Consider the following 40,491-nt stretch of genomic DNA (forward strand, 5'->3'; position numbering starts at 1 on the left):
GCTGAGGTTTTGCCATAGAAATATAAAATCCTTATAAATTATGACCTGAGATAGCCTAACAAATGCCTATTATACAAACTGTTGCAGTTATAGTTTAATACTCTCAATATTAATATATTTATTATTTGAACAAACTCTTTAAATTTTTACTATAGGTACGACTGACTTTAAGTGTTTTACCACTTTGTAATACAGCCGTGTATTCAGAGTTTCTAAGTGGGTTAAGTTGCTTTATATGGCTTAAATTTACAATCGTTGATTTATGTATTCGCAGGAAATCTTCAGGCAAGGTGTTTTTTTCAAGCTCTTTTAAACGCGCCCGCATTACGTGTGTTTCAGCAGGTGTGTGTACACACATATAATCCCCCGCCGCATCAATCCATAAAATATCTTTAAACGGAATAATTTGAATTGGGTTTTTAGCATCTTGAATAACTAAATTCTCAGCTTCAAACTTATAGTCAGAATTACCCGCCACTTCAAGTGGTTGCGATTCATTGATCACCAGCGATTGGTGCACTTCAATAAGTTCGGTTTTTCTGTTTAGCTTTTGGGTTTTAATAACTCTTTCAATGGCTTCTGCAAGGCGAGCTAACTTAACGGGCTTAAGTAAATAATCCAGCGCCCTCACCTCAAAAGCTTTAACAGCATGTTGATGAAATGCCGTAACAAAGATAACCGCAGGGCAGCTCTCTGGTTGAAAATGTTTAATTAATTCAAAACCTGACTTTGTTGGCATTTCTATATCTAGAAACACTAAATCTACATCATATTCGTTAAGTACTTTAATTGCTTCATCAACACTTTGTGCACTGCCAATCACTTCAATTTCAGCAAAGGCTTCTAAGCGAATACGCAAACCTTCAATAGCACTGTATTCGTCATCAACGAGTAACGTTTTTAATTGAATCATGATTGCAAACCATTAATTGGAAGAGAGATACAAAACCACGCACCACCGGTAGTCGCATTGCCTTTTTCAATTCGGTGACTATTACCATATATTAATTTTAAGCGTTGCTCACAATTAGCCAAGCCGATGCCTCTTTTGGTTTTTTTATTATCATCAAAGCCTTTACCAGTATCAGCAACTTTAATAAGCAATGCGGATTTTGTTTTTTCAACATTAATTGTGATCACCATTTTTTGATCTGCTCGCATACCATGTTTTAACGCGTTTTCTACCAATGGTTGAATTAATAAAGAAGGTATTAATAAATCGTTGCATGGTTCATCAACGCTAATATTAACCTCTAGCTTGTCAGCAAATCGGCATTGTTCAATATCTAGGTAGGTTCTTAACATTGCGATTTCTTCTTTGATAGCTACTTTTTCAAGTGGGTCGGTATATAAACTATGGCGCAATAAGTCACATAGTTTTTCAAGCATGTTTACTGCCTGCAAGCTTTCTTTTTTCAATATTAACGTGCAAATGGCGTTAATACTATTGAACATAAAATGCGGGTTAAGCTGATATCGAAGCATTTTTAGCTGTGACTCTTTCGCTAAATGGGTAGCTTCTGCGGCCTTTTGAGTTTGCTCAAGATTATCTAAATAAATTTTAATCCCGTAATAAAAGGCAGTCCATGTTGAAAGCATGGTTAACGAGGCTGACGTCCATGTACCAAAGTCAAACCATGACATTGAAAGCCACCAGTTACCATATAACCACTGCAAGGAAATCCATTTAATTTGCGTCCAGAGTAATGTTGCAATTAGAAGCAGCATAATACGTAACGCGACTTTAACTTTGAGCTCTTGCTGACTAAAACAGTTGTAAAATCGTCTTAACGTTAAAGTGATCAAAAAGCCACACGCTACATCAATAATTAAATGCGGTATATGTATTGTCCATGGCTCTTCGCTTGGTATTTTTATCATTAATTCGGTCAGCATTGCATAGACAATCCAACCACAACTTTGGAATAACCAGAACAACTGACTTCTAGGGTTATTACTATTCACATTATTAAATCCAATGTTATAGGCTGTTGATTAATAAACGTTAATCAACAGCCATAGGGTATTACTTTGCACACGTTAATGATAATGAGTAATTACTCGGTTTTATAGTCAACACCACATCAGCAATTGCTAAACTTAAATTTTGACTGGTAATGCGCAGCGCGTCTGTTATTTTTTGCTCAGCAAGTCCGCTATCACCACAGTGCAAAGAGATTGCTAGAGTATGCCAACTTTTGTCTGTCATTAATTGTGAAAATGATGAAAAATCAATATTCCTTAAGCAATGATTTTCGCTACACATGACATGCAAGTTTGCTCCTTGTTCAGGAGCTTTATCTATGCGCATTTTTAATTCAAGGTAACCTGCACTAAATTTACTATCTAGCTGTTTAGGCTCTAGGTAACTCAAGCTAACAGCAGCTTGTGCGCGCCAATTAAAGCCACGGCCATCTTCTTGATAAGATAAATTGACTGATTGCATAAGTAAACTCTGTTTATCGCCACTGGTTGCTGATGCACCGCTGGCTAACACCTTTTCTGTGCTTGTATCTGCCAGTTGCCAAGTCATATTTTTGGCTAAGTTTCTTACAAACAGCGGATGTGAGTCACTATTAACAATTTTTTTAGGACTGGTTTTCTCACTCAAAACAGGCACATTTATGTTGTCCTGATAAGTTAAGCCATAGCCATAAGCAAATAATGGGTCATAGTCAGCATCGTTTAAGTTTAACGTAAATTGGTCATCATATTTAGGCCATGAAAAACTCAACTTACCGCTGAAATCAAACTGGGCTTTACCTTGGCTATTAGTTAATAGTACATCTGCAACGCCCTCACCTTCAGAGCCTGGTAGCCAAGCAGCAACAAAGGCATCCGATGCGTTGAACTCTTTATTAACCCACAACGGGCGGCCGCTTAAGAATACCGTTACTACAGGAATATTATCAGCTTTAAGCTGCTTTAATAACGCAAGCGCATGTTTAGTTTCATGCTGAAACTCAAGCATCTCGATGTCACCAAACCATTCTGCATAAGGTTCTTCACCGATCACCACGATGGCTACATCTGGCTTGCTAGTATACTCACCAGACTCGCTCAAAGTGATCTCACCACCCGCTTTTGTTACTTGCGACTGTAAACCCGCATAAATAGAGGTCGCATTTGGAAAGTCACTATTGGTATTGTCTGTGCCCTGCCAAGAAACGCTCCAGCCACCCGCTTGCATATTAATTGCATTCGCGCCTTTGCCGGCAACTAAGATGCGGCTACTCGCTTTGATTGGCAGCACGTTTTCGTTGTTTTTTAACAGAACGAGTGACTTACGAACCGCTTCTCTTGCCAAAATGCGATGCTCATTAGCACCTAACCACTGCGGGTGTTGTGATTCAGGTCGCGCTGATGGTTTGCTCTTCGAAAACACACCCCAGCGGATTTTAGCCCTTAAAAAGCGCCTAACGGCATCGTTAATTCTTGATTCTGCGATTACACCGTCTTTCACTTGCTTAACAGTATTATGATAAAACGCTTCAAAATGCTCTGGCACCATGATCACATCAACGCCCGCGTTAATTGCTTGCGCACATTGCTCTAAATCGCAGCCTTCTACAAACTTGTGAGCATTCCAATCACTGACTACAAACCCATCAAAACCAAGTTGGTTTTTAAGTACATCCGTTAATAAATGTTTATCACCATGTACACGTTTGCCATTCCAACTATTAAATGATGCCATCACTGATTGCACACCTTCATTAATAGCCGAAAAATAACCTGCGCTGTGAATATCTCTTAATCCTTTTTCATCGATAAGCGTATTTCCGCGATCAACGCCTCGCTCAGTGCCACCATCACCCACAAAGTGCTTAGCGGTGGCAATACGGTTACTGCCTTTTAAAAAGTCAGCGCCTATGTCACCTTGAATACCGGTAACCATACTACCTGCATACAACCTAACTAATTCAGGGTCTTCTGAGTAACTTTCATAAGTTCTGCCCCAGCGATCATCTCTAACTACAGCGACAGTAGGAGCAAAACTCCATTCAATCCCAGTGGCTGAGACTTCTTTCGCTGTTGCTTGGCCTATGCGCTTAATTAAGTCGACATCATGCGCAGCTCCTAAGCCAATATTGTGCGGAAATAACGTAGCGCCATACACATTGCTATGTCCATGCATGGCATCAGTACCCCAAATAGTCGGTATTGCAATACCGTCTTTCGTTGAGTCTATTGATGCTAGGTACATTTCATCGGCATATTTTAACCATGTGGCCTGATCAGCGCGTTTGTCGCCATAGGGGGCTGTATTGCCGCCATTTAGGTATGAACCAAACCCATATTTACGCATTTGTTCAACACTTAAATAACCAATTTCGGGCTGAATCATTTGCGCCACTTTTTGCTCTATGGTCATCTTTGCCAGTAGTTGTTCAATTTGCGCTTCTACAGCGGGATCGCGTTTAAGTTTAGTGTTTACATAAGGCCAGTTGACTTGCTCACGCTCTGCACTGAATGAATATTGACAAGTAAGCGCCCCAACTACGGGCAGTAAGCAAAATAATAATTTAGAATATTTGATTTGAGACATTAAAAACCTTCGAGATTAAATTCTATTTATAGATACAAACTTCTTAATTTTATTGGGGAATGTACTCAATAAAATCATAGTACGCCCACGAAGGGCTACCATAGTATTGACCAGGGAAGTAATAGCCTTCGGTTGAGTTATCACCATTCCATTGGTTAATCATTATTTTTGTATTATCCATCGGCCATGCATACGCGGGAATTTCATTTTCAGCTAAATGACCATCGCCATTGTCTTTGTAGAGCACTCTTAATGTTTGCTCATTTCCTTGAGCGTCGTATAGGTACCAACGAATCGAGTTGCTAGACCAATCAAAGCCAATAGTTAATAAGTTTTCTCTGTAATCAAGCCCAAACTGACTTAAGTCGATGTCCTTTTCCCAGCTTTGATAAGTGCCGCCTTGCGGCTGGTAAATCACATTGGTATGAACAACGTTTCCAAGAGAGGGTAAAAGCTCAATATCTATCTCTTGCCATGCTCTGCCGGGTGAATCCCACCACGATGTGTAAGTAAAAATGGAAGACACAGTGCCTTGTGTATTTCCTGACTTAACACTGCCTTGCACTTTGCCAAAGCCATAAAAATTATTACTTTGCAGCTCGGCACATGCGCCTTGCGATAATGAAAGCGTGATCCCCTGTTGGCTTGGGTTAATCATTGCAGGGGAAAATTCACAGCCAAAAGGCGAGCCATTGTCGCCACTTCGCGCATTCCAAATGGTATTATCGTAACCCCATGAAAAATTATCTTTAAAATAATTGGCATATGTAAAAGGTGAGATAAACACACAACCTGCAACTAACGAGCTAATAAGCTTAGTTTTCATTATTGATCCTTATTTCAATTGTACACCTCCCACAGTGGTATATTGACTGTGGGAAGTTTAATTGTGGTTAGGTTATCTAGAATGAAAAACCAGCTCTTACACCGTAATACCTTGGCATGCCAAAGCTGCCTTTTGGAATTCCTTTGCTAGTATTATTCCAATATTGAATAGTTTCATCAGAGGCATTATTAACGAATACTTCTGCGTACCAGCTTTGTCCTTGCGGCTCATATTTAATTGACGCGTTATAGACTGCAAATGCATCTCGGCTATCATCAATGTATTTTGTCGCCTCGTCCGACACGCTAAAGTCCATATCATCTAAGTGTTTATCAACATTCCATACTGTTGAGTACGATTCATCTTTCCAGCTCGCATTAAGCCAACTATGGATAAAACCATATTCACCTAAATCAAATGTATGTGTGTAGCTGATGTTCGCCGTGAACTTAGGCGTCATCGCTAGGTTATTGCCTTTAAGGTTGGTTGATAGCAGTGTATTTTCAGGATTTTTTGATTCCTCATAAGAAATATCAAAAAGATACTCAGCATCGTAATCCCATTTAGTATTCCAATCGTCCGTCACTTTAGCATCAGTCCAGGTTACATAACCGGTGATACGCCCGCTTGGGTAAGGCTTCCAATCAAACTCAAGCTCAATACCTTTGATTGTTGAACTAGGAACATTTTGTGTGTAATAAGCAATCATAGGCTTGTTTTGAAAATCAAGTACCGGCTCGCCATTGCTATCTAAAACGGGAGAGCCATCTTCATCTTCTACCACAGATAAACGTTCTACATTACCGATTGAGCCCACTGATGCGTATTGCATGTCGGTGTAATCTGTGTAGAAAAACGCGGCTTTTAAGTTTAATGAATTATCAAAAAAGCTCGATTTAGCGCCAAGCTCCCATGTAAGTACTTCTTCTGGATCGAACTTAGTTTCAAAGCGTGTTACGTCGCCCGTTCTATCATTTACGACTTCATATACATCACCAATTCCACCAGCTTTAAAACCACTGGCAAGGTAGGTATAAACCATCGTTTCAGGTGAAATGTCGTAGTCTAAACCAACACGAAAGTCATGATGCTGCCAACTTCCTTTATTATCGTTTGCAAAGTATGACGCATAAATTGAAGGATCTTCGTAGTAATCAACTGGTAAATTATTTAGATCCGTTCTATTTAACCAACCTACGGCGCAGCCATCAGCATTAGAACAGCGATAGGTTTTTCCGCCTTTATCTTCTTTTGTTTCATCACTAAATCGATAGCCAAGTGTTAGGTGTAACTTTTCAGTTAAGTTGTATGTACCTTGACCAAATAATGCGAGGGCGTCGGTAGAACGATCGGGTTGATCCCAAAACGCTTTGTCATCCATAGGATTATCGTAATAACCTAAGGTTTTTGTTCTTTCATGAAAGTAATTAATACCTGCAATCCAGATAAAGTCGCCATATTCATCAGATTGTATTTGCAGCTCAGTTGAAAAAGACTCTGCGCCAGTGCCGTCTAAAAAGTAAGTTGCGCCATCCCAAGGGTCTAAACCTACTTCACTATCTTGTGCTGAAGAGCGTTCCATATCTTCATAGCCCAATAACCAGACAAGTGAATATTCATCGTTTATGTTGTAATTAAGGGTGTTTCTTAAGTACGTGATATCTAAATTAAGCTTACCGGGCACATTTACAACCGCCTGATAAGTATTATCGCTGGGTAAAAAGTTAGTGCAGTCTCCCCCTAGTTCAGCACTTCTGCCGCGAATTTTATCGCAGTTAACTAAATCTAGGTTGTTATTGCTGTCATTTACATACTTTTGAAAAACAGTGTGGTTTGAAAAATTGCCGTCCAAAGGCTCCCACAAGGTGCTAATTCTAAATGAATATTCATCAGCATTATTGTAAAAATTGCTTTTATCAGCCGGTGTTAGCGCGCGAACTTTTTGCGCTTCTGGATCTGTGCCAGCGCCATCTATCCACCAGTTTTCTCGTTGGGTAATTGTTTGACCCACGCCTTGATAAGAATCTTCAGAGGTTACTGGCGCATTAAGAATATCGTCGCTTAAGCGTCTTGAGTCATATTGGTTAGGATCGTAATAACCTTCTAAATAAGAATCCCGTTTCAAGCCTTTTCCTGAAAACCTAACGGCAAATTCATCATTAATAGGAATATTTAAGACTGCATCAATATTTTTACTATTAAAGTTTCCCGCTTCAATACTGACGTTGCCATATAAACCGGTAAAATCTGGTTTTGCTGAAATAACATTAATACTACCCACCGTTGAGTTACGACCAAATAGAGTGCCTTGTGGACCCCTTAGAGCTTCAACCCTGTCTATGTCGTACATCAATGCAAGGGCACCTTGCATACGTGGTGAGTAAATACCATCAAGGTGAACACCCACAGCCGGATCGCCAAGCTCAGTAATATTAGTAGAGCGTACACCTCGCATTGAAATAACCGGCGCAGCTTGATCTGTTGCAGTTGAAATATCTAAGCCAGGGACTAAGTTAGCAATATCCTTAACGCTATTAACACCGTTTCTTTTCAGCTCAGCTTCAGTTAATGCTGTAATGGCAACAGGTGTTTCCATTAACTTTGTTTTACGTTTGGTTGCTGTTACAGAGATAATCTCTAAGGAAGTACTTTGTTCTTGCGCAGTGTTGTTTTCATTCGTATTTGTTGGATTATTCGTAGCAGCTTGTTGGGCATGTAACGGGAATGCGCAAGCCAATGCTACGGCAATTGATAATGCTTTTTTATTTATTGTGTGCATATTCGACCTTTTGATGTGTGTGTAAAACGTTAAGCTTTGTTACTTTTATTTAACAGTCTCACAGTATCCATAGGGTCTTTTTTGATTACTAGTCAAATACGTTAAGGCGAGTTAGATATAATACAAGCCGAAATTAAATCTTGGACAATAAATAAACTGACTCCTTGATTTAGTATCAACAGTCAAAAAACTTAAAAATTTATTACATGAAAGTAAAACTGACCACCGATGCCATAAACACAAAGAAAGCGGATATAACCAGTGAGCGATGAAAAATACCATGGCATAACTTTATATACCCAAAAACGCAGGTCAGTACATTAGGTAAGTTATCAAGACTCACTCATTGTCACCTGCTAAGGCGTTATTAAAGCCATGCTTAACATGCTAAGCTCGATATAAAATACGTGGCTTTAAACACTGCCCCTATATACCCAAACCACCTCAAGATGCGAGTTTCAGTTGGAATTAAAAGCGATTTAGGCAAGGCATTGATTGCAAATAATAGTGGTTCTATTGTTAAAATCAATAACGCAGTATAAATCGCTTTTAAAACAACCCTTCGGGCGTTTCACAGGCACTTACTCTCAGCGTTGTTACTTCTTAAAAGGGACGGCCATTCTTGCAAAGTAACGCCTTGATATTAAGCACCTGTGAAACGCTGAATTCTGCATCTTGAGGTGGTTTGGGTATATTATTAACCAATCGTTTTATACACATCAATATTACTGTGAATAAGTAGATCACCAGCCTGCTCACCAAACATTTTAAAATGCGGCGCTAACTTATGCTCTTCAAAGTGCTCATTTGTAGCCCATTGTTCAGTTACAATGTAATCTGTTTGCGTGTCATTATTTTTCACAGCCAGCTCGTAGCGCAAACACCCTACTTCTTTGCGTGATAACTTTTGTAAGTTATCAAGTGCACTAAGTAACGTAGCTGCATCAGCGTTTTTACATGACAGCATTGCTATAACGGTTAACATAGTTATTCCTTTGCATTAAAAAGTGCAGACTCACTGCACTTTATATTGAACACGCTTAAAACGTGTCTTGATCCCACTGCGGTGCAAAACTTGGGGTTGCTTGACGGTCGCCGCAATCGAGAGCATCAATACGCGCAATGTCTTCTTCATCAAGTTTTACGGCTTTATCATTAAAGTTATCTTCAAGATTTTTACGCTTAGTTGATGACGGAATGGTCGTCATACCCTTGGCGTTTACCCATGCAATAACTACTTGTGCAGGGCTTGCATCATGCTTCTTAGCAATATCAATAATGGTATGATCGTTTAACACTTTACCTACCACAAATGGCATATAGGCGGTGATATGAATGTCATGCTGCTGACAAAAAGCACGTAACTTGGTATTGGTTAAATAAGGGTGTACTTCTATTTGGTTGGTGAATATTTCACGTGAGTCCAGTGTTTGCATGGCTTCTTTTAAATTCGCAATAGTGAAGTTCGATACACCAATATGCTTAGTTAATCCTAGCTGCTTTGCCGTTAATAACTCAGTTAAATACTCGCTCATTGGCTCATCGTTTGATGGCGCAGGCCAATGGATCAACAATAAATCGACTGAATCGAGTTGCAGTTTGTTAAGAGACTCTTTTACACTGGCGATAAAATCGCTTTTATTCAGTTTGTTATTCCACACTTTGGTGGTAATAAATAGCTCGTCTCTAGGGATATTGCTGTCTTTTATCGCTTGGCCAACTTGCTCTTCATTGCCATAAATCTGTGCGGTATCAATATGGCGAAAGCCAACTTCTAATGCCATTTTTACAGATTCATAAGCTGTTTTTCCTTCTAAGCGGAATGTCCCCATGCCTAAGTCTGGCATTTCAATTACACGTTGTGTCATAACTTTATCCTTATAAAAATAATCGGTTTAAATATAAACTTATTAGATTTCTAACCTAAGTTTTTCGAAATACACCTGTTACTTTGTTCATTTAAAATTTTTGACCTCGTAAAAGGTATGAGGCCATTAACTTTAGTTTCAAGGGCTAGAGCCTGTTTATCTTTCACAGTTACTTTTACATCCGTATGTTTGGTTTTTAGATAAGGCAGTATTAATGTAGGTAGAGAGCCAGAATAAAGTGCGGAAGTTTTACTTAATTTTTTACTTAACCCATCAGATTACAAACCTAGCATGGTGATTAAATAGCTTGTAAATTAAACAATCTTCAACCAGAGAGGTAACCGGCCCTAGCACCTAATAATTATATTTATAAATGACCGCTTTATAAAAAATTGAAAGTGCATCTCTCAAGGCCGCTATTTTCAACACTGTTAGCGCTGAAAGTAGTGGCTCAGAGTCGATTTATTCTACTGCGCTTTAGGGCGTGTTGACCTTTGTGGATTATTTTCGTTTTCGATCTGTTGCATTAGCGAAAACATTTGCCGCATTTTTGGTTCCATATGCGATGTTTCTTTATCATGCATCATCTTGCCCATCATCATATGGTGTTCGCCTTCGCGTTCATCTTCTTGGGCAACTGCTGTAACAGCAAAAACAGCGGTTATAACCCCCACGATTAGATATCCTTTCATAACGAACTCCTTTTCACAGTCAGTTCATCATGAATAGCATGCGTACCTTCAGCACCTTTGGCAATTAACATTGCTGAGTCAATTTGGCTTTGGCTATCAACAATACCAATTAAACGCACATCGCCTTTATTCGTAATGACTTCGATATTAAATGCTCTGAGAATAGGATCATTCATTAAAGCCATTTTAACGTTTGTAGTTACATCGATATCTAAAACATTGTTAGCCACCGTACTTTTTGGCGGCTTTTCTGCAGCAATTTCTGAGGATTTATAGCAACCAGTTAATTGTGAAACCATCAGTATTGCAACAACACATAGTATTTTTGAAAAGTATTTATCCATTAGGATATCCTCAGTATTAAGTGGAGCGATCACCATCGGCGGTAAAGTGTATTCTTCACTACCTACCATCACTTTATTATGTAAGAGGCTAAGGTTCTGTTCGTTATCGAACTCAAAACAACTGTGTGTCAATAATAAAAAGCAGCGATTCATAGGTCATTACTGCATTCATGTAATTAACTCGCTAATTTGGCTGTGTACTGCAGCGCACAGACAACCGCGGCAAATAAGCTAAAACTAAAGCGGTTCATTCAAATCATCGCCTAGTTGGCAACCTCAATATCAGCTCTAAAACACGCCAACACTTTATACTGTCGACCCCATTAAAAAGGATAACTACTATGTTACGTAGCATGAAAGATCTAGAAAATTGCGCTATCGCTGCTACCGATGGTGTGATCGGTAAAGAAAAAGATTTTCTATTCGATGATTTAGCATGGGTGATCCGCTATTTTGTTGTTGAAACAGGTTCTTGGCTATCCAGCCGTCAGGTTTAGATCTCACCAATTGCGGTTCAAAAACCAAACTGGATAGAAAAAATTCTGCCAGTGTTGATCAGTAAAGAACAAGTTAAAAACAGCCCAACTATCGATAACAATAAACCCGTGTCACGGCAAAATGAGGCCAGCTTACTCGATTATTATGGTTACCCTTATTATTGGGTAGGCGAAGGATTTTGGGGAGGCGGTATTTACCCTTATTTATTGTACCGTGACCACCAACACCTCCCACATACAGAAGCAGGTGCACGCAGCGCACAACTAACTCACCATAATGTTAAAAGTGAAGATAATAAAAAAGCCGATCCAAATTTACGAAGTTGCAAAGAGGTTATTGGCTATCATATTAATGCAAATGATGGTGATATTGGTCATGTATCTGGATTATTAGTAGAAGAAACAACGTGGGCGGTGCGTTATCTGATCATCGATACCAGTAATTGGTGGGGTGGACATAAAGTGCTCGTGCCACCAGAGTGGATCAGCGAAGTATGCTGGCTCGACAAAACCATCAGTGTTGATCTCAACCGCAAAGTAATAAAAGATGCGCCAGAGTATGATTATAACCTGCAAATAACTCCCGAGTTTGAAACAGCTATATATCAACATTACGAACTAGCGGGTTACTGGGACAAACTAGCAAAAGCGAAAAAGGATTGCTGAAATGATCGGCTTTCAAGTAATGCCTAGCGAAAAAAATTTGGCAAAAAGTCATATTCGATAAATAAAAAAACACCACTCACTAAACTAATGAGTGGCTTTTTATTCTTCGTTATCTGCTGATAACTGAATCTAAAATCGCATAGGCGGCTTTGACCCGTTCTACGTTGGGGTAATATTTGTTTGCTAACATAACAATTCCAGCATTTTTTGCCGGAATAAATACAATATATGCGCCAAACCCATTTGTTGAACCTGTTTTATTGATCCAGCCATTATGCAAAGCTACTTGAGGAGAATTATTAATATCGATTGGTTGAGGTTGTGTAATGGTTTCAACTGAATTTCCAGCTAACAGAGCAGCCAAGTTAGTTGGTAAAGGATACATTTCCCACGCTAGTCCTTGCGTGAAAGTGCTCGCTTGATAATAGCCCTTCCTAGTACTTTTCAAGGCCGTATTGATTTTATCATCGAGAGAGACTAACCCTAAATTCGCTTTAATAAATTGCACCATATCTGCACTAGTAGACTTAATGCCATATGCTTGTGCATCCAGCATACCGGGATTTACTCTCACAGCATCGCCTGAAGCATTATATCCAAATGCATAATCATCCATTTTATTTGCTGGGACATTAACAAACGTATTTGACATGCCTAACGACGGAAATATTTTAATTTCCAGAAACTGTGCATAATCAACTTTCATACTTAATGCAGAAACATAGCCAAATAAACCTATACTTGGATTTGAATAGAGTCGTTGTGAATTTTCAGCAAAGGTTGGCTGCCAAGATTTATAATATTGCACCATATCATCGTCAGTCTTAACATTATCAGGGAACTGTAAAGGCAGACCACCTGCTGTATAGGTAGCTAACTGTGTAAGTTTTGTGCTGCCAATAACGCTATTTTTCAACTCAGGTAGATATTTATCAACAGTGTCATCAAATGATAAAGTACCATTGCCTTGAGCATAACTCGCAAAGGTTGCAGCAAAGGTTTTACTGACCGATCCTAATTCAAACAGTGTATTCTGTGTTACTGCTTGGTTCTTTTCTTTATTCGCAACACCATAATTATAAAACTGTGACTTACCATCAACAATTATACCCACCGCTAAACCAGGAATTTGGTACTGCTGCATTAAGCGCTCGGCTTGCATATCGACTGCTTTTCTCAACATTTGATTATTATTTTCAGCCCGAGCATCATTAGACATCACTATAGTTGCAGCTAAAGTAGTAATAACAAGCTTGTTTAAAATTATTTTCATTGTATCTCTCGTTAATGAATAAAATAGCCACGCCAGTGCAACCATATTGCAATAAAAACTCAACTCTCGGATTGAATTCTGGCGCCTGAGTTCATTCAAATATTGTAAATGGAGTATATTGATATTTAGCTTAACCTCGTTTTGAAAATGGTAGAGATGAGCATATTCAAGATCTACTCGTTCTAAATGCAAAAGTCAGCAAAGCCGCCGCTATTTTGTGAGTACGACTATTAATTTTTACTGAATTAAAATACGGTGTTGGTATTAAATTCTATGTTCATAGAAAATGAAATGCACAAATCGTCTTGATTTGAGCTTACTACTCCCAAAGCTCAAATAATTAAAGACGAAGAATATGGGTATGTTTTGCTGAATGATTTATATAAATGTGAAATTAATACAGCCAATGTTGTATGCAGCATAAATTAACAAACTAATACTTAGGTTATAGCAGAGGATTGCCTATTCTCTATGAATTATCGTGCGGAAATACACATGATATAGTTCACACAGAGTCACTCGTAGCAAATTGTTCAACAAATAAAGTCGTTGTTGCTAACAAAGGCTACGATTGTAAAAAACTGAGAAAGTTGGTTCGTGATAACAACACGACACCCGTTATTCTACGCAAGGATAACAGTTTAATAGGTAATGAAGATATTGACTGATGCATGTACAAATATCGGCACTTGGTTGAGAATACATTTGGCCATATTAAGCAATATAGAAAGATAGCCACACGGTATGAAAAGCTTGCACGAAATTATCATTCAATGCTCGCTTTAGCATTTACGATGATGTGGCTACCAATGCGGGCTGATCAATATATGTACCACAAAGATCAACAGCCCCTAATGACGTAGCGCTCTCAGTAGCCTTAAACAACAAGAATATGATCCCTCACCAACGAGTGAAGAACCACAAATAGTAGAGAACATCTATTATCTAGCTCCTTGCATATTTATCGAATATACCTGTCGATAATGCCACTCAACCCTTAATTAAGCTCAAATAATGCTTTGCGAAAACTGGTTAGATAATTAACGACTCTATTATTTTTGCTGGGGTTTTCTGTATGATTTTTTCGTGTCAGGTTCTAAAGCTGCGCGCTTGCTTGCCGCTTCTTTTTTTAGTGTTTCAGCAGACTTTTTGTCATCTACTTTTTTATCATGAGTTGGATTTTGCATAGTTGCCTCAGAGTTCTCGCCCCTCACGTTAATGTAAAAGGCCGAGATTTAAAGCCTAGTTTATAAAGCTCCCCAGCTCTGTGCGCTACAACACTTAAATACTATATTTGATTTGATTATGGTTACGGTTCAATTTTAAATTTAAAGCACCAGCTTTAGCTAAAAACCAGCACTACTTAAAAAGCATATTATTTGAGTCAGACATAAGTGTTCTAACCAAGTAAAGCCTGGTGAATGATCGGTTTCGCAATACCGCTTTATTTAAACTATTAATTCTTTCAATGCATCTAAAGGCAGCGCTTTATAAAAATACCAACCTTGAACCTGGTAGCATTTATTATACTTTTCAATGAATTCACACTGTTCTTTCGTTTCAACGCCTTCAAAAATAACAATACGATTAAGGTTCGTGAATAGTGCCATTATTGCCAGTAGCATATCTTTTTTCAAAGGATCAGTAATCGATTGAGTAAAAATACGGTCTATTTTTATGATATCGAAGTTAATTTCAGTTAACCAAACTAAATTTGAAACACCTGTGCCAAAATCGTCCAAGGCAACAGTAAACCCATAACGTTTAGCCTGCAAAGCAAAGTGTGACAACTCATTTAGTGGCAGTCCAATACGCTCAGTGATCTCAATTTTTATTTGTTTTTGGCTTATTTTATATAATTCGCATTGCTCATTTAAAAACGGTAAATACTCCGAACTTTGAATTTCAAAGGAGTTAACATTAATCGCAATACTAAAGTCATCTTTTTCTATAACAAAAGGCGACAACTCTTTAAATGCTCGCTGTACAGATGAAAATGCCATCGACGGATATAAATTTAACTGCTCAGCAATACTTAAAAATAACTCAGGTGAGACTTGCCCATGTACCGCATCTTTCCATCTTATTAAACATTCTACACCAATAATCTGCTTACTCTGGACCTCTAAAATTGGCTGATATTCTAAATAAATACTTTCATCTGCGATTGCATTACGTAATCGAAATTCAATCGAATTTGTTCTTTCTATGTATGAGATAAAAGAATAAATAATTAAAAAACTAATAACGCAAAGCAGTAAAAGTACTGCAGTCAGAGTCAAAGTGGAAAAAAATAGTAACCCAGGGCGATTATTAAGCACGCTAGCGCAATAGCCAAACTTTGTGCTACAGCTTTTAACTTCTTGTGATAGTAAGTTAAATTCATTATCAAACTGAAATTCGGAGTCAAATTGATGGAAAACGTACAAACCATCAATAGAGGTTATGTTAAACGAAAAATCCTTATTTGCTTGATCAAAATATTTAAAAGGATCTTGAATTGTAAATGCAACGATACCGTTACGTTTTGCAATATCATATTTGGCATCAATAGGAAAAATCCCCTCAACTTTTTGCGCAAAATAAAAACCTGTATTGCCCTTAAAAAAATCAACATTAAGTTCAACGGGCTCTTTTAAAATGCCCCAATTTGCCGAACATATAATTCTATTTTGTTTAACTAAACCAACATCATGCGTGTAGTGGTAGTTAGTTAAAAGGATACGTAATTTATTTACAGTTTCTTCATCACAGCGTCGAGGGTTAATGGCTTCTGTCTGATAAATGGATTGGCTTATATCACTGGAGATTTCTTCGGCTTTACTAATAAGAGATTGCGTAAACTTTTTCTGATAAAGCATTTGTACATAGTTTGCGCCAAAATGGGATATACAAATTAAAAGCAGTAGCAAAAGCGGTAAAAAGAAAATTATTGCACTTGGTTTTTCTTTAAAAGCTCTCAATGACATAGATTTTCCCTTGCAGTTAGCACATTAATTATCATTTAATACCATTAAATTGTAACGTACGCTAGCAGCAAGCCCCTACTATTAAATGTTATTTAACAGCTGGCAGCTTGTTTGCGTATGAAAAGCTGAAATTATTGAGGTATCCAAAACATAGGACTTAGCCATATTAAAAAGGCTGCCACCTACTTCGCGAAGAATCAAAAATAAAGCGGTTCAAATTCGGTGAGCTGGTAAGTCAGCGAGTTTCTTCCACTCATTGAAATTCGAAGCGATCCATGGCGAGCCAATTAGAGATAGTAATATATCAAACTCGATTCACTGTGACTGCTCACTCTATAATCTGATGAGCTAATGTTTTAAGCTATTATATCAACGCTTGGTATTACCTTTTCGGCTTACTAGGTTTAGCCAATGTAATTACATCATGAGTATAATTCGCCTCAATAACTTAAAAGTAAGCCTCTGAATAAGTTTATCTTTAGATAACAACGACAACTCAAACCTTAACAAAAACATATAAATAAAGTGCAATCTGCTGTTATACTGTTTTTATTCACAGAGGGTCTTATTCTAGTATGGTTACAATTAAGCAAGTCGCTGTCCACGCAGGTGTTTCATTTAAAACTGTATCGCGAGTGGTCAATAATGATCCAACAGTCAAAGATATTAACCGCGAGAAAGTTCTTAAAGCGATAAAAGAATTAGGTTATCGTCCTAATCGTGCGGCAAGTTTAACGCGACGTAAAAACTCAAACATTTACGCAATTATTGCTGATGAACTGCTTAGTGTTCCTTATACTTTTGATATTATTCGTGGTGCCCAAGAAATTGCGTGGCAGAAAAATAAAGAACTGTTGATCCTCAATGTTAACGAAACCCAAGCGAGTATAGACAGAGCTATAGAAAGCCTTTTAGAGTATCGCGTAGAGGGCGTTATATATTCAGCAATGTATCATCGCCAAGTTGTGGTAGCTGATGAACTAAAAAAAATACCAACAATTTTAGCTAACTGTTTTCCTGCTTCAAATAACTTTCCTTGTGTAGTACCTGATGAACAGCAAGCCGGTGAAGATATTACTGACGCGTTAATCCGTAAAGGCTATCGCCGAATTGCTTTCTTAAACTTAAATGAGCATATAGTTGCTGCCAAAGGCCGTAAACAAGGCGTTATAAATTCATTTAAAAAGCACGGCTTACCACTCGATGATTTACTCATTGAATCGGTGATTATTGGTCAAGCCGATGGTAGTGAGATTTCTACTTCGAGAGAGTCTGCAGCGCGAGTGATAGACGAGTTTAAACCTGATGCTATTATTTGTGGTCAAGACCCCATGGCGCTGGAAATTTACTTTGTTGTGCATGATAAAGGAATGATCGTTGGTAAAGATATTGGTATAGCAAGTTTTGATGATTGGGGCAGTATTCCACAATTATTACAACCGAATTTAACTACCATGGCATTACCCCATCATGCAATGGGACGTTGGGCAATGGAATACCTCATAGACCAGCGCACTGATATTGTTCACCACCACTTACCATTTAAACTAATTGCTCGTGATTCGTTTTAATTGCATCTGCCTTTAATGCAAAAAGCGATAATACAATAAACACACACACAACCAAACCCAAATATTGGTAGGCTAACGCAAAGCCTAAATGATCATATACAACGCCTACCGCGACGGCTAACATTGACGCCATCAATTGTGTAGTAAATTGAAAGCCAATGATATAGATCATGGCTGAATAACGAGCTTCAAAGTGCATGTTTATATATTTAAACAATGCAATTAACATCAGCGGTAACTCAATTGCATGTAACAATTTTAATACACTAATGCTGATAGAGTCATTAACAATCCCCGAGCAATATATTCGTATCGCCATCAATACACCACTTAACAGCAACGAGTTTTTAACGCCCAAATAATTCACCCATTTTACAGCTAAATACAAAGCAGCAGCCTCAAGGATAACTTGCGCTGAAGTTAAATAACCAAAAAACTCTCGACCTTGCTCTGGGGTGTCAAAAAAAGAGGTGTAATAAATAGCAAATTGCTGATCAAATACCGCATAAATACAACTTACACCGATCACAAATACACTTAAACGCCACAATCCTGCGATTTTAAAAAATGCTTTGAGCTGTTGCACGGGAGAAAAAGTTCGAGAAGGCGCTATTTCGGGCTGATTTTTTGCGACCTTAACAAAGGCTAATAACCCCATTAAGCAAACCGCCGCAATGCTTGATAACCAATAATTTAAACTAGGGGATAAATTAAACGATAAACCGGCAAAGTAGCTTGCCATGGCCCAACCTAGTGACCCCCACATTCGAGCTTTACCAAATTCAAAATTCGTCGAGCGACTTTGTTTATCAATATAACTTTCAAGTGTCCCGACTCCAGCCAAAAATGCACATGAAAAAACAGCACCGCCTAAAATAGCAGCCAGATAAAACTGTGTTTGTAGTAAGGGTGCGTATACATAACTGACAAATGGACCAATCAATATGATAAAAAATGCAATGAAGTAAAGCAGTGTTTTTTGTAAACCGAGTTTATCTTGCAAAATGCCATAGCAAGGCATCACGAGTAAAGCCATGATGGAATTGATACTAAAGATGACCCCTACTTTAGCACTGTTGAGGCCTACTTCTTGACTAAGCCAAATAGGAAAAAATGAAAATGAAAAAGACCATGCCATAAAATAAATAAATAAAATGGCGCTCAATAGCCGATAATTACTACTCATATATCGCATAGCCTTATAAAAAGTAAGCGACTCTATATTACTATAGAGTCGCTTCAAATGTTATTTTTCTATTGCTATATTGTTTAACTTTACGTCACTAAGCGACAAAGGCTGCTCAGCACTCACTTGTATTTTATTATAAGGAGAGGTTGGAAAAACAATCGAGGTCATAGAGCTAACCCCCTTATTTACAAACACTTCTACCGACGCTTTATCTACCCATATATCAACATCGTAATATTCAAGTCCTTTTTGTAATGGCGCAGTTTGTAAAGATGCAAAACCATCTTCAAAGTCTTTTAAACCCGACTGCCTGCGGTCAAGTATTAGTTGCCCTTGAGCTGGGTTTAGCTGCAGCTTAGTGTATTCGCCCGTATCAGAGCTAAGCACGATATCAGTAACTTGTTCAGAGTTCGCTATACTAAAGCTCACCTTAAATTGCCCAGGCTCAATTGTAAAAAGCTCATCTAACTGATAGCTATTTGCGCCAGTTAACGTTGCCTTTTGTTGTGAGTTACTCAATAAACTATCTAACTCTTTAACCGGTTGAGATGCCAAACGCACGCCTGTTGGCGTTTGCAATAACTTTAATTCTCGGGGAATCGTCATTGCGCTGCGCCATACCTCAGTCGGTACTTGGTTTGCGTATTGCCAGTTACTCATCCACCCCATAAATAAGTGTCTACCGTCTTGAACATCAGAGAAAGTTACACCAGCATAATTATCAGTGCCGTAGTCTAACCATATTGAAGGTTCGTACTTTTCATTTGCTGCTTTATCAGAAAACACGATGTCAGCAATTTTTATATGCCCCCAATCACCACGTTCATTGTCTACCACTTTAATATAAGCTTGCTGGCCTTTTAATTGACTCACATTCCAAGAGCGCTCGGTCATCGTACCTGTATTGTTACCACTTGCAGTTTTAACTATTTCGCCGTTTACTAACAACTGTATTGCGGTACTATTGTGATGCTTTCCGCCTGCAATTTTAAAGTTAATAAAATCATGGTCGATCGCAAATGATTTTGAGGTTAAGGTGCCTGTTGCCTTATCCGAATCTTTAAAAGAACTAGCAATGGTATTGGCTGGTTGATCATTAACTATATGAAATGCATCACCAGATACTTGCCAATTTTTTAAACCATTTTTGAAGTTAGAAAAGTCTAACCCTTCGGGAAACGCAGCTGGTGTACCTGTAAGCATTTTTTGATAATCACTATCTAATACAAATTTTTCACCATCGAAATCACCAATAAAGTATTGTGTACCAGAGCCACCATTTGGCGCACCAGGGTTAATACTCACTAATAACACATATTTATATTCGTCTGTGCCTTCAATACGCACGCGAATAAGATCTGGACACTCCCATACTCCTGCGTGACTGCCCCAATCAGCGCCAAAGTTACTTTCAAATTGCCATGTTTTTAAATCTTTTGAGCTGTAAAAACCAATATGATCATCTTGAGCCAATACCATAACCCATTGCTGAGTATCTTCATGCCAGCTTACTTTAGGGTCACGGAAGTCGCGGATCCCAGGATTTTTTAATACCGGGTTGTTAGCATATTTTTTCCATGTACGGCCTTTATCAGTGCTATATGCTATACCTTGCGTTTGAAAATCAATCGCTCCCTGTGCAGCCTTTTTATCATCATGATAGGTAAATATAGCCACTAATGGTGGGTTTTCTTTACTGCCAAAGCCGCTGCTATTTTGCCAATCAACTACCGCACTGCCAGAGAAAATAGTGCCGTGCTCATCAGGAAACAACTTAATTTCTTGATGCTGCCAATTAACCATATCTTTACTAATTGCGTGCCCCCAATGCATTGGCCCCCATACAGATGAATCAGGGTTATGCTGGTAAAATAAATGATACTCACCTTGGTAATAAACCATACCATTGGGATCATTCATCCAATGCTTTTCTGGGGTAAAATGAAAAGCAGGTCGAAACGCCTCTTTACTCGGTTTATCTTCACCCATAGGGGCTGTTTTTTCAGTTTGGTTTGTCATACTACATGCTGCCAAAAATGATGAAATTAAAACTAAATTAACGGTTCGCATCGAATGCTCCATGTTTATTATTGGTATCTAATGAAATTGCTTCTAAAGAACGTCCTTTTGTTTCTGGCATAAACCACGCAACAAAAATCAATTGCCCTAACATCATTAAAGTAAAGAAAGTGAATACTTCAGTGGCACTAAAACGTTCTAAGAAAAATGGCATAAGTAAAGTGATTGCTGCGGCAAAAAACCAATGCGTACCGGAGCCCAAAGACTGCCCTTTTGAACGAACTTTGTTAGGGAATATTTCTGCAATGAAGACCCAAATAACGGTACCTTGGCCAATGGCATGAGCGGCAATAAACACAAATACAAACGCTACAACCGTTAAACCTCCAGAGTCAGTACTAAATGCCCACGCCACGACAGAGAGCGAAATAACGTAGCCAATTGAGCCAATGTACATCAGCGAACGGCGGCCAAACTTATCAATCAACGATAAACCCAGCATGGTAAAACATAGGTTAACCACGCCAATCCCAGCGCCAGAAAGTAATGATTGATTTACATCCAACCCTGCAAGTTCAAATACGCGCGGTGCATAATAAATGATAAAGTTAATGCCAGATAATTGATTAAATGCGGCAAATAAAAATGCAAATAAAGCCGCCTTATTGTAACTACCACCAAATAGCTTTGATTGACTGTTTTGTAACTTGTCGCGTTCAATGTCATTTAATACTTGGTCTGGGTTTTGTTCACCTAAAGTCACTAAGATTGAACGCGCTTTAGTTTTCTCATTTTTCTTTTGCACTAACCAACGTGGGCTTTCAGGTGCCTTAATGATCATTAATAAATAAGCCAGTGCAGGTATTGCCTCCACACCTAACATTAAACGCCAGTCAATTGCAGATGTTCCTGCAATTAAAAAATTAGAAACAAACGCAACTAAGATACCAAATACAATTTGAAACTGATAAAGCGCAACCAAACGCCCACGGTACTTAGCAGGTGCAATCTCAGAAATATAAGCAGGTACAACAATTGAAGAAATGCCCACTCCCACGCCACCAATGAACCGTAATAAGGCGAAGCTATATGCGTCAGGTGCCATGGCGGAGCCAAGCGCCGAAATTAAAAACAACACTCCAACTAAAACTAATGTGGGTTTTCTACCCCACTTATCGCATGGGTAATTACCGGTTAAGGCACCCAGTAGTGTTCCCCATAAAGCTGAAGACATAATAAATAAGCCATGAAATAACGAGCTCGTATTCCATAACGCTTGAATAGGTTTATCCGCACCGGATATAACGGCTGTATCAAAGCCGAATAAAAAACCAGCAACGGCAACGGTGACTGACCAATAAATAATTTTTTTCATAATCACTCTTAAAACTTAACGATTAAAAGGTGGGCCGAAACCCACCACTATTAATAACCTGGGTTTTGTGTGTACGATCCACCACTTAAAATCATCTGCTGGTTCGGAATAGGTAAATACTCATCACGACCTTTAGTGAAAATAGCATCGACCAAATAAGGTTTACGTACAGCTTCAATAGCTAAGTAACTATCAATAGTTTCTTTCGCTATTCCCCATCGAACTAAGTCAAAAAAGCGATGTCCTTCAAGCCCTAATTCTAAACGTCGCTCAAAGCGTAGTGCCGCTCTTGCCTGTTCTTTAGAATCAAAACTTGTATATAAGCCCATGTTATAAATACTCGCGTTGTGTAATTTACCGGTACTATTTTTAGCACGCTCACGAATACGGTTAATAATTGGCAATGCTTCGTCATACCTATCTAACTCAATTAATGCTTCAGCTTTCCAAAGCAATACATCAGCGTAACGAATGAGCGGTGTATTTAATGAAAAGATAGGAAAAGGGCCATTCTCACCACGACAACTACAGTCAGGGTGTTCAAGATCTTTCATTGCCGTAAAGTTGCCATAAATACCAGGGGCACGTGCCCAGCTATCACCGCCATGAATTAAGTTTTCGTCATACTTAAATGGTTTACCTTCCATTGCCACAGTGTGATCTAGGCGAGGGTCAACTGAGTCTGTAGTCATGTCGTAGTTAAAGTCGTTAAAAGAGTCGAATAACGGCAAACCTTGTTGGTCTGTTTTAAACGCATTAACAAAATTTTCTGTTGGCACATGAAAACCACAACAGCCAAAACCACCAGCCATTGGCGCATTTAATGCACTAGGCCAGCTACCACGTCCATCTGGAGAGCCGTCATTTAGAGAGCGCTGAATAGCAAAAACTGATTCTTTACCATTTTCACTTTCAAACAAAAAGTTATTCGCGTAATCATCAAATAAGCCATAGACGCTCGCCTCTTCAATTTCATCAACCAGAGCCACCACTTTTACAAGTTTATCTTTATTAATATTAATAACTTGATGTAGCTCATTCTGCTCATACGCTTGGTAGAGTAATGTTTTAGCTAGATATGCCTTAGCTGATAACGCTGAAGCGCGCCCAACATCTTTTTGGGTTTGTGGTAAATTGTTTGCAGCAAACTCAAAATCTGCAGCAATTTTATCCCATAACTCTTGATCGCTTAGCTCACGATTAGTAGCGCTAAGAATTTGATCTTGAGTCATTGTTTCATCAATCCACGGGATATGCTTATGATGTATTTTTAAATCAAAGTAGAAAATACTGCGAATGAACCGCAGTTCGGATTGTTTTGCAGCACTGTTTTCAATGGCATCTGGCGCATTTGCGATTACCGCTAATGCTGAGTTTGCTCTTGAAATACCGGTGTAATTACGTACCCATTTTTTGTTGTTCAAATCAATTAAATCTGGCGGGAAAGACTCCATATCAGGCACTATTGGTTGATATAAAGACAAAGCATGATAAGCAAAGATATCACCGGGTCCATTACCGCCTTTATGGGCGTCTCCAGCGCGTAAGTTTCCTGTCGGCCATAAAAAGTTAGGTGCGGTATAATGATCGTTTCCTAGATAGGAATAGGCAGCAATAATCAACGCATCTACATTTTCACTGTTAGAAACTTGTTCTTCGGTTAATACCCCAGAAGGTGCAACATCAAGATCAGAACCACCACACGATGCTAAAGAAAGCGCGAGTGTAGCTGCTGTAAATAGTGTTTTAATTTTATTCATAATATGTGCTCGTATCGTTGTCGTTTTAATAAATCAAAAAGAAAGGTTCACGCCTAACGTGATACGTTTTGGAATTGGGAAGTTGCCGTTTGGAGTTTCTGGATCTTGGCTTAGCGTCCCCGATGGCGTAATGGTCAATAAGTTACTGCCCTGCAAATAAATTCGTGCAGAACTAATACCGTATTGATTTAACCACTGTTCATCAGGTGTATAACCGATAGATAAGTTGCGAAGCTTGAGGTAGCTGCCATCTTCCCAAAACAAACTTGATTGACGGCCTTCACCATTGTTATCGATTAAAGTTAATGCCGGTACATTACTGTCAGTATTATTAACTGACCATGCATCAAGAACGCGATCACCGTAGTTAGAACCTATATTTAATGATGTGAAGTCAGTAAATCCACGCCAGCTATTACGTATCTCACCTCCTTGAACACCTTGCCAGAACATATTGAAATCCCAATTTTTGTATTTGAAATTCATGTTCAATCCATACATAAAGTCAGGATCAGTATCGGTGAAAAAGCTTTGATCGTTTTCATCAATCACGCCATTGCCGTCTAAATCTTTCCAGCGAACTCGGCCTAAACCAGCCCCAGATTGCGCTGCATGAGCATCTATCTCACCTTGATTTTGGAATAACCCATCGGCGACATAACCATAAATAGAATTGACTGAATGACCAACAATCGTTTTATCATCACCATTACCACCAAATGAATTCACAACATCCTCTGGTAGTGAGACAACCTTATTTTTAGCAGAAGAAATGTTAAAGCTAATATCGACATCGATATCACCATCTAAGCTATCAAAAGTAAGGTAATCGGCGTAGCCAATGAGAAACTCAAAACCAGAGTTTTCAATCGTGCCACCATTGACCCATTGCTGAGCGCCTTCACCTAATGTTGCAAGTGGATTGGTTAACGTTAAAATATCCTCAGTGGTTTTTTCAAACCAATCGATACTGCCGTATATGGTTTCGTAACGCATGCCAAAATCAAGACCAATGTTTGTTTGCGTTGATGTTTCCCACTTTAGGTCATCATTCCCTGTTTGTGCTTTTACAAACCCAGAAGGAAGCGTGCCGCCATTTGCACCGCCTATATCATAAGCGGTCCCTTCATCTTGCTGATCAGTGAATAAAGACCGAGTTGCATAACGGCTTAAATACGTTGTATATGTTGCATCGGTAGGGATTTCTTGATTACCCGTTTTGCCCCAACTAGCTCGAAGCTTTAAGGTAGATAAAAATTCAATATCATAGAATGATTCGTTGCTGATCACCCAACCTGCAGAAATAGCGGGGAAATTACCGTAGCTATTATTACTACCAAAACGAGATGAGCCATCGCGACGTATTGTTAAACCTGCTAAATAGCGGTCATCAAAGTTATAGTCCATACGCGCGAAATAAGAATTAAGAGACCATTTATCGCCATCCCCTTCCACACGAACATCACCTGTTGCTTGTGATAAATGAGCATAATCACGATCATCAGCCGCAAAACCTGAACCAAAACCAACAGATCCTTCATACTCATAATCTATTTGTTCTGTACCGACCAAAAACGTAAAATGATTTGCATCTAAATCAAGCTTATATTCTGCGGTATTAGTCCAACTAAAACTGCTATTCCAGTTTTCTGTCACTGACAGCTGATCACCATAGTTTAGCGAGCCAGCTTGAAAAGCACGGGTATAGTTTCTGAAGTAGTATTGCCCGTAATCTAAACCGATAGAGCTTTTTAGTGTTAAGTCCTCTATTGCCTCATATTCAACAAAAATATTTCCCATTAATTTATTGAATCTACTAACATTGTCTCGATTCATTTCAATTAGTCTAACCGGATTATCACGGTCAGTTACACCAGGGACGGGTCCTCCCCAGCCACCTTTATCGTTGTACACAGGAACGATAGATTGTTGTTCTATAGCCAAAGTTAGAATATTACCGGCCAGATCATTAACCAAGTTTGATTCTTGATTTGTCACTATAAAGTTTTCACCAATCTTAAGCTTATTTGTTAGCTGATAATCAGAATTAACGCGAAAGCTTATTCGTTCAAACTCTGAGCCATCAACAACACCTTCTGAGCCGAAATAGCCAAGTGAACTATATATCGAAGCTTTGTCTGAACCACCTGAAACTGAAAAGTTAAGATCGGTTACTTTTGCAGAGCGCGTAACTTCATCAAACCAATTAGTATCTGCTGGGCGTTGCACCTGTGCAGCATCCGTAAACTCAGGAAAAACAACGTTGTTTAATTGAGGGTTATTAAAATCATTATTCCAATCATAGCTATAAAGAGAACTTGCTGCATTTGGATCTGAGCCGTCGTTTACTGCAGCTTGCCAAACTGCTTGTCCCCTTTGCTGTGTATTTAATGGATTTAATTCATAATTAAAATCATCATATGACTGATTAAAAGAGAAATTAAAGTCGAGCCCTTCATTCCCTTTTTTGGTGGTAATAATAATGACCCCATTACCAGAGCGAGCACCAAAAATACTTGCAGCTGCCGCATCTCTTAGCACCTGTATATCAGCAATATCATGGCTATTAAGTTCATGCATGCCTGATTTAGTTGGTACACCATCAATAACATAAAGAGGATCGTTATTACCTAAAGGTCCTAAACCTTGACCACGAATACGCACTGTTGCTGCAGAGTTAGGTGAACCATTAGTTGTAATTTGCAAGCCAGGCACACGCCCCTGCAAATTTTGCATGATATTACCTGAAGGCTGATCAACGACATCTTCAAGCTCAACTGTGCTAACTGCGCCGGTTAAATCTTGTTTTTTAACACTTCCATAACCATATGAAACTTCAATAACTTCAATACCAACCTTGGCCGACGCTTCTTCTTGCAGTTGTTCAGCGGCAAAGCTGTTGGATGGCAGCCAACAACCTATCAATACTGTACTAACACTCGCAGCAAGCTGGTTTTTCCTAAATCTGAGCATTGTGTGTGTCCTCATTTTAATTTTATTTTTTAATGTTGATTTCATTATTTAAATTAACAACGTTGTCTTTATGGCGTAAAAAAATATCTTTTTACATTTTGTTGTTTGGCTTGGTCGGTCCAACACAAATAAACAACGTTGTCTTTTTAACATTAAAAAAACATCTATTCAATATAAATAACAAAATATTTTGTTATTTATATGTATAACTTGAAATACAACGCTGCACGCTAACATGGTTCAATAAATTCTAAGATTTGCTGATGCGTTATATCTGGTGTTGCCCCTAGCTGCTGAGCAACCATAGCTCCTGCAGCACAAGCAAAATCTATTGCCTGTTGCGGATCGTTTTGAATGCACAATTGATAAATTAAAGCCCCCAAAAACGAATCCCCTGCACCAACAGTATCCACAACATCGATCAGGTAGCCTGAGTTATAGTAGTTTTTACCTTTAATCGATAATAAAGCACCATGGTTTCCTTTCGTCACGCACAAAAACTCTGTGTTGGTTTGCTTTGCTATAAATGCTAAGTTTTGCTCTAATGAATGGTATTTACACCCCATTCCTTTTGCTATTTCATATAGTTCTTCATCATTTAGTTTGATAAAGTCAGCGCTATTCATTAATTCTATTAAGCTCTCAAGTTGATAGTGAGGAGCTCGTAAATTTACATCAAACACTTTAAACTTCGCATGTTCTAGTAGTTGCTTTAAAGTTATTAATGAAGTGTCGGTACGGCCAATTAAACTACCAAACACAAAAATATCCGTCGATTCAACTTTGCCAATAATTTCATCAGTTAAAACAATATTATCCCAGGCAGTATCAGGCATAATTTCGTACTTAGCAGAACCATGGCTATCAAGTGTTACCTGCACCGTACTGGTATTTTTGTTTGGGTTTACAGCAATGTACTCTGTACTCAATTGCTTTTCTTTTAATTCGTCAAGCAGAGCATCACCTAACTCATCCTCCCCTACTGCACTTATCATTTGTGCATCAATTCCAAGTGATTTAACCCTAAAGCACATATTTAAAGGTGCGCCTCCCAAACGCTTAGTTGCGCCAAAACAGTCCCAAAGGACCTCCCCAAAACAAACTAGACTAATTTTATTAGCCACGTTTTGATTCACAATTATACTCATTCAAGAGCTTCCTTATACGCTTCGTATGGTCAGATAACGGATTAGACAAAGTTCAACTTACCTTTCACTTCATAGAAAGTAAGATATTAAATTTCAATAACTTAAACATTTTTAACTTAAAAATTAAAATGCAGATATATTTGTTAAATAAATGTCGTGAGATATTATTTCATCTAAGCAACAAAAAGACAACGTTGTTTATTTAAGTTAATAAAATTAACTAAATGTCTATCTGCAACTTATAAATAAAGCAAATAATATGCTTGAGAGTTTAATTTATGAATTTTTACCGCAAACTTTTATCCCTAAATGGTATTTGGAGTAGAAGTTTACCTCGAGTTCTAACGGATCGCTGATAACTCGTTAACTTGTGTTGACAGAGTTAAGGCTCATATGTGTTATGTGCATTTACTGCTTGTGAGAAATTATCATTTCTTTTGCAACTAGAGCAGCTGAAGGTAAAAACATTGTTGAAACGATTCTTTGATCAACGACCACTTCGTGTTTATCTTCTAAGGTTTTTTTGTTTTGTGCAATAGCTCCATTTTTATTCAACTGACTTTCAACAAGGAAAGGTAGCAGAGTACCTTGTTTAGCCCATGACTTAGATTTTTCAGTAGAATTAGGAAAACCAGCAATTTTTTTACCTTTAACAAGATACTGACCAGAAGATAATAATACATCGGCAAACGCACCGGCACCGTGACCACCTGCACCAATAATACCGCCAGATTCATAAACTTTGGCGATAATTGATTGTAATTCCTTGTTATTAGCTACATCAAATAATGGGCCATACCCTCCACCAATATAAATTCCCCAGTAATCATTTGGGTTAATTTGTTCAGGAGCAAAGCTGTTTTTCGCTTTATCCATAAAGCCTTCATATTTAATGGTGTAACTACTAATACCCAAAGGATCCATCATGAACTCAACCTTTCCTCCATTTGGAGAAACAAAATCGACATCATAACCATGGCTCATAAAAATATGGTACGGTGGAGCAACTTCCCATAAATTATTTCTCGCATCGTGTTTTTCAGAATCCCCCATATCGATCATATTTGATGCGATGATTAATACTTTTTTTGTCGACTCTGCGCTTAGGTTAGTTGAAGTAAACAGTATTACTGAAAGTAAAATAGATATAAAAAGCTTCATTGTTTTCTTTTTTTAAATGATTAAATTCATTATTTAGACGATACAATTGAATAAAAGGTTTAAATACGGAATCAGCCTAGACACTTAAAGCCCCAAGATGCCGACGAAACGAGCGTAGCGAGTTAAGGTCGGAATAATTGGTTTGTTATATGACGACTTCACGTCGTGGCGCTCCATCACAAGTTAAAATAATTTCTTTTTTATCAGTAAAGACTAAAAAACGTTTTATCGCTCTCATTCCAGACTACATCTATTAGCCTATCAATGCAGTTGTCATCAACGCTTTATTAAGCAATTTACCATAAATCAAGCCTATCAATTTCAAACTCGACTGAGCCTTGGCAAGGTAGATCACCGAACTCGATAAGAAAACCTTGAACCTCAATAACCCCTTCATTTTCATCAATTACTTTGCCACAACCTATGTATGAATAAGGCCCCGTTTTTTCAATTCTTTCTTTAGATGCTTCTGCAATCATTTCTACCGGCCAATCGGCAAGGTACGCCGCTCTAACGTTGGCATCTAGCACTTTAAGGAGGTTATTAACTTTATCACCTATGGAGTATTCACAAATGTGACAAAAAACGTCAACGGCTGAGTGTTCATTTTCAACAGTTACTAATGCTGTTTCATCCGAGTAAAACTCAATATTCGTCACTTTAAGTTGATTGATCATATGCACCTTACAGGTATTCCACAATGCCCACATTAACACTGCTTCCCAAAAAAATAGAAGCCAATTCAAGAGACTCCACTAACGTTAATCCGGGTTTAAAAACTCAACTTTTTCTGTTAAATACTCTGAACCGAATTCTTTAGCTATGATTGCTTCTACCTCTTCGTCAGAAATAACGCCAGAGTGCTGCCCCATATTTTTTACCTTTGATTTTGCCAGCAACATAATGTGCTCAGCCCAAGTAGGTTTAGATTCTTCGAGTAAAGACGCCCAAAGTTGTAACTGTTTTTGTACTATCTCGTCTTCATCACAGAAATTAGATGCTTCTTGTAAGCAAATTCGATATATCCACCCTTCAACTGAAGGCACATAAAAATCAGCAACGATATCATCATGTGGACATAAAATGACCCTGCCATTATTTTTATTATCCAAACACCAAAATGCAACACCATGGAAGACACCAATTGGCAAAATACCATCAAGTACGCCCTCAGGAGCTATTTCAATTTTCAATACATTTGAGCTTGAAATCCACTCTAACAAATACATATTGTAGGAGCTGTCTTTTGTAATACCCTGTTCGATCCAATCACGGTAAGATTTAGGTAACTTACCAATACTGCGCTCAATATTTTCTATTTCTTTAGTAACCACAGAACCTCCTCTTAAATATCGTTCATATTAACTGTGAAATTGCTTATTAGCTCCATATCACGTGCTCTGTTACTCTGTTCACAAGTCGCACTGCAGTAATTTGCTATGTTTTTAGTGCAATCGCATTGCCCACAAAAATAGACAGTTTATCAGCTATTTTCTCACAGCCACCTGCACCCGACTTTATCGTCGAAACAAGCTCTTCAGTGCTGAGTGCCACATCATGCAACACTTCATAAAGAGGCGGATCGTCGCTTTGATCCGTTGGAATTACAAAACAATTATCAGCCCAATCAGCGCCATAACCAATAACAAGATAGTTTGCTGGCAACACATACATCCCTGAGTAGGAATCACAATTAACTTCTTCCATAAATCAATGTTCACAATTTGAATCTCTTCAATGCCATCAAAGTCTTCTTCTGGTTCAAATTTTTGCCAGCCAAGAAGTAAATTGCAAAATAGGTGTGGACATTGCCTCGATATACCACTTAGGAATAATACCGCCTATTTTTTATTTAATCGTTTTAACTTTTCTAAATCAGCCCGTTCTCCGTTTTGGTCTGACTTTGCTATGAATGCAGCTATTTCACTATCAAATGATATTTAAACTACCTTAATAAATATAACGAGCCTGTTGAATAACTCGTTTTAATTTATTTTTATTGATGGATTAACCATAGCCGAGTTCCTATTTTGATTCAATCGACAACTGACTTTCACGTAAAATATAAAAAAGAGGACTTGGTGTTGTTTTAATTGGCTTTTTTTCAAAGTATTACAGATATTTAAGTGGCTTATTTGCGGTGATAAGGGCTTACCTTTGCAATGATGAAGCCACATCGGCCGACGAAGTAAACAAATTTGTTTATTGATTTATAATTGACCGTCACTGAATAAAAAGGTCAAAAAGAATACTAGTGCCTATTAATAGAGTTAAGGCTCATATGTGTTATGTGAATTCCCGATTGAAGCGCCGAACTTTTGTTCGCATGTTTTTCATAGGTGATGACGTATTAAATTGAATCATGCGCCCTAGAGTCCATCGCTCATACCACGCAACACCATACAACTCATGATTACTTAAACTTGAAATGAGTAAAAGTATCTCGTGAACCGTAGACTCCAGCTCAACAAGCAGATCATCGTATTTCCAGTCACGATATTTTTCGTGGAAACTTTCAGCTAGTAACCCAAGTTGATTCCATTTGTAGTCAGTTTCAGGGAAATCTACATCCTGATTTTGAGACTTTAGATGATGCCATTTAAGGACCAGTTTGCCCCAACCAATCAGGTAAGCAACTGTGTCACTAACGCTAATGATTGTACCTTTGATATTTCCTTCTACGCCCAATTTACGAGCTTTGCTTTTTGAAATTGAGCGATAATCAGCCATTAGTTTTGGGAACACTGAGTTTATGGCTAACTCCAATTCATCCTTATTTCTTGGCACAGAAGACAATTTAACCTCCATTCACATAATGCCTTGCATTTGCGGCGGTTTTGTAGCGCGGTACGAGCGGAAAAACCGTCCAACCACTCAGTAGTTTATGCAACATGCTTTTGTTATGTTTTTTCATTCACCAACTCCTGCGCAACCTGTAGCTGAACTTGATGCATTAACCATAGCCGAGTTCCTATTTTGATTCAATCGACAACTGACTTTCACGTAAAATATAAAATAGGATTTAGTGTTGTTTTAATTGATATTTTTCAAGTTGTTACAGATATTTAAGTGGCTTATTTGCGGTGATAAGAGCTTATTTTTGCAATGATGAAGCCGCATCGACAGACGAAGTAAACGAATTTGCTTATTGAATTAAAGTTGATTTTGAATTGACCGTCACTGTATAAAAACGGTCAAAAAGAATACTAGTTCCTATTGACAGAGTTAAGGCTCATATGTGTTAAAGCTCTGCAATTTATTGCCAAAATATAGTGGATATCTGCCCCCAAGCAGCCAATACTAAACAAAATTGTATAGACATCATGATCGATGCAATATCCAATTTTATTAACTTACTTTGCAACTTTCCTCTTAAAGAAATCCATAAAGAAAATAAAAGTGTTATTGGCAAAACCCCTGATAAAAAAGCCAAGCAAATACTTGCCGCAGTAATATCACCAAACTTTAGAAAGGATTGATTAACATAGAGATATATGGACAAGCTAAATAGTACAAGGTTTATAAACCCCCATTTAATGCGCCTTAAGCCATCTTTATCGCGTTTAACAACTCTAGTTAATCCTACTAAAAAGATATAAATCAGTCCAATTAGACCATTACATAATGTGTTGGCATGACTTTGCGTTGTTTGCCAAAACCATGACAACTTAACATTGTTGGAGTTAAGGCGCTTGTTATGTCTTGCTTACTCATTTCAAAGTTTATTCAATAAATAATTAATCTCTGCGATAACAATCTCTGGTTCATGTTTTTGTATGTAATGCTCTGGAGTTGTTGCAAATGTAATTTTGGTATCTTTAGATAAAGTCTGCATCTTATTTAATTCGGTAGAATAAGACTTTTTAATACGCTCCCAGACTGCTGGATGCCAGTTATCTGGAGTTTGATTTGCAGGCACCCAAATTGCGTCTCTGTTCCAAAGTAATACATAAGGTGTGTCACCAAAATCGTCGCTTTGCTGAATGAACGTTGAACTAGTTCTCATATTAATTTTTTCTAGATTATCAGGAGCACCATGCCAGCTAGCAAGTTCAGCTTCCATATTCTTCTTGGTATCAGCATCATATGTGTCATTTTTTGCATCCCACTTTTTTATATGGCTTCTAAATTGGCCATACAATGAAGGATCTACAAGTAAAATGGCGCTGACCTTTTCAGGGTAAAGGTGATTAAATAACTTAATAGGATATGAGCCATAAGAGTGTCCAACCATTACGTAAGGAGGCTGAATTCCAGCCCTTTGTAACAATACATTTTGATGCTCAACAATAGTGCCTAGATCATAATGGCCTTGCGATTTATCACTTTTCCCCAAGTTGGCTCTGTCATAAATACACACTCTATTTTTTTTGTGAAGTGATTGTATTACCTTCTTCCAGTTTCCGTCTTCAACCGTACCACCAAAGCCAGCATTGATAATTATTGAAGGGGAGGCTTCACCATAACATTCAATAAAAAGGTTCACTTTATCTACTTGATACAAGCCTGAAACACTTGGTTTAATGACGTCTTTTGCAGATACGCCAAAGGCTACGATAAATAATAGAACTAAAAGTCCAGTTTTCATTATAAAATCCCTTATATAGCTAATTTAGAAGTAAAATTTAGCACTTAAAATATAACGAGCCTGTAGATTAACTCGTTTTAATTTATTTTTATTGATGCATTAACCATAGCCGAGTTCCTATTTTGATTCAATCGGTTACTTCTATTTTATCTAAAAGTAAATATTGCAAAAATTTTTGTCTGTCCTTTTATTTCAGCTGAACATCTAACTGGATATAAGGCTGAGCATGAATCAATTGGGTGAGTTAATAACCAACAAGGTTTAACCTGATTATATGCCTACAGACCTAAACCACTTGCCTTGATTAGACACTCAGTACGCGTGCATTAATACAATAAACAAAGTCGCTTACACCTGACTTGATAACTGCGTTACGCACCTAAATATAACTGGATCACAATGATGAAACCAGCCGCCTTGAATAGTGCCATGATAAGGTTAACCGATGAATGTCTCGGCCCTAGCATCCTGCTTCGCTCTACCTTCTAAATCCATTTAGTCGTAGTGCCCCAGCGACTCCAAAAGGATATGGGAAAAACCTGGCTGCGATGAGCTCGCAATAATCGATTACTGCGTAACGCGCCTATATGTGTTTGCCGTAAGCTACTTGCTTAACCGCCGCATCGGCCGACGAAGTAAACGAATTTGCTTATTGAATTAAAGTTGATTTTGAATTGACCGTCACTGTATAAAAACGGTTAAAGAAAATACTAGTGCCTATTGACAGAGTTAAGGCTCATATGTGTCACATTTTGTCATTGCTACAGCCCGAATAGATTAAGAACTCGACTTGAATAGAGCTGCGAATTAATCACAAGAAGCTCTTTCACTGTGCTACCGCTATTGCCAACTTCGCCTTCCAGGGAAGCACCATTTTGTAATAATAGTGAAATAATTTCCGGTTTATCCGCAACTTTGTTGTATCCATGGCACGCCGGCCATAAGGCCTCTGATGGATTAGCGCCTTGCTCAATAAGCTTTTGAGTAAAGCTAAGCCATTTATCAAAATTTGGATTTAGACCATGGCCAAACTTTACAGCTAATTGAATTACGCTAGTCTCAGGCCCTGCTGGCATTTTTGCCTTTACGTTAGCCCCCAACTCTATGAGCTTGTTGGCAAGCTCAAAATCTTCGCATTGCATGGCATACATCAAAGGAGTCTTGTCTCTGCAATTAGCGTTATGGTGCCCAACTGTTTCGATTACGCCCTTATCCTTTGCAAGGATACCAAGAACTGAATCCTGGTCGTGCTTTTCGATTGCAACAAACAACTTTTTAATTTCTGCCTTGGTCATGCGTATTCTCAAGAAATGTAACGAGCCTGTAGAATTACTCGTTTTTAATTTATTCTTATTGATGCATTCACCATAGCCGAGTTCCTATTTTGATTCAATTAGTTACTTCGATTTTACGTAAAATATAAAAAGAGGACTTGGTGTTATTTTAATTGGCATTTTGCAAGGTGTTTGAGTGGCTTATTTGAGGTGATAAGGGCTACCCTAATTAGTGCATCGTGTTTTGCAGCTTTTCTCTATTATGAACTAAGCAATACAGTTGCCGCAGTGTGAAGTGAAAGCATTCACTTTCGTTTGTCCGCGCAAGGTCAATTTGCTCAGCGAAATTGATTGGAATGAATTTATTTTGGTAGGATAAGTCTCGCTTGACTCCTCACCCAACGAAAGAGCCATAACGATTTACCGTGGGTGAATAATATTTACTAGATCATAGCTTGATAGTAGATTCAAGGTTAAAAGTTGAACAACTAAAAGTAGGTGCATTCGTTCCTGTAAAGAGTAATTCTACAGCCTCAACGCCCGCCATCTGCCGCGCGGGGTAAGATAAGAACGTCAGCTGCATGACATTGTTATAGCGAAACAGGTTCATCACGCATTTTTTCCCATGTTTGTACCATAAGCTTCTTGGCTGGCCCCCAACGGTAACCACCAAGTGCACCACTGTGCTGTATTACCCGATGGCAGGGGATCAGTAAAGCAACAGGATTTGCTCCAATGGCGTTACCAACCGCTCTTGCAGATTGGGGCGCATTGAGTGCTGTGGCTACCTGAGAATAGCTAGCCACTGCGCCCGGTGGTATTTTCAGCAGCGCCCGCCACACAGCTACCTGAAAATTCGTACCTTTCACATGAAGCGACAGCGGACCATGTTTGGCAGCTGTATCACTACTAAAAAACGCATCAATAACATAGTGCGTAGATGTGATGCTTTCAACAATCGAACTCAATGGCCAAGCGTTACGCAAGTCATCCAGCAGCTCTTCAATGTAATTGAAGTCCATGAACTCAACCCTACAAACACCACGCTGTGTTACAGCTACAAACATAGGCCCCAGTGGTGTAGGGTGCACACCGTATTCGATACGTAGCTCCTTACCCTTATTTTTATACTCCCCCGGTGTCACTGCCTCCAGCTGCACAAAGTGATCATGCAACCTTGAACTACCGCTTAAGCCAATCTCATGTGAAACGTCGAGCAGAGAGCGGGATTTATCCAACAACTCCTTGCTACGCTCCAATGTCAGGACCTGCAAAAACCGCTTTGGCGTGGTACCCGCCCAACGACAAAACAACCTCTGAAAATGATACGGACTCAGATGCACATGGGCGGCTATCTCTTCTAGAGCGGGCTGGGTAGTTGCACGATCTACCAAGTATGCCATAGCACGTGCGATACGGTCATAATCTGACACACTCTGCCTCTCAGACACGATTTATGGATACACCGCCATCTACCAACATCGCAGAACCAGTTGTGAAACTGGATGCATCGGATGCTAAGTACAATGCGGATTGAGCAATTTCATCTGGTGTCGCCATACGCTTGAGCGCATGCAGGTTACGCACAAACGCCAATGCTTCTGGCGTATTAGCAAACTCACGTCCCGCTGGCGTATCAGTACCACCAGGCAAAAGGGCATTGACCCGGATATTCTGAGGCCCATGCTCTGACGCCAGCACTTGAGTCAAACCAATAAGACCAGCCTTACTGGCTGCGTAGGCAGCCATGCCTGGCATACCTGCGGTGTAACCAACGAAGGTAGAGGTGAAAATTAACGAACCTCCTTTTCGGGCAGCCATGGCGGGCAGCTGGTACTTTGCGCCCAAAAATGCACTGGTTAAGTTGGTCGCAATAACTTGATTCCAGTCCGTGAGCGACATCAGCGGCACAGGGCACATAGCACCCAGAATGGCAGCATTGTTAAAAGCGATATCCAGGCCACCAAAGTGGCTTACAGCCTTATCTACCAAAGCTTTGGCAAAAGCTTCTTCGCCAACATCACCGGCTAGTGCCAGTGCCTGCCCACCTTCAGTCTTGATTAATTCCACCAGTTCATCAAGCTCCTTCTGTCGCCTTGCTGCCACCACTACGGCAGCACCTTCTCTCGCAAAAAGCTTCGCGGCTGCATAGCCAATGCCGGTGCTGGCACCAGTAACAATAGCAACTTTGTTGGCCAATATGTTCATCGATTATTTCTCCTAGCTCTGCTGACAATTAAAGGGCATATGCCCGAACAGATGCTATATTAGGAGGCCGAACGATTAATGCCGACCCGAATCTTGCTGAATTTCAATTGCGCTATAACATTTTAGTATTTATGCGACACGCAGTTTGTGTTGCATAATCGCTTGTCGGACTGAGGCGCTACCTGCTCGATGTGTAGAGTTGGTGTTGTTTATGCTATGGACTTTACATATATAGAAAGGCTTTTTATGACCTAAGCTATAGCAAGCAAATTTAATTAGTGTGCCTGTCGTATCTATGCTGTCCCTGCGTTACTCAGTGTTTATTATCTATCCATTAAACCTAATGTTTAACCCTTAAGCAATTATATTTTTCGTATGCACAGTCGTTACTGACCTGAGCAGTTAAGCAGGTTAATTAGCTGATTTGATGCAGCAAGCTAGGCCGCTAACTCGTTCGAACTATTTAATTTGTCGCTACATCTAAATTAATCGCAACATACTAGTACTCGTTCACAGAAGTTCTGATCAGTTGCCTTACTTAAATTCAGGCAACTGATTTATTCCTATCAATAGCTTTATCGTTCGGCTTTTTCCAGCAGTTGAAGTGATGAACCCTTTCTTTTTAAGCGTTAAAATCATTGCATGAACACTTGATGATGCAGTCCCAAAATAACGCTCAAAATCATTTTCAGCAGGTGCAACACCATTCACTTTTGTGTAGTAATAAATAAATGCCAAATACTGCCCTTGTTTCACAGTGAACGACGGCAACTCTTCTTTATTCATAATGAACTTTTATCCTAATTGACGATCCTTTAACTCATATTTACTCATTTAATATTGTTATGAACCGAAAGTATATTGTTGAATTATCAGCAGAAGAAAAATGCGAATTAGTTAACTACTGCAAAAAAGGCATGGTCAATGTTCGAAAGTACAAACGAGCCGCCATTTTATTAAAAGCGGACCGTTGTCGATATACAACAGATCAAATATGTGAAGCGGTTCAAGTGAGCTCTTCAACTGTATTTCGAGTCAAACGTCAGTTTGTCGAAGACAGTTTAGAAGCCGCTTTAAATGAAGGTGCACGAAGTGGTGCTATGAGAAAAACCTCCGCGAAAGATGAAGTAACTTTAATAGCCACAGCCTGTTCTGAGCCGCCAACAGGACACTGCCGATGGACATTAGCGTTACTTGGCGAGCGATTAATAACATTAACGGATTTAGACAGTATTTCATATGAAACTGTTCGTAGACGCCTTAAAGAAAATGCGTTAAAGCCCTGGCAAAAAAAGATGTGGTGTGTGGCAACAATGGACGCTGAGTATATTGCAAGAATGGAGCATGTACTTGAATTATATGCTGAGCCAGCGGATGAGCTCAATCCTATTATTAATTTTGATGAGGCGATGAAGCAACTTGTTGATGATACACGGCCAGTACAACCGATGAAAAAGGGACAGGTAAAACGCCTAGATTATGAATATAAACGGGTTGGCGTGGCTAACTTAATTGTATTCTTTGACCGTCATCGGGGTTGGCGGCACGTTAAAGCAACACAGAGGAAAACGAAAGTTGATTTTGCTCACTGTATGAAGGACTTAGTCGATGAACACTACCCACATGCGAATAAAATTCGTGTCGTGCTAGATAACTTATCGACTCATACGGAAGGTGCGTTATATAAAGCATTTTCACCGCAAGAAGCACGACGTATTTTAAATAAAATAGAGTTCCATTACACACCTAAACATGCGAGTTGGTTGAATATGGTCGAGATAGAAATTGGCAATATGAATAAGCAATGCTTAGATCGGCGCATAGCAAGTATGGAAGAGTTAAAGACAGAGCTCACGGCGTGGGAATGGCGCCGAAATAAAGAAGGCGCCAGTATAAATTGGATGTTTAATGTTGATTCAGCACGTGAAAAACTAGAGAGAGCTTACGGTGCTCTCAACTAGTCAAAATTTGTGTGACGAAGTACTAGCTTGGCAGTGCTGGCAACTTATTAGCTTGTCTAATCAATGCTTCGATTACTGGCTTTGTTTTATTACTAGGTACTTTCGCTAGCATTACATACCTAGAATGTCGTTCAACTAAGGTCGCGATAAAGCTGTTTTCTGAGCCTTGGTTCAAGTCCAACTCCCAGTGATCTGGAACAGCTCTGTCTTCAACATTTGATGACCTTTCACTATTGGTACAGCGTCGACTATCTTTCCTAACCCTTTACCTTTCAGCAGCAACTAAATAAGAGAGCCACTCTAATTGAACAAATAAAACTGTGTCACTAAATTTACTTTTCAGGTTCAGAATTTATCTTTTATTGCGGGGTTATTTTTATTTCACCTATTAAATAAGTCATTAGCCCTATTAAACCTAAATTACACGCATGAAGATGACTGCAGGAAATAGAAACGGAAATAAAAAGGACAGACACATATTTTGTGTCAGAAAATTTAGCACCTCTCCCGTTGTGGATAATCGCATAATTATTTTTTCACATACTGTTAGTGTTAGTTACAGAGCTTAGAATTGAGGTGCTTGGAAAGGATTTTAGGCAAAAAAAGGCAAAGCTAGGCCGTCACTTTGTTCAATAGTGTATTTTTAAAACAACCTAATAAAGATGCAACTGTTCAGCCTGCGCCTTTGTACCATTTTACATCGTTGCTGGCGGCTTGCTGCTTTAACCGTTGTTTGCTGCCTGCAAAATTTGAGTACTGCTGCCTGAAACGTTGAATTGATTCAAGCCATTGCGCTTCTTC

At 38.8% G+C, this 40,491-nt stretch carries 33 protein-coding genes and 2 pseudogenes; 5 read left to right on the forward strand and 30 right to left on the reverse strand.

Annotation, left to right across the window (positions count from 1 at the left end; genetic code table 11):
* Nucleotides 1–121 precede the first annotated feature (121 nt).
* From H5158_RS17045 to H5158_RS23140, 9 genes are all read right to left on the reverse strand, one after another.
* Nucleotides 122–913 (reverse strand): LytTR family DNA-binding domain-containing protein, encoded by a 792-nt coding sequence (locus H5158_RS17045; RefSeq protein WP_182740493.1) that lies wholly within the window; start codon nucleotides 911–913, stop codon nucleotides 122–124.
* Nucleotides 910–1,965: a sensor histidine kinase gene (locus H5158_RS17050; protein ID WP_246175609.1), complete on the reverse strand. Its 1,056-nt coding sequence runs from the start codon at nucleotides 1,963–1,965 to the stop codon at nucleotides 910–912. Before H5158_RS17050 ends, H5158_RS17045 begins: the two co-directional genes overlap by 4 nt.
* Nucleotides 1,966–2,026: 61 nt before the next feature.
* The gene (locus tag H5158_RS17055) at nucleotides 2,027–4,549 is read right to left on the reverse strand and encodes a glycoside hydrolase family 3 protein (RefSeq protein WP_182740494.1); all 2,523 of its coding nucleotides are present in this window, start codon (nucleotides 4,547–4,549) and stop codon (nucleotides 2,027–2,029) included.
* 49 nt (nucleotides 4,550–4,598) lie between these two features.
* Nucleotides 4,599–5,375: a family 16 glycosylhydrolase gene (locus H5158_RS17060; RefSeq protein ID WP_182740495.1), complete on the reverse strand. Its 777-nt coding sequence runs from the start codon at nucleotides 5,373–5,375 to the stop codon at nucleotides 4,599–4,601.
* Between the two features lie 76 nt (nucleotides 5,376–5,451).
* Complete coding sequence (locus H5158_RS17065) at nucleotides 5,452–8,154, reverse strand: TonB-dependent receptor (RefSeq protein ID WP_182740496.1); 2,703 nt, start codon at nucleotides 8,152–8,154, stop codon at nucleotides 5,452–5,454.
* 697 nt (nucleotides 8,155–8,851) lie between these two features.
* A complete protein-coding gene (locus H5158_RS17070; protein WP_182718953.1) occupies nucleotides 8,852–9,139 on the reverse strand; it encodes a putative quinol monooxygenase in 288 nt (95 codons plus the stop codon).
* Nucleotides 9,140–9,194: 55 nt separating this feature from the next.
* A complete protein-coding gene (gene dkgB, locus H5158_RS17075) occupies nucleotides 9,195–10,022 on the reverse strand; it encodes a 2,5-didehydrogluconate reductase DkgB (protein WP_182718952.1) in 828 nt (275 codons plus the stop codon).
* A gap of 467 nt (nucleotides 10,023–10,489) precedes the next feature.
* Nucleotides 10,490–10,714: a hypothetical protein gene (locus H5158_RS17080; RefSeq protein ID WP_182718951.1), complete on the reverse strand. Its 225-nt coding sequence runs from the start codon at nucleotides 10,712–10,714 to the stop codon at nucleotides 10,490–10,492.
* On the reverse strand, nucleotides 10,711–11,211 hold the full coding sequence (locus tag H5158_RS23140) for a BON domain-containing protein (protein WP_220491348.1): 501 nt from the start codon (nucleotides 11,209–11,211) through the stop codon (nucleotides 10,711–10,713). The genes H5158_RS17080 and H5158_RS23140 overlap by 4 nt, the downstream gene beginning before the upstream one ends.
* Before the next feature lie 188 nt (nucleotides 11,212–11,399).
* Here H5158_RS23140 and H5158_RS23395 point away from each other — a divergent pair, with 188 nt between their 5' ends.
* Nucleotides 11,400–11,555: a PRC-barrel domain-containing protein gene (locus tag H5158_RS23395; RefSeq protein WP_259399455.1), complete on the forward strand. Its 156-nt coding sequence runs from the start codon at nucleotides 11,400–11,402 to the stop codon at nucleotides 11,553–11,555.
* A 51-nt stretch (nucleotides 11,556–11,606) separates the two neighbouring features.
* Nucleotides 11,607–12,221, forward strand: coding sequence for a PRC-barrel domain-containing protein (locus H5158_RS17090; RefSeq protein WP_259399456.1), 615 nt, complete (start codon nucleotides 11,607–11,609; stop codon nucleotides 12,219–12,221).
* A 109-nt stretch (nucleotides 12,222–12,330) separates the two neighbouring features.
* On the opposite strand, the gene ampC is transcribed toward H5158_RS17090, so the two are convergent.
* Nucleotides 12,331–13,494 carry a class C beta-lactamase gene (gene ampC / locus H5158_RS17095; RefSeq protein WP_182740497.1) on the reverse strand — a complete coding sequence of 388 codons (1,164 nt, stop codon included), beginning with the start codon at nucleotides 13,492–13,494 and terminating at the stop codon, nucleotides 12,331–12,333.
* A 449-nt stretch (nucleotides 13,495–13,943) separates the two neighbouring features.
* On the opposite strand from ampC, the pseudogene H5158_RS23765 reads away from it, so the two are divergent.
* Nucleotides 13,944–14,357 (forward strand): annotated as a pseudogene (locus H5158_RS23765) (transposase); the annotation flags it as partial.
* Nucleotides 14,358–14,546: 189 nt separating this feature from the next.
* Here H5158_RS23765 and H5158_RS23400 read toward each other — a convergent pair.
* Nucleotides 14,547–14,681 carry a hypothetical protein gene (locus tag H5158_RS23400; RefSeq protein WP_257326201.1) on the reverse strand — a complete coding sequence of 45 codons (135 nt, stop codon included), beginning with the start codon at nucleotides 14,679–14,681 and terminating at the stop codon, nucleotides 14,547–14,549.
* Nucleotides 14,682–14,942: 261 nt separating this feature from the next.
* Nucleotides 14,943–16,463, reverse strand: a complete 1,521-nt coding sequence (locus H5158_RS17110) for an EAL domain-containing protein (protein WP_182718947.1) — start codon at nucleotides 16,461–16,463, stop codon at nucleotides 14,943–14,945.
* Between the two features lie 575 nt (nucleotides 16,464–17,038).
* Here H5158_RS17110 and H5158_RS17115 point away from each other — a divergent pair.
* Nucleotides 17,039–18,034, forward strand: coding sequence for a LacI family DNA-binding transcriptional regulator (locus H5158_RS17115; RefSeq protein ID WP_182740499.1), 996 nt, complete (start codon nucleotides 17,039–17,041; stop codon nucleotides 18,032–18,034).
* On the opposite strand, the gene H5158_RS17120 is transcribed toward H5158_RS17115, so the two are convergent.
* The 17 genes from H5158_RS17120 to H5158_RS17200 form a co-directional block, all read right to left on the reverse strand.
* Nucleotides 18,006–19,220 carry an oligosaccharide MFS transporter gene (locus H5158_RS17120; protein WP_182740500.1) on the reverse strand — a complete coding sequence of 405 codons (1,215 nt, stop codon included), beginning with the start codon at nucleotides 19,218–19,220 and terminating at the stop codon, nucleotides 18,006–18,008. The genes H5158_RS17115 and H5158_RS17120 overlap by 29 nt on opposite strands.
* A gap of 60 nt (nucleotides 19,221–19,280) precedes the next feature.
* Nucleotides 19,281–21,293: a glycoside hydrolase family 32 protein gene (locus H5158_RS17125; RefSeq protein WP_182740501.1), complete on the reverse strand. Its 2,013-nt coding sequence runs from the start codon at nucleotides 21,291–21,293 to the stop codon at nucleotides 19,281–19,283.
* Nucleotides 21,280–22,617 (reverse strand): sugar porter family MFS transporter, encoded by a 1,338-nt coding sequence (locus H5158_RS17130; protein WP_182718944.1) that lies wholly within the window; start codon nucleotides 22,615–22,617, stop codon nucleotides 21,280–21,282. Before H5158_RS17130 ends, H5158_RS17125 begins: the two co-directional genes overlap by 14 nt.
* A gap of 50 nt (nucleotides 22,618–22,667) precedes the next feature.
* The gene (locus H5158_RS17135; RefSeq protein ID WP_182740502.1) at nucleotides 22,668–24,377 is read right to left on the reverse strand and encodes a RagB/SusD family nutrient uptake outer membrane protein; all 1,710 of its coding nucleotides are present in this window, start codon (nucleotides 24,375–24,377) and stop codon (nucleotides 22,668–22,670) included.
* A 33-nt stretch (nucleotides 24,378–24,410) separates the two neighbouring features.
* Nucleotides 24,411–27,350 (reverse strand): SusC/RagA family TonB-linked outer membrane protein, encoded by a 2,940-nt coding sequence (locus H5158_RS17140; RefSeq protein WP_182740503.1) that lies wholly within the window; start codon nucleotides 27,348–27,350, stop codon nucleotides 24,411–24,413.
* 230 nt (nucleotides 27,351–27,580) lie between these two features.
* Nucleotides 27,581–28,498: a carbohydrate kinase gene (locus H5158_RS17145; protein ID WP_182718941.1), complete on the reverse strand. Its 918-nt coding sequence runs from the start codon at nucleotides 28,496–28,498 to the stop codon at nucleotides 27,581–27,583.
* A gap of 408 nt (nucleotides 28,499–28,906) precedes the next feature.
* Nucleotides 28,907–29,659 (reverse strand): DJ-1/PfpI family protein, encoded by a 753-nt coding sequence (locus H5158_RS17150; protein WP_182718940.1) that lies wholly within the window; start codon nucleotides 29,657–29,659, stop codon nucleotides 28,907–28,909.
* 296 nt (nucleotides 29,660–29,955) lie between these two features.
* Nucleotides 29,956–30,405 (reverse strand): hypothetical protein, encoded by a 450-nt coding sequence (locus tag H5158_RS17155; protein WP_182740504.1) that lies wholly within the window; start codon nucleotides 30,403–30,405, stop codon nucleotides 29,956–29,958.
* Between the two features lie 15 nt (nucleotides 30,406–30,420).
* Nucleotides 30,421–30,993: an SMI1/KNR4 family protein gene (locus tag H5158_RS17160; protein ID WP_182740505.1), complete on the reverse strand. Its 573-nt coding sequence runs from the start codon at nucleotides 30,991–30,993 to the stop codon at nucleotides 30,421–30,423.
* A 103-nt stretch (nucleotides 30,994–31,096) separates the two neighbouring features.
* Nucleotides 31,097–31,366 (reverse strand): hypothetical protein, encoded by a 270-nt coding sequence (locus H5158_RS17165; protein WP_182718937.1) that lies wholly within the window; start codon nucleotides 31,364–31,366, stop codon nucleotides 31,097–31,099.
* A 579-nt stretch (nucleotides 31,367–31,945) separates the two neighbouring features.
* Nucleotides 31,946–32,455, reverse strand: a complete 510-nt coding sequence (locus H5158_RS17170; protein WP_182718968.1) for a ClbS/DfsB family four-helix bundle protein — start codon at nucleotides 32,453–32,455, stop codon at nucleotides 31,946–31,948.
* Between the two features lie 460 nt (nucleotides 32,456–32,915).
* Nucleotides 32,916–33,326: a hypothetical protein gene (locus H5158_RS17175; RefSeq protein ID WP_259398532.1), complete on the reverse strand. Its 411-nt coding sequence runs from the start codon at nucleotides 33,324–33,326 to the stop codon at nucleotides 32,916–32,918.
* A 48-nt stretch (nucleotides 33,327–33,374) separates the two neighbouring features.
* The gene (locus H5158_RS17180; protein WP_182718936.1) at nucleotides 33,375–34,247 is read right to left on the reverse strand and encodes an alpha/beta fold hydrolase; all 873 of its coding nucleotides are present in this window, start codon (nucleotides 34,245–34,247) and stop codon (nucleotides 33,375–33,377) included.
* Nucleotides 34,248–35,008: 761 nt separating this feature from the next.
* Nucleotides 35,009–35,542: a hypothetical protein gene (locus tag H5158_RS17185; protein WP_182718935.1), complete on the reverse strand. Its 534-nt coding sequence runs from the start codon at nucleotides 35,540–35,542 to the stop codon at nucleotides 35,009–35,011.
* A 569-nt stretch (nucleotides 35,543–36,111) separates the two neighbouring features.
* Entirely contained in the window at nucleotides 36,112–36,954 is an 843-nt protein-coding gene (locus tag H5158_RS17190) for a bifunctional transcriptional activator/DNA repair enzyme AdaA (protein WP_182718934.1), read from the reverse strand.
* A gap of 10 nt (nucleotides 36,955–36,964) precedes the next feature.
* A complete protein-coding gene (locus tag H5158_RS17195; RefSeq protein ID WP_182740506.1) occupies nucleotides 36,965–37,729 on the reverse strand; it encodes an SDR family oxidoreductase in 765 nt (254 codons plus the stop codon).
* A 534-nt stretch (nucleotides 37,730–38,263) separates the two neighbouring features.
* Nucleotides 38,264–38,515 (reverse strand): LexA family transcriptional regulator, encoded by a 252-nt coding sequence (locus H5158_RS17200; RefSeq protein WP_149983453.1) that lies wholly within the window; start codon nucleotides 38,513–38,515, stop codon nucleotides 38,264–38,266.
* A gap of 59 nt (nucleotides 38,516–38,574) precedes the next feature.
* On the opposite strand from H5158_RS17200, the gene H5158_RS17205 reads away from it, so the two are divergent.
* Nucleotides 38,575–39,690 (forward strand): IS630 family transposase, encoded by a 1,116-nt coding sequence (locus tag H5158_RS17205; protein ID WP_182740507.1) that lies wholly within the window; start codon nucleotides 38,575–38,577, stop codon nucleotides 39,688–39,690.
* A 37-nt stretch (nucleotides 39,691–39,727) separates the two neighbouring features.
* On the opposite strand, the pseudogene H5158_RS17210 reads toward H5158_RS17205, so the two are convergent.
* Nucleotides 39,728–39,948 (reverse strand): annotated as a pseudogene (locus H5158_RS17210) (transposase); the annotation flags it as partial.
* Nucleotides 39,949–40,491 lie beyond the last annotated feature (543 nt).

Source organism: Pseudoalteromonas sp. SR45-6 (genome assembly GCF_014163545.1).
In the GTDB taxonomy this organism is placed as follows: Bacteria; Pseudomonadota; Gammaproteobacteria; order Enterobacterales; family Alteromonadaceae; genus Pseudoalteromonas; species Pseudoalteromonas rhizosphaerae.

Coding starts and splice junctions, on each gene's coding strand:
- H5158_RS17045 (WP_182740493.1), bottom strand. CDS start 913: ATGATTCAATTAAAAACGTTACTCGTTGATGACGAATACAGTGCTATT.
- H5158_RS17055 (WP_182740494.1), bottom strand. CDS start 4,549: ATGTCTCAAATCAAATATTCTAAATTATTATTTTGCTTACTGCCCGTA.
- H5158_RS17060 (WP_182740495.1), bottom strand. CDS start 5,375: ATGAAAACTAAGCTTATTAGCTCGTTAGTTGCAGGTTGTGTGTTTATC.
- H5158_RS17065 (WP_182740496.1), bottom strand. CDS start 8,154: ATGCACACAATAAATAAAAAAGCATTATCAATTGCCGTAGCATTGGCT.
- H5158_RS17070 (WP_182718953.1), bottom strand. CDS start 9,139: ATGTTAACCGTTATAGCAATGCTGTCATGTAAAAACGCTGATGCAGCT.
- dkgB (WP_182718952.1), bottom strand. CDS start 10,022: ATGACACAACGTGTAATTGAAATGCCAGACTTAGGCATGGGGACATTC.
- H5158_RS17080 (WP_182718951.1), bottom strand. CDS start 10,714: ATGAAAGGATATCTAATCGTGGGGGTTATAACCGCTGTTTTTGCTGTT.
- H5158_RS23140 (WP_220491348.1), bottom strand. CDS start 11,211: ATGAATCGCTGCTTTTTATTATTGACACACAGTTGTTTTGAGTTCGAT.
- H5158_RS23395 (WP_259399455.1), top strand. CDS start 11,400: ATGTTACGTAGCATGAAAGATCTAGAAAATTGCGCTATCGCTGCTACC.
- ampC (WP_182740497.1), bottom strand. CDS start 13,494: ATGAAAATAATTTTAAACAAGCTTGTTATTACTACTTTAGCTGCAACT.
- H5158_RS23400 (WP_257326201.1), bottom strand. CDS start 14,681: ATGCAAAATCCAACTCATGATAAAAAAGTAGATGACAAAAAGTCTGCT.
- H5158_RS17110 (WP_182718947.1), bottom strand. CDS start 16,463: ATGTCATTGAGAGCTTTTAAAGAAAAACCAAGTGCAATAATTTTCTTT.
- H5158_RS17115 (WP_182740499.1), top strand. CDS start 17,039: ATGGTTACAATTAAGCAAGTCGCTGTCCACGCAGGTGTTTCATTTAAA.
- H5158_RS17120 (WP_182740500.1), bottom strand. CDS start 19,220: ATGAGTAGTAATTATCGGCTATTGAGCGCCATTTTATTTATTTATTTT.
- H5158_RS17125 (WP_182740501.1), bottom strand. CDS start 21,293: ATGCGAACCGTTAATTTAGTTTTAATTTCATCATTTTTGGCAGCATGT.
- H5158_RS17130 (WP_182718944.1), bottom strand. CDS start 22,617: ATGAAAAAAATTATTTATTGGTCAGTCACCGTTGCCGTTGCTGGTTTT.
- H5158_RS17135 (WP_182740502.1), bottom strand. CDS start 24,377: ATGAATAAAATTAAAACACTATTTACAGCAGCTACACTCGCGCTTTCT.
- H5158_RS17140 (WP_182740503.1), bottom strand. CDS start 27,350: ATGCTCAGATTTAGGAAAAACCAGCTTGCTGCGAGTGTTAGTACAGTA.
- H5158_RS17145 (WP_182718941.1), bottom strand. CDS start 28,498: ATGAGTATAATTGTGAATCAAAACGTGGCTAATAAAATTAGTCTAGTT.
- H5158_RS17150 (WP_182718940.1), bottom strand. CDS start 29,659: ATGAAGCTTTTTATATCTATTTTACTTTCAGTAATACTGTTTACTTCA.
- H5158_RS17165 (WP_182718937.1), bottom strand. CDS start 31,366: ATGGAAGAAGTTAATTGTGATTCCTACTCAGGGATGTATGTGTTGCCA.
- H5158_RS17180 (WP_182718936.1), bottom strand. CDS start 34,247: ATGAAAACTGGACTTTTAGTTCTATTATTTATCGTAGCCTTTGGCGTA.
- H5158_RS17185 (WP_182718935.1), bottom strand. CDS start 35,542: ATGACCAAGGCAGAAATTAAAAAGTTGTTTGTTGCAATCGAAAAGCAC.
- H5158_RS17195 (WP_182740506.1), bottom strand. CDS start 37,729: ATGAACATATTGGCCAACAAAGTTGCTATTGTTACTGGTGCCAGCACC.
- H5158_RS17200 (WP_149983453.1), bottom strand. CDS start 38,515: ATGAATAAAGAAGAGTTGCCGTCGTTCACTGTGAAACAAGGGCAGTAT.
- H5158_RS17205 (WP_182740507.1), top strand. CDS start 38,575: ATGAACCGAAAGTATATTGTTGAATTATCAGCAGAAGAAAAATGCGAA.